Source organism: Microbacterium arabinogalactanolyticum (assembly GCF_030268005.1).
Classification (GTDB): Bacteria; Actinomycetota; Actinomycetes; order Actinomycetales; family Microbacteriaceae; genus Microbacterium; species Microbacterium arabinogalactanolyticum.
Window position 1 is genome coordinate 1 of the sequence record NZ_BRZC01000004.1, and the last position, 56,362, is coordinate 56,362.

Consider the following 56,362-nt stretch of genomic DNA (forward strand, 5'->3'; position numbering starts at 1 on the left):
GGGGCTGCCTCGGCGGGCGCGGTCTCGGCCGGCGCGGCCTCGGCGGCGGGCGCCGCGGCTGCGGGCGCGTCGCCGGTCGAACCGGCACCGCTGCCATCGCCGATGCGGGCGAGCAGAGCGCCCACCTCGACGGTCTCGTCCTCGGCCACGAGGATCTCCTCGATGACGCCGCTGACGGGCGAGGGGATCTCGGTGTCGACCTTGTCGGTCGAGATCTCGAGCAGGCCCTCATCCGCCTGCACCGTGTCGCCGACCTGCTTCAGCCAGCGAGTGACCGTACCCTCGGTGACGCTCTCCCCAAGTGCGGGAAGGACCACGGGTGTGCTCATGACGGAGTCTCCTTCAGAAATCTGTGACGCCCCAAGCTTAGTGACCCGGGCGCCCTGTTGGTGCGGTTCAGAGTGCGTGGAGCGGTTTTCCGGCCAGAGCGAGGAAAGCCTCGCCCAGCGCCTCGCTCTGAGTGGGGTGCGCGTGGATCAGCGGAGCGATGTCCTCCGGGTGCGCCTCCCACGCGACGGCCAGCTGGCCCTCGGTGATGAGTTCGCCGACGCGGTCGCCGAGCAGGTGCACGCCGAGGACGGGTCCGTCCTTCTGGCGCACGACCTTGACCGTGCCTCCGGTGCCGATGATCTCGCTCTTGCCGTTGCCGGCCAGGTTGTACTCGTAGGAGACGACGGCGTCCGCGCCGTGGGCCGTGATCGCGGCCTCCTCGGTGATGCCCACCGACGCCACCTCCGGGCTGCAGTAGGTCACCCGGGGGATCTGCGATTCGGGGAGTGCCGGCACCTCCATGCCCGCGATGCGCTCGGCGACCGCGATGCCCTGCAGGAATCCTCGGTGCGCGAGCTGAAGGCCCGGGACGATGTCACCTACGGCCCACAGGCCGGGGACGCCGGTGCGGAGCTGCTCGTCCACGATCACGAAGCCGCGGTCCAGCGTGGCGCCCGCCTCCTCGAAGCCCAGCCCGGCGGTGGCGGGACCGCGACCCACGGCGACCAGCAGATAGTCGGCCGTGAACGTCTTGCCGTCCTCCAGAGTGACCGTGACCTGGTTCTCGTCCTGCTCCGCCTTCTGGAAGCGCACGCCGAGGTTGTACGAGATCCCCTTGCGGCGGAACGCGCGCTCCAGGCCCTTGCTGAGCACGATGTCCTCGTTGGGAACCAGATGCGGCAGAGCCTCGACGATCGTGACCTCCGCGCCGAACGAGTGCCAGACGCTGGCGAACTCGACGCCGATCACGCCGCCGCCGAGCACGATGACCTTGGCCGGGATCTCCTCGAGCGCGAGCGCCTGCTCGCTGGTGAGGATGCGTCCGCCGATCTCCAGACCGGGGAGGCTGCGGCTGTACGAGCCCGTGGCCAGCACCACGTCGGCGCCGACGTAGCGGTCGTCGCCCACGCTCACCGAGCGGTCCTTCTCGAGACGGCCCTCACCGGCGATCACGGTGATCCCGCGCGCCTTGATCAGACCCTCCAGGCCCTTGAACTTCTTCGCGACGATCCCCTCGCGGTACGCGGTCACGCCGGCCGCGTCGACGCCGCCGAGGGTGGCGGTCACTCCGACGGAGGCCGCGGTGCGCACGTGATCGGCGACCTCGGCCGCGTGCAGCAGCGCTTTGGTGGGGATGCATCCGCGGTGCAGGCAGGTGCCGCCGACCTTGTCCTTCTCGATCAGCGCCACCTTCTTCCCGAGCTCCGCGGCGCGCAGGGCCGCGGCGTAGCCGCCGCTGCCGCCGCCGAGGATGACGAGGTCGAACTCGTGAACAGCCATCAGGCCTCCTTGACCGATGCGCGTGCGAACGCGATGAGGGAGCGGACGGTGGCGCCGGTGGGGCCCTTCTCCGTGAAGCCGTAAGGCGCACCGGTGTGCTCGCCGGAGCCGGCGATGTCGAGGTGCACCCACGGGATGCGGGGCGCGTCCTCGGCATCCGAGGTGCGGCCCACGAAGCGCTGCAGGAAGAGACCCGCGAACATCGAGCCGCCCGATCGATCGGACATGTTCGAGTTGATCATGTCGGCGATGGGGGACTCCAGCAGCTCCTCCATGTACTCCGGCAGCGGCAGCTGCCAGGCCGGCTCGCCGGCCTGCTCGGAGGCGGCGAGGTACTCGGCGACCGCGGCGTCCTCGCCCATGACGCCGGTGTGGCGCTTGCCGAGCGCAGTGATGATCGCTCCGGTCAGGGTCGCGACGTCGAAGACGACATCCGGGTTCTCCCGGCTCGCGGCGACCAGGCCGTCGGCCATCACCAGGCGGCCCTCGGCGTCCGTGTTCAGCACCTCGACGGTCTGGCCGTCCAGCATCCGCAGCACGTCGCCGGGGCGCGTGGCGCGACCCGACGGCATGTTGTCGGCGATGCACATCCACGCCGTGACCCGGACGGGCAGCGCCAGGGCGGCGATCGCGCGGATGGCGGCGAGCACGGTGGCGGAGCCGGCCATGTCGAACTTCATGCCGAGCATGCTCGCGGCGGGCTTGAGCGAGAGGCCGCCGGTGTCGAACGTGATCCCCTTGCCGACCAGTGCGATGTGGCGGCCCGCGCCCTCGGGGGAGTAGCTGAGCTTGACGAGGCGGGGCGGGCGGTCCGAGCCGCGGCCGACGCCGATGATGCCGCCGAAGCCCTGCTCCTCGAGCTTCTTCTCGTCGAGGATCTCCACCTCCACGGGCAGGGAGACGACGGCGTCCGCGGCGGACTGGGCGAGCTGCGCGGGGCTCTGCCACTCGGCGGGCACGGACACGAGGTCCTTCACCAGGGCGACGGCCTCCGCGACGACGCGGGCGTTCTCCAGCGCGCCGTCACCGACCGACGGCGCGTGCAGCACGAGGGCGTCCGCGCGAGCGGGCTTCTTCTCGGTGCGGTAGTCGTCGAAGCGGTATCCGCCGAGCAGGGCGCCCTCGGCTGCGGCATCCGCGAACTGCTCGAGACCGGGGGCGAGCCCGATCGAGACGGTCGCGAAGCCCGTCAGGCTGCGAACGGCGGTGGCCACGGCATCCCGCACGCGCTCGGCGCTCGGAGTCGCACCTGCGCTCACGACGGCCAGCGGGAGGTCGGTCACGGCCGGCAGGTGCACGCGCGTGTATGCGGATGCGGTGCCCTTGTAGCCGATGGCGGACAGGGTTCCGGTCAGGCCCTCGTAGCCGTCCAGCGCGTCGTGTGCGCCTGCGGGATCGGGGATGACGAGCACTGCGGCGTCTGCAGCACTTCCAGGGAACGGATCGGTCGTGTGCGAGATCACGGGAAGCGTCATGTCTCCATCCTAGGGATCCGCCGGTTGCTCCCGGGATCACCGCGGCGCCCGTGTTCGCTGTCAGCATGAGCGGCGCCCGCCCCGAGGGCACCCCGGCTCGTAGCATTGACACATGCCCTTCTCCGATGAGCTCTACGAGTCGATCGCCGGCGCGCCGGATGTGCCCACCGGCCTTCCCCTGGTGATCCTGCTCACCGGCTTCACGGATGCGGGCAATGCGGTCTCCGGGCTCATCGAGCACCTCCACGAGACCACCGACCCGCAGCCGCTGATCGTGTTCGACAACGACGTGCTGCTGGACTACCGCGCGAGGCGCCCGGTGATCGTCTTCGACCAGGATCACCTGACCGAGTTCCGTCCCGCCCGCCTCGAGCTCGCGCTCGCTCACGACGCGCTCGGCCAGCCGTTCCTGCTCCTGTCGGGCTATGAGCCCGACTTCGCCTGGAACGCCTTCACCGCCGCGGTGGTGAGCTTCGCGGAGGGATTCCAGGTGTCCGCGGTCACCTGGGTGCACTCGATCGCCATGCCCGTGCCGCACACGCGTCCGCTGGGCACGACCGTCAGCGGCAACCGGCGCGACCTGATCGCCGCGCACTCGGTGTGGCGACCGCGCACGCAGGTCCCCGCGACGGCCGGCCACCTGCTCGAGTACCGGCTCATCCAGCAGGACGTGCGCGTCGCCGGGTTCGTGCTGCTCGTGCCGCACTACCTGGCCGACACGGAGTACCCGGACACCGTGATCGCCGCCGCCGACAAGCTCATGATCGCGACGGGTCTCGTGCTGCGGATGGACGAGGTGCAGGAGGGCCGCCAGGAGTACCTGACCCGTGTCGAGGAGCAGGTGCACGGCAGCGAGGAACTGATGCAGATGGTGCACACCCTCGAACGGCGCTACGACGCCTACATGGCCGGGCGCGACGACGAGGGCGATGAGGCCGACGAGAGCTTCGACGAGCGCGACCTGCCCAGCGCGGACGAGCTCGCCGCGGAGCTGGAGCGGTATCTGGCGAACCGCAGACCCGGCGACGACGAGAAGCGCGGCTGAGCCGACGCGCGGAGATCACCACCTGGGACGCCGCATGCCGTCATGTGTGTGATAATGGACGTCTGACCCGTTGTCAACCATCGATCTTCGTGATCCGGCTTGACAAGGGTCTTACTAGTGTCCGAAATGGCCCGGAGCGCGTGCACCGCTCCGTGAAAGGCGAAACGTGACTCCTGCCACGACCAAGAAGACCCGGACGACCACCAAGAAGACGGCCGCCGCAGAGGTCGAGACCCCCGAGGTCGACGAGGCCGCAGAAGCGGCTGCTGCGAAGGCGCCCGCGAAGAAGGCCGCCGCCAAGAAGGCTCCCGCCAAGCGCGCGTCCAAGAAGAAGGACGAGACGCCCGAGGTCGACGACGAAGCCGTCGACGCCGCGGACGTGGACGACGAGGAGAACGACAAGAAGCCGGCGTTCACCGAGCCGCTGCCGACCGGCGCGATCGTGATCTCGTCCGCCGACGAGGACGATGTCCCGGTGTACTCCACCCAGATCACCGGCGCCACGGCCGACCCGGTCAAGGACTACCTGAAGCAGATTGGAAAGGTCGCGCTGCTGAACGCGGCCGAAGAGGTCGAGCTCGCCATGCGCATCGAGGCCGGCCTGTTCGCCGAGGAGAAGCTGTCGACGATGTCGGCCGCCGAGAAGTCCAGCCAGCTCGGTCTCGACCTGCAGTGGGTCGCCCGCGACGGTCAGCGTGCCAAGAGCCACCTGCTCGGCGCCAACCTTCGTCTGGTCGTCTCGCTGGCCAAGCGCTACACCGGCCGCGGCATGCAGTTCCTGGATCTGATCCAGGAGGGCAACCTGGGCCTCATCCGCGCAGTCGAGAAGTTCGACTACACCAAGGGCTTCAAGTTCTCGACGTACGCCACCTGGTGGATCCGTCAGGCGATCACCCGCGCCATGGCCGACCAGGCCCGCACCATCCGCATCCCGGTGCACATGGTCGAGGTCATCAACAAGCTCGCCCGCGTTCAGCGCCAGATGCTGCAGGACCTGGGTCGCGAACCCACGCCCGAGGAGCTCTCCCGCGAGCTGGACATGACGCCCGAGAAGGTCGTCGAGGTGCAGAAGTACGGCCGTGAGCCGATCTCGCTGCACACGCCCCTCGGTGAGGACGGCGACAGCGAGTTCGGTGACCTGATCGAGGACACCGAGGCCGTCGTGCCCGCCGACGCCGTGGGCTTCACGATGCTGCAGCGTCAGCTCGAGCAGCTCCTGGACTCCCTGTCCGAGCGCGAGGCCGGTGTGATCCGGATGCGCTTCGGCCTGGGCGACGGGCAGCCGAAGACCCTCGACCAGATCGGCGACACCTTCGGCGTGACGCGCGAGCGCATCCGCCAGATCGAGTCGAAGACCATGGCCAAGCTCCGCCACCCGAGCCGGTCGCAGTCGCTGCGGGACTACCTCGAATGATGTCGACGGCACCTCAGGCGCGCTCAGCCGGCCTGCGGTACGTCTTCCCTGTGCTGGCGGGAAAGCTCGCGCGCTTCGCGACCCGTCTGCGCGGGGGAGGCTCCGCCTTCCCCGGCTATCTCACCAACCGGCTTGCCCCGTCGCTGCTGCCCACGCTCGCGGACCAGTTCCGCTACGGCGTGGTGTTCGTGCTGGGCTCGAACGGTAAGACCACGACCACGCACATGGTCAGCGAGGTGCTGCGCGCACACGGGCTCACCGTGTTCACGAATCCGACAGGCGCCAACCTGCCGCAGGGCGTGACCAGTGCGCTGCTGGCCGATGCCACCCTCACCGGGCGGATCAAGGCCGATGTCGCGGTGCTCGAGATCGATGAGGGCTACGCGGCCGATCTGGCCGACCGGCTCTCTCCGTCGGTCATCCTGTCGCTGAATGTTCAGGTCGACCAGCTGTATCGTTTCTACGAGACCGAGCGCGTCGCCGACATGATGCTCGACGCCTCGACGCGGGCATCCGCTCACGTCGTCGTGAACCGCGACGATCCGTACCTCAGCAAGATCGACGTCGACGCCATGCGCGCCCCGGTGTCGTTCTTCGGCGTCGCACCCGAGATCATCGCGGCATCCGCGCACGGTCTCGTCAACGCCGCGGACACCCGCAGCGGCAACGCCGGCACCGCGGAGCGCGACGCGTACTCCGAGGTGCGCAGCGTGGACGGACGCGAGGTGTCGATCAGGATCGGCGACGCGGATGCCGCTGTGCGCCTGCCCGCGCGCGGTCTGCACTACGCCGCCGACGCCGCTGCCGCACTGGCAGTGGCCTCGCGCGTGCTCGGCGACGAGTTCTCCGCGGATGCCGCCGCGCGGGGCTTCTCGCGCATGGCGCCGGCCTACGGGCGCGGCGAGGTCATCCCGCTGCGTCGCGACCCCGCGGGGGAGCAGGTCGAGTTCGTGATGTTCAAGAACGCGCCGAGCCTGCAGATGAACCTCGACGCGCTGGACGGGGCACCCGAGCGCGCCCTGATGGCGATCGACGAGGGCACGCCCGACGTCTCGTGGCTGTACGACGTGGACTTCCACGCGCTGGAGTCCGTCGACGTCGTCACGGGCGAGAAGGCCTACCAGCTCGCGCTGGCGTTGGAGCACGCCGGCGTCCGCATCGGCACCGTCGAGCCCGACATGGAGAAGGCCGTCGCGATGATGCGGGAGCTGCCGCAGACCGCCGCCGGCCGTCAGATCTGGTTCGTCAACTACGAGCTCATGATGATCGGCCGCAGGCTCCTCGGCCATGGTGACCAGGAGGTGGCTCGCCGATGACCGCGACCGTGCGCATCGCGCAGCTGTACCCCGAGATCCTGGGCGTCACCGGCGACCGGGGCAACGTCCGCGCCCTGCAGGTGCGCCTCGAGCGCGCCGGAGCGACCGTCGACGTGCTGCCCGTCGGCATCGGCGAGGAGCTGCCCGCCGACCTCGACATCCTCGTGATCGGCAACGGCCCGCTGTCCGCCATGCGCGGCGTGCACGCGGATCTGGTGGCCCGTGGCGACGGCATCCGCTCCCATGTGGCCGACGGACGTGCGCTGCTCGCCGTCGGCGGCGGCGCCGAGCTGCTCAGCAACGGCGTCACGACGCTCGAGGGCGAGACGGTCGAGGGCCTCGGCATCTTCGACGCCACCGTGTCGCGCACCAAGAAGCGCAAGGTGGGCTACATCGTCGTCGAGACCGCGGTCGGCCGCGTGATCGGCTTCGAGGATCACGCCAGCGAGTGGACGCTCTCCGACGCCGCGCACAGCTACGGTCGCGTGGCATTCGGTCAGGGCGGTTTCGCTCTTCCGGGCGACGGGGACCAGCCGGCCCGCGGCGAGATCATCCGTGTCGCGAACGCGATCGCCGCGAACATCCAGGGGCCGATGCTCCCGCTGAACCCCGAGCTGGTGCGCGAGATCATCACCGGCGTCGCCGAGCGGCGGGGCCTGGAGCTCGACCTGTCGATCGGCGTCGAGTCGCTGGACACGTACGCGGCCGGTGCTCGCGCGGCCATCGAGACCCTCGTGCACGGCAAGGGCTTCAACTCCATCCAGCTCTGAGTCGGAGGCGACAGATGTCAGGCAGTGCGGCGCCCCGGGTCCTGCTGAGCCGTTCCGTGCTGATGCAGAACGCGCAGGGACTGCTCGCGTCCTCGGGCGGGGTCGTCGATCTGCGGCATGACGCCTACGGCCACGGCCTGGACGAGGTCGCCCCGATCGTCCTGGAGGCCGGCGCATCCGCGATGCGGGTCGGCTCCGTGGAGGAGGCGCGTCGGCTGGAGGCAGCCGGCATCCCCGCGACGACCGACACCCTGCCGGATGTCGACCCGCACCGGCTCCTCGGCATCCCGGATGCCGAGGGCCCCGTCTCCACGCAGCCCGTGATGAGCCTGCAGGGCCGCGTGCTCTCGACCAAACCCCTGCACGCGGGGGAGGCGGTCTCGTACGGCTACACCCACCGCGCGAGCCGGGACACCAGGGTCGCGCTGGTGACCGGCGGCTACGCCCAGGGCATCCTGCGCGCGCTCGGCAATCGGGCCCGCGTGCAGATCGGCGAGCACACGCATCCGATCGTCGGTCGCATCGCGATGGACGTCTGCGTGGTCGATCTGGAGGGGGCGGATGCCCCGGTCGGCGCTCCCGTGACCTATTTCGGCGGCAGCGGTGCGATACGCGACGCACTCGCGCAGTGGTCCGCGGCCACCGGCCTGACCGCGCTGGAGATGGCGGTCGTGATCGGACGCAACGGCGAACGGAGCTGGCAGGCATGAGCACCCCGGTCCTGGAGATCTCCCGCGCCGCATTCCGCACGAACATCGCCGCAGTGCTGCAGCGGCTCGACGGGTCGCAGCTGATGCTCGTCATGAAGGACGATGCCTACGGGCACGGCATCGAATGGGTCGTCGCCGAAGCCGAGGCGAGTGGCGTCTCCTGGTTCGGAAGCTACGACATCCCGACGGCGCTGCGCATCCGCGCCGTGACGGCGCAGCGGGTGTACGCGTGGGCGCCGTCGACGGGACCGGAGATCGACGCCGCGATCGGCGCGGGCGTCGACCTGGGGGTCGGCTCGATGGACTACCTGCATGCGGTGATCGCGGCGGCCGAGCGCCTCGGCGCACGCGTCGCAGTGCACCTGAAGATCGACACGGGTCTGCACCGCAACGGCTTCCGGCCGGAGGCGTGGGCGGATGCCGTCGCCGTCGCGCGCGATGCGGAGGATCGCGGCAGCATTCGGATCGCCGGGGTCTGGAGTCATCTCGCCGAGGCCAGCGATGAGGAGGACGACGCCGCGCAGGCGGTGTTCCTGAACGCCGTGCGCGAGCTGCACAACGCCGGTGGGGAGCCGGAGGTGCTGCATCTGACAGCATCCGCCGCCGCCTGGTGGCGCCCCGAGCTGCGGGGGACCCTGAGCCGTATCGGCGCGTTCTGCTACGGCATTCGCTCAGCCGACGGGCCGCAGCTGGAAGGCCTGTCCCTCATCTCGCGACTGGTGGCGACCGTCGACGCCGTGGAAGGCGACCTCGTGCGGATCGGCATCGGTGCGTTCGACGGCCTGCCGTCGATTCTCCGAGGCGCGGAGGTGGTGACCCCGGGAGGACTGCGGGCGATCTCCCGGATCGACGGCGACAGCACGCTCGTGGACGGCTGGCCGGGTGCCCAGGCAGGGGATCGGGTGGTCGTGTTCGGACCCGGCGCCGAGGGCGAGTCGGATGCCACGGCTCTCGCCGAGCGCATCGACACGGTGGGCGAGGAGATCCTCACCCGGCTCACGCCGACGGTGCGGCGTGAGCTCGTGGATTGAGGCTCAGGCCTCGATGAGGCGGGCGGTCTCGTCGTGCCAGCTGGTGGCGACCGCGCGCAGCTTCTCCTCGTACTTGCGGCCGTGGTGGGCGCAGAAGAGCATCTCCGTGCCGTTGACCTCGGCTGCGATGTAGGCCTGCGCTCCACAGGAGTCGCACCGGTCCATCGCCGTGAGGCGGTACTGGACGGTCTCTCGCTCAGTCGTAGCGTTCATGTCGGTGCCTCCTCGGGATCCGGGTTCGATTCGAGATCGTGCTCAATACAACCACGGGTCGCCTGAGTGCATGCCCGGATCACGGCGTGTTTCGCTGTGCGCGTACGCGCCGCGTAACGGCTGGGTCGCGGGGGAGTGTCGCGGCATCCGCTGAGGCGGCCGCGAAATAGAATCGAACATTGTGACCAACGAGTATTCCGCCCATCATCTCCAGGTGCTCGAGGGGCTCGAAGCGGTTCGCAAGCGCCCCGGCATGTACATCGGATCCAACGGATCACCGGGCCTCATGCACTGCCTCTGGGAGATCATCGACAACTCCGTCGATGAGGCCGTCGCCGGCAACGGGTCGAAGATCGACATCGTGCTGCACGCCGACGGCAGTGTCGAGGTCGCCGACCGCGGGCGAGGAGTCCCGGTCGACGTGGAGCCGCGCACGGGGCTGACCGGTGTCGAGGTCGTCTACACGAAGCTGCACGCGGGCGGGAAGTTCGGCGGCGGTTCCTATGCGGCATCCGGTGGTCTGCACGGTGTCGGCGCATCGGTCGTGAACGCCCTGTCCGAGCGACTCGACGTCGAGGTCGACCGCGGCGGCAAGACGTACGCCATGTCCTTCCACCGCGGTGAGCCCGGCGTGTTCGCCGACACGGGGGAGCCCCGCCCGGACTCGCCGTTCACACCCTTCGAGAACAAGAGCGAGCTGCGGGTGGTCGGCAAGGTCGCCAAGGGGGTCACCGGCACGCGCGTGAGGTACTGGGCCGACCGGCAGATCTTCACCAAGGATGCCGCGTTCCAGCTCGGAGACCTCGAGAACCGGGCCCGCCAGACCGCGTTCCTCGTGCCCGGCCTCGAACTGGTCGTGCGCGATGAGCGTCCTTCGTCCTCCCCGGACGACGAGGCCGGTCCCAGGGTCACCTCGTACCTGTACGAGGGCGGCATCTCCGAGTTCGTCGACTACCTGGCCTCCGATGCTCCCGTGACCGACACCTGGCGCATCCAGGGCAGCGGTTCGTTCACCGAGACCGTGCCCGTGCTGCAGGCCGACGGTCACATGAAGGCCACCGAGGTGGAGCGAGAGTGCCAGGTCGACATCGCGCTGCGCTGGGGCACCGGCTACGAGACCGTCACCCGCTCGTTCGTGAACATCATCGCCACGCCCAAGGGCGGCACGCATCAGCAGGGCTTCGAGCAGGAGCTGCTCAAGTCGCTGCGCGGGCAGGTCGAGCAGAACGCGCGACGCCTCAAGGTCGGCAACGACAAGCTCGAGAAGGACGACGTGCTGGCAGGGCTCACCGCCGTGCTGACCGTCACCGTGCCGGAGCCGCAGTTCGAGGGTCAGACCAAGGAGGTGCTCGGCACCCCGGCGGTGCGCTCCATCGTCGCGAAGGTCGTGCGCACAGAGTTGGCGGCTCGCTTCGGATCCACCAAGCGCGACGACAAGAGCCAGACATCTCAGCTGCTCGACAAGATCGTCTCCGAGATGAAGGCCCGGGTCTCCGCGCGCGCCCACAAGGAGACCCAGCGCCGCAAGACCGCGCTCGAGTCGTCGTCGCTGCCCGCGAAGCTGGTGGACTGCCGCTCCAATGACTTCGAGCAGAGCGAGCTGTTCATCGTCGAGGGCGACTCAGCCCTGGGCACCGCCCGTCACGCCCGCAACAGCGAGTTCCAGGCGCTGCTGCCCATCCGCGGCAAGATCCTCAACGTGCAGAAGGCGTCGATCAGCGACATGCTCGGCAACGCCGAGTGCGCGGCGATCATCACCACGATCGGCGCGGGCTCCGGACGCACGTTCGATCTGAGCCAGGCTCGCTACGGCAAGGTCATCCTGATGAGTGACGCGGACGTCGACGGCGCCCACATCCGCACGCTGCTGTTGACGCTGTTCTTCCGCTACATGCGGCCGCTGGTGGAGGCGGGCCGGGTCTTCTCGGCCGTGCCGCCGCTGCACCGTGTGATCGTGATGAACCCCGGATCCAAGCCCAACGAGACGATCTACACGTACTCCGAAGCGGAGCTGCACGCGCTGCTGGCGAAGCTGCAGAAGGCGGGCAAGCGCTGGCAGGATCCGATCCAGCGCTACAAGGGTCTCGGCGAGATGGACGCCGATCAGCTGGCGACCACGACCATGGACAAGCAGGGTCGTCTGCTGCGTCGCGTGACAATCGAGGATGCTGAGGCGGCGGATGCCGCGATCCGCACCTTCGAGCTGCTGATGGGCAGTGAGGTGGCGCCGCGTCGAGAGTTCATCATGAGCTCCAGTGACAGGCTGAGCCGCGAGTCCATCGACGCATGATGGCGCCGGGGGTGCAGCTGCGGGCTGCGACCGCCGATGACCTGGAGCACGTCGTCTCGCTCAAGGAGCGCGTGCTCCGTGCGGACCTGGAGCGGTTGATCGGCTGGGATCCGGCGAAGTCGAGGGCACGCGTCGTCGAGCACTTCTCCCCGGAGCACACCCGGATGATCCTGCTGGACGATGCCCTGGTCGGCACGATCACGCTGCGGCCGGACCGGGATGCGGTCTGGCTGGAGATGTTCTACCTCGATGCGACGCTCCACGGCCGCGGCATCGGGACGTCCGTCCTGGCGAGCGTGCTGGCGGCTGCCACCACCCCGCTGCGCCTCCAGGTGCTCGTCGGTTCGCCGGCTCAGCGGCTCTACACTCGTCACGGCTTCGTCGTGGAGCACGACGACGGCATCGACGTCTGGATGCGCCGCCCGGCCCCCTGAGCCCGAGGATCCGAGGTCAGGGGCCGGACGCTCAGCCGATCGCGGTGCCGACGGAGCCGATCACGGAGTCGAGAGGCTGGCCGGAGGCGTCGCGCTTGGCGCCGGATGCCGGCAGCTGACGTGCGGCGCCGTCCGATCCGATCGCACGGGGCTCCACGCCCACCCAGGCCAGACGTAGACGGTCCTCGCCCTTCAGGAACGCGTGCGCACGCACACCACCGGTGGCGCGGCCCTTGCCCGGGAACTCCGCGAAGTCCGACACCTTGGCGCGTCCGGCATCCGCTCCCGCCAGCATCCCCTCGGAGCCGGAGACCGTGACGACCACGGCGTCCTCCGGAGAGGCCACGACGGTGAACGAGATGACCTCGGCGCCGGAACCGAGCTTCACGCCCGCCATCCCGCCGGCTGGTGCGCCCTGAGGGCGCACGTTCGACGCGGGGAAGTGCAGCAGCTGAGCATCCGAGCTGACGAAGACGAGCTCCGCCTCGTCCGATGCCGGCGCCGCGCCGATGACGACATCCTTCGGCTTCAGCCCGATGATCTCGAGCTCGGGGCGCACGGCCAGGCCCGACGGGACGACCCGCTTGACGACGCCGTCCTTGGTGCCCAGCGCCAATGGCGTGTCGTCGTCGAACCGGATCAGGGCGAGCACCCGCTCGCTCCGGTCGGTCAGTCCCAGATAGTCGTGGATCCGCACCCCGGCGCCCAGTCCGACCGAGCTCGCCGGCACGGCGGGGATGTCGATGGGCGTGAACCGCACGACCCGGCCCGCACTCGTGACCGCGCCGATCTCGCTGCGCGTGGTCGTCTCGAGGCGAGCCTGGATCGCGTCGTGCTTGCTGCGGCGGGCGGGTGTCGCGATCGTCGCCCCGGGCTCCAGATCCACGCGCACGGCACGCCCGGTCGTCGACAGCAGCAGCGTGGTCGGGGCGTCCGCGAGCTGCAGCTCGGCAGCGGACTTCGTCGTGCGCGCCTTCGGCGGTGCCGCGTTCAGCAGCAGGGTGCGCCGGTGCGTGCCGAACTGCTCGGCCACGGCATCCAGCTCCAGCGCGACCTGGGCACGGACCAGAGCGGGGTCGGCGAGCAGCTTCTCGAGCTCGGCGATCTCGGCGAGCAGCTTGTCGCGTTCTGTTTCCAGCTCGAGGCGGGAGAACTTCGTCAGGCGGCGCAGGCGCAGCTCGAGGATGTACTCGGCCTGCACCTCGTCCAGCTCGAACACCTGCTGAAGGCGGGTGCGCGCCGTCTCGGAGTCATCCGAGGAGCGGATGACCTGGATGACCTCGTCGATGTCGAGGATCGCCAGCAGCAGGCCGCGCACCAGGTGCAGACGCTCGTTGCGGCGGGCGAGCCGGTAGCGGCTGCGCCGCTCGATGACCTCGATGCGGTGCTGCAGGTAGACCCGCAGCAGCTCCTTGAGGCCCAGGGTGCGGGGCTGCCCGTCGACCAGCGCGACGTTGTTGATCGAGAACGAGTCCTCGAGCGGGGTGAACCGGAACAGCTGGTCGAGCACCGCCGCCGGGTCGAACCCGGTCTTGACCGTCACGACCAGGCGCAGACCGTTCTTGCGGTCGGTGAGGTCCTGCACATCGCTGATGCCCTGCAGCTTCTTGGCGTTGACGGCGTCCTTGAGCTTCTCGATGACGCGCTCGGGACCCACCTGGTAGGGCAGCTCGGTGACGACGATGCCGGTGCGGCGCGGGCCGAGCGGCTCGATCGAGGTCTTGGCGCGCAGCTTGAACGCGCCGCGGCCGGTCTCGTAGGCCTCCTTGACGCCGTCCAGACCCATCAGGATGCCGCCGGAGGGGAAGTCCGGGCCCGGCACGAACTCCATCAGCTCGGCCGTGGTGGCATCCGGGTTCTCCAGCAGATGCGTCGCGGCGGCGATCACCTCGATGAGGTTGTGCGGAGCCATGTTCGTGGCCATGCCCACCGCGATGCCGCTCGCGCCGTTGACGAGCAGGTTGGGGAAGGCCGCCGACAGCACCGCCGGCTGCTGGAACTGGCCGTCGTAGTTGGGGACGAAGTCGACGACGTCCTCGTCGAGGTTCTCGGTCAGAGCCAGAGCGGATGCCGCGAGCCGGGCCTCCGTGTAGCGCGATGCGGCGGGGCCGTCGTCCAGGGAGCCGAAATTGCCGTGCCCGTCGACCAGCGGCACGCGCAGCGCGAAGTCCTGCGCGAGGCGCACCAGGGCGTCGTAGATGGCGGAGTCGCCGTGCGGGTGCAGCTTTCCCATCACCTCGCCGACGACGCGGGCGCTCTTGACATGGCCGCGGTCGGGCCGCAGACCCATCTCGGCCATCTGGTACAGGATGCGGCGCTGCACGGGCTTGAGGCCGTCGCGCGCGTCCGGCAGGGCGCGCGAGTAGATGACCGAGTACGCGTACTCGAGGAACGAGCCCTGCATCTCCTGGGAGAGGTCGATGTCCTGGATGCGCTCCTGGACGGGCTCGGATGACGAGGGCTTTGGCATGGACTTCCTGCTGGACGCTCGGGTGCGCACGGGTGGCTGGGCACGAGTGCGGGGCGGGCGGGCCGCCTGTGGAAGACTGGCCCGGATGCCTCTCATGCTACCGTCCAGCCTCGAATCGACGCGGAGCATCGCCGGGGTGGCGCCCCAGCTGCTCGGCGCCCTGCGCGACGCTCCGGGGGAGCTGCCGCCTGTGCGATCCGCCGTGCTCGTCGTCGTGGACGGACTCGGCGCCCTGCCGCTGCGCGCGCACGCCGGGCACGCTCGCACCCTGGTGTCGGCGATGGCGAAGAAGGACGTCGCGGGCTCGGTGTTCCCGACGACGACGGCCGCTGCACTGACCAGCCTGCTCACCGGGTCCGCTCCGGGAGTGCATGGGATGGTCGGCTATCGGGTGCGGCACCCGGAGCGCGACGTGCTCGTCAACCAGCTCACGGAATGGGACGGTGTGGACCCGACGGCCTGGCAGCCGCAGGCGACGGTGTTCGAGCAGGCGGCTGCCGCCGGGCATCCGACCTTCGCTGTGGGCATCGCCGCGCACGCGGGTACCGGACTGACCCACGCGATCCTGCGCGGCGCTGAGTTCCGCAGCGCCGGGTCACCGGCCGACCGTGTGGAGCTGGCATGGGAGCTCGCCGACGCGCACGACGGCGCCCTGGTGTACTGCTATCTTCCGGAAGCGGACAAGGCCGGACACAAGCACGGCGTCGACTCCGCCGAATGGGTCTCCGCGCTCGAGGACATCGACGCGGCGCTGTCGCGACGGGTGCCGGACGGCGTGGGAGTGCTGGTCACGGCCGACCACGGCATGGTGGACGTGCCCGCGCACCGGCAGCTGATCCTGGACGCCGCGGGGGGCTGGCACGACGGCATCCGGCACATCGGTGGGGAGCCGCGGATGCTGCACGTGTACACCGAGCCGGATGCCGACCAGCCGGGCATCCTGAGCCGCTGGCGTCGCGACCTGGACGGATTCGCCGACGTGGTCAGCCGCGTCGAGGCGATCGACGCAGGGCTCTTCGGCGGGATGGTGACGGATGCCGCGCGCGAGCGCGTCGGCGACCTGCTCGTGATCGCGCGCTCCAATCACGCGCTCTACGACGGTGAGGCGGCGGATCAGCGCGGTCGGGGCATGGTCGGCCAGCACGGCGCGCTGACGATGGAGGAGTGGCGGGTCCCGCTCATCCGGATGGGCGCCTTCTCGCGCTGATCAGCGCGAGGTCTCGGCGGCCGTCACTCCTCGGTGCGGGCCCCGAAGACGATCTCGTCCCAGCTCGGCATCGCGTTGCGGCGCTTGCGTCGGCCGGACGGCTGCTCAGACGGCTCGGGCTCCGGAGCCGGTTCCGGTTCGGCGGGCGTCTCATCCTCGATGGCGTCGAACAGCGCGATGGGCGCGGGCTCGTCGTGCTCGTCCTCGCCGAACAGGGGAGCGGACTCGCGCTGCCCGCGGCGGCGTCGCAGCGCCTCCAGCAGGTCGGCGGTCTCCGCGTTGGGGTGGCTCTCCTCCGGCGCGCGGCGCGCGGCGGCCGCCTGCACGGCGGCGCTGGAGTGCTCAGTGGGGGATGCGTCCGCGGTCTCCTCCTCCGGGCGGGGGAGCAGACGGGGGCCGAACGCACCGGAGTCGAAGCGGCTGTCGTCCTTGTACGGCGAGACGCGCTCGTGGTCGACGGCGCGGAGACGCGGGATCAGCCCCTCGGGGAGTGCGCCCTGGCGGGAGAGCTGCGTCGCATCCGGGTTCAGGGGCGACAGCGTGCTGCGACGCGGATCGAATGCCCAGCGTGCGTCGTGCTCGACCTCGTCGGCGGTGAACTCCAGCTTGATGGTCCAGCCGGAATCGTCCTTCCAGCTCGCCCAGCGCTCGTCGCTCGCCTGCAGATCGGCGAGCTTGGCCCGCACGGCGACGCCGAAGGTCGGCTGCGCGTCGGGCTCGACCTCGCTGCCGATAAGCACCGGAACGGCGAGGGCCTGACCGACGATGTGCTCGCGCTCGGCGAGCACAGGACCCTCGAAGCGCGCGACGTCCGCCTCGCTGACGCCGAGCAGCGCCGCGACCTCGGACGCCGAGAGCCCGGCGCGGATCTGAGCCTGGATGTCGCGGGGGCTCGCGGCCAGTCGCGCGGCGGCGGGCTCCGTCTCGCGGGTCGCCCGGCGCACCTCGCGGTGCAGCACGTCGTCGATCGGGAGCGCGAAGCGCTGCCCGGACTCCGTGGCGAGGACGAGGACTCCCGCTTCTGTTCCGACGATGGTGACGTTTTCCATACCGATGCCCCTCTGGTGGGTGTGCGTTCATGCTGTCACGGCGACCCGCTCAGGCCCGGGAATACTCTGGGCGCGCCGTGAGTTTCCCCGGGCGAACGCGGAGGCATTTGCTAAATCCTCCGCGGTCGTGCAAACTAACGCCCGCTGAACACCCGAATCAGCTCCCCCACAAACCACTCGTACCACTGAAGTGGAGATTCACCACATGGCAACCGACTACGACGCGCCCCGTAAGAGCGAAGACGACTCCGAGTCGATCGAAGCCCTCAAGGAGCGTGTGCCGAGCAACCAGTCCGGCGCCGGCGACGTCGAGGACTCCGACAACCCCTCGGGCTTCGAACTCCCGGGTGCGGACCTGTCCGATGTGGAGCTCGATGTGGTCGTGCTCCCTGCGCAGCAGGATGAGTTCACCTGCATGAGCTGCTTCCTCGTGAAGCACCGCTCGCAGCTCGACCACGAGGGCCCCGAAGGTCCCATCTGCAAGGAGTGCGCCGCCTGACGCACCCCTGTACGCACGCGCCCCGGCCATTCGGCTCGGGGCGCGTTCTGCTTCTGCGGGCGTGATCGGCCGGCCCCGCTCAGTCGGCCTGATCGACCCGATCAGGCCGCGGCGCGCGCCGCGCGGATCGCCGCGCTGAGCCGATCCGGCGTGCGCGAGGAGATGGTCCAGGAGCGCACCGGGTCATCGGGATCCGTGAGGGGCACCACGACGAGCCCGTCGATGCCGCCGCGGATCAGATACCAGCCGTCGCGCGCGATGTCGCGCGTGCGGCGGTCGCGGGCATCCTGCCCGGCGAAGTGCTCGGGCTCGCCCAGCCAGCGGGCGTCGATGTGCGCGCGGCCGGCGTGGAGCACCGTCCCGCGCACGCGGATGACCGGTGCCAGCAGGATGCTGAGGACGACGAGCACCAGTGAGACGGCCGCACCGATCGCGATCGCGATATTGGAGGCGACCGGCGTGAACACCAGTGACACCATGGGGCCGACGAGCGCGATGGTGACGAGCATCCACAGGCTCGGCGAGAGCCGTTCGCGATAGCTCTCCCGCGTTTCCTGCGTGGTGTTCTGCATTAGCCTCATGGGGTGACTCATTCCGTTGCCGTCCCCATTATCGCCGCGCACACCCCGTTCTACGCGAATCCGGGTGATGCCGGCGCGGACCTCGTCTCCACCGAGGCCGTGCGTCTGGAACCGGGGGAACGCGCCCTGATCGGCACCGGCGTGCGGATCGCGCTGCCCGAGGGCTATGCGGCCTTCGTGGTTCCGCGCAGCGGACTCGCGGCCAAGCACGGCATCACTGTGGTCAACTCCCCGGGCACCGTCGATGCGGGATACCGCGGCGAGATCAAGGTGAGCCTGCTGAACACCGACAGCAAGGACGCGTACGATGTGGCGGTCGGTGATCGCATCGCGCAGCTGATCGTGATGCCCGTGATCCAGGCGCACTTCGAACCCGTCGACGAGCTGCCCGACAGCGTCCGCGGCGAAGGCGGCTTCGGGTCCACCGGCTATACCCAGGGAAAGAGCGAATGACTGAAGAGATCGAGCCCACGCTGAAGTCGGCACCGGAGGACCGGGCCACCGCGGGACCGTTCGACGACGCGGAGGCGAACCCCGTCCGCCCCTACATCGACCTCGGCGGCATCAAGGTGCTGCCCCGTGAGGGCCTGAACCTGCGGCTGGAGGTGGAGGAGCAGACCAAGCGCATCGTTGCGGTCGGTCTGGACTACGCGAACTCCTCGCTGCAGGTGCAGCCGTTCGCCGCCCCGCGCACGCGCGGCCTGTGGGACGAGACCCGCGTGCAACTGCGCGACCAGATCCGCACCCAGGGTGGTCGCGTCGAGGAGCGCGAGGGGCCTCTGGGCAAGGAGCTGCTGGCCGAGGTGCCCGCGACCGCCGCAGAGGGCTCCGAGATGCGCTTGGCGCGTTTCATCGGCGTCGACGGCCCGCGCTGGTTCCTGCGCGGTGTCATCGGCGGCGAGGCCGCCTCCGACCCGGCCGCGGCCGAGCAGGTCGAGGACCTGTTCCGCTCGATCGTCGTCGTGCGCGGCGGATCCCCGATGCCGCCCCGCGACCTCATCCCGCTGAAGATGCCGTCCACGCCGGGTTCGGCGTGACCGACGCCGACCGCGAGCAGGGTGCGCGCGAGAACGACACCGCCGCGCCCGCGGAGCCGTCCGCGGCCGATCTGATCGGTGCGGCGCTCGGCGGCGCCGCGCGGCGCGCCGGACTCGGCGCTGACAGCAGCGAGAGCACGCAGAAGGTCGTCTGGACCGCGATGGGCGGCTGGCGCGGCATCCTGGAGTCGGTCCTCCCGAGCCTCGCCTTCGTCGTCCTCTTCACTGTGCGCCCCGAGCCGCTGATCCTCTCCCTCGGCGTGTCGGTCGGCTTGGCCGCGGTTTTCACGGCCATCCGCCTGCTGCAGAAGTCGCCGCCGTCCGCCGCGATCGGCGGCCTCGTCGCCGCCGGCGTCGCGGCGGTGCTGGCGCTGTGGACCGGACGCGGAGCGGACAACTTCGTGCCCGGACTGATCACGAACGCGGTCTACGGCACCGCCATGATCGTGGCCGCGCTGGTGGGCTGGTCGCTGATCGGGCTGGCCGTCGGCTTCCTGATGGGGGAGGGCACGGCCTGGCGTCAGGATCGCCGCAAGCGGCGGGCGTTCTTCTGGCTCGGCATCGCGTGGGGCGTGCTCTTCTTCGCGCGCCTGGGCGTGCAGCTGCCGCTCTATCTCACCGACCAGGTGACCCTCCTGGGAACGCTGAAGCTCATCATGGGGCTGCCGCTGTTCGCGCCGCTCGTCGCCGTCACCTGGCTCGTCGTCCGGGCGCTGTACCGGCGCGGCGAGTGACGCAGGCGCCGTTCACCTCTGCTAGATTTATCTCGACATCAAGATAAATCTCGGGCTTTTGCCGAGCGATTCCGCGGAGCACACTGGTAAGGCGAACCTTGCTAGCCGCGGCATCCGGAGGCGAGCAAGATGGAGTCGCCTGTCGCTCCCATCCGAACAGAAGGAGACGGATCCGTGTCCACGGTGAACAGCTTCGGTGCCAAGAGCACCCTGACGGTCGGCAGCACCGACTACGAGATCTTCCGCATCGACACGGTCGCCGGTCACGAGAAGCTCCCCTTCAGCCTGAAGGTGCTTCTGGAGAACCAGCTGCGCACCGAGGACGGCAAGAACGTCACGAAGGCGCAGATCGAGGCGCTGGGCTCGTGGGATGCCACGGCCGAGCCCAACACCGAGATCCAGTTCACGCCCGCCCGCGTCCTCATGCAGGACTTCACCGGCGTGCCCTGCATCGTCGACCTCGCCACCATGCGCGAGGCCGTCACCGCCCTCGGCGGCGACCCGAGCCGCATCAACCCGCTCTCGCCCGCCGAGATGGTCATCGACCACTCCGTGATCGCCGACCTCTTCGGCGCGGAGAACGCGCTGCAGCGCAACGTCGAGATCGAGTACGAGCGCAACGGCGAGCGCTACCAGTTCCTGCGCTGGGGTCAGACCGCCTTCGACGACTTCAAGGTCGTCCCGCCCGGGACCGGCATCGTGCACCAGGTGAACATCGAGCACCTGGCCAAGGTCGTCTACGACCGCACCGTCGACGGCGTGCTGCGCGCCTACCCCGACACGCTCGTCGGCACCGACTCGCACACCACCATGGTCAACGGCCTGGGCGTGCTGGGCTGGGGCGTCGGCGGCATCGAGGCCGAGGCAGCCATGCTGGGCCAGCCGGTCTCCATGCTCATCCCGCGCGTCGTCGGCTTCAGGCTCACCGGCGAGATCCCCGCCGGCGTCACGGCGACCGATGTCGTGCTGACGATCACCGACATGCTGCGCCAGCACGGCGTGGTCGGCAAGTTCGTCGAGTTCTACGGTGCCGGCGTGGCATCCGTGCCCCTCGCCAACCGCGCCACCATCGGAAACATGTCGCCGGAGTTCGGCTCCACCGCCGCGATCTTCCCGGTGGACGACGTCACCCTCGACTACCTGCGCCTCACCGGCCGCAGCGACGAGGCGATCGCGCTGGTCGAGTCGTACGCCAAGATCCAGGGCCTCTGGCACGATGCCGCCAACGAGCCGGTGTACAGCGAGTACATGGAGCTCGACCTCGGCACCGTGGTCCCCTCGATCGCTGGCCCGAAGCGCCCGCAGGACCGCATCCTGCTCTCCGAGGCGAAGACGCAGTTCGAGAAGGACATCCTCAACTACGCCACCCCGTCCACCTCGGACGAGCTCGCCGACCTCGAGTCGAAGCACTCCTTCCCGGCATCCGACCCCGGTCAGGTCCCCGGTGAGGAGGAGGTGCACACCCGTCCGGTGCACATCAGCAGCGGCGCGCCCGCCGCGTCGTCGAAGCCGGTTCCCGTGACCACGCCTGCCGGCGACCAGTACATCCTGGACAACGGCGCCGTGACGCTCGCGGCGATCACCTCGTGCACCAACACCTCGAACCCCTCGGTCATGGTCGCGGCCGGTCTGGTCGCCCGCAAGGCGCTGAAGAAGGGCCTGAAGCAGAAGCCGTGGGTCAAGACCACGCTGGCTCCCGGCTCGAAGGTCGTCACCGACTACTACGAGAAGTCGGGCCTGAACGAGGACCTCGAGGGCCTGGGCTTCTACACGGTCGGCTACGGCTGCACGGTCTGCATCGGCAACTCCGGCCCGCTGATCGATGAGGTCTCGTCCGCCGTCAACGAGCACGACCTCGCGGTCACCGCCGTGCTCTCCGGCAACCGCAACTTCGAGGGCCGCATCAGCCCCGACGTGAAGATGAACTACCTGGCCTCGCCGCCGCTGGTCATCGCCTACGCTCTCGCCGGCTCGATGCACTTCGACTTCGAGAACGACGCGCTGGGTCAGGACACCGAGGGCAACGACGTGTTCCTGCGGGACATCTGGCCCACCTCGGAAGAGGTGCAGGAGATCATCGACTCGTCGATCTCGCGTGAGCAGTTCATCAAGCAGTACGCCACCGTGTTCGACGGCGACGAGCGCTGGACGGGCCTGCCCACGCCGACCGGCCCGATCTTCGAGTGGGACGAGGACTCGACCTACGTGCGCAAGGCGCCGTACTTCGACGGCATGACCATGGAGCTGACCCCGGTCACCGACATCACCGGCGCCCGTGTGATGGCGGCCCTGGGCGACTCGGTCACCACCGACCACATCTCGCCGGCGGGTGCCATCAAGCCGGGCACCCCTGCTGCGCAGTACCTGCAGGAGCACGGTGTGGAGCGCAAGGACTTCAACTCCTTCGGATCGCGTCGAGGCAACCACGAGGTCATGATCCGCGGCACGTTCGCAAACATCCGCCTGAAGAACACGCTGGTCAAGGCCGTCAACGACGGTCAGCAGATCGAGGGCGGCTACACCCGCGACTTCACCCAGCCCGGTGGTCCGCAGGCGTTCATCTACGACGCCTGCATGAACTACCAGGAGCAGGGCGTGCCGCTGGTGGTCTTCGGTGGCAAGGAGTACGGCTCCGGATCCTCGCGCGACTGGGCGGCCAAGGGCACCAACCTGCTCGGCGTCAAGGCGGTCATCACCGAGAGCTTCGAGCGCATCCACCGCTCCAACCTCATCGGCATGGGCGTCGTCCCGCTGCAGTTCCCCGCGGGCGAGTCCTGGGAGTCGCTGGGCCTGGACGGCACCGAGATCATCTCGATCGAGGGCCTGACCGCGCTCAACGAGGGCATCACGCCGAAGACGGTGAAGGTCACCGCGACCCCGAGCGAGTTCTCGCCTGAGGGCAAGCAGGTCGTCGAGTTCGATGCCGTGGTGCGCATCGACACCCCCGGTGAGGCGGACTACTACCGCAACGGCGGCATCCTGCAGTACGTGCTGCGTTCGCTGGTCTGATCCCGTGACGAGAGCGCCCCGCCCGGCTTCGACCGGGCGGGGCGCTTCCGCGTCCCCGAGGAGTGCAGAGCCGAACCACCGGTCGCCCGCGCCACGCACCGAACTCCCACCGACTCGGAGATAGACTGGACAGGTTCGCGCGAGCCCTCCGGCCGCGCAGTCGTCGAGTCGCGGAGGAGCGTCCATGCCGATCCTGCCGAGCATCACCGGTCCCCGGGATCTCGACCGGCTCTCACCCGAACAGCTCGCTGAGCTGGCGGCGGAGATCCGCACCTTCCTGGTCGAGAACGTGGCCCGCACCGGTGGTCACCTGGGTCCGAACCTCGGCGTCGTCGAGCTGACGATCGCGCTGCACCGGGTGTTCTCCTCGCCGGAGGACCCGATCATCTTCGACACGGGCCACCAGTCGTATGTGCACAAGCTGCTGACCGGCCGACAGGACTTCTCGCAGCTGCGCTCCCGTGGCGGCCTCGCCGGCTACCCGCAGCGCTCGGAGAGCGCGCACGACGTGGTGGAGTCCTCGCATGCCTCCAGCTCGCTGAGCTGGGCGGACGGTGTCTCCCGCGCGCTCACGGCCACCGGACGCGGCGACCGGCATGTGGTCGCGGTCGTCGGCGACGGCGCGCTCACGGGCGGTATGACGTGGGAGGCTCTGAACAACATCTCCGACGACAACGATCGCAATCTCGTGATCGTCGTCAACGACAACGGACGCTCCTACGCGCCCACCATCGGCGGCATGTCCCGTTACCTCAACCGCGTGCGCACCGCCGCCGCCTATCGCGACCTGCACCGCAAGTCCGACCGGGTGTTCCGCGCCTTCGGCCCGTTCGGGCGGGCGCTGTTCCGCGGAGTGCGCGGTGGCACGCACGGCTTCCTCTCCCGCTTCACGAACAACGTCGCGCTGTATTCCAATCTGGACATCAAGTACCTCGGTCCGGTCGACGGTCACGACCTGCCCGCTCTGCTGGAGACGCTCCAGCTGGCGAAGGACTTCGGTGCACCTGTGATCGTGCACGTCATCACCGAGAAGGGCCGCGGCTACCAGCCGGCACTCGACGACGAGGCGGACCAGTTCCATTCCGTCGGACGCATCGATCCGAAGACCGGAGGGGCGCTGGGGAAGTCCTCGGGCCGCTCGTGGACCTCGGTGTTCGCCGACGCCCTGGTCGACGTCGGAGGCAGGGACGAGAAGGTCATCGCGATGACCGCCGCCATGCTGCGACCGACGGGCCTGGCGCCGTTCGCGGAGCGCTATCCGCACCGCGTGTACGACGTGGGCATCGCCGAGCAGCACGCCGTCGCCTCGTCGGCCGGCCTCGCGTTCGGCGGTCTGCACCCCGTGGTGGCGATCTACGCGACCTTCATGAACCGCGCCTTCGACCAGGTGCTGATGGATGTCGCGCTGCACAAGGCGGGCGTCACGTTCGTGCTGGATCGGGCCGGTGTCACCGGGCCTGACGGCCCGAGTCACCACGGGATCTGGGATCTGGCGATGCTGCAGCTGGTCCCGGGCATCCGCATCGCGGCCCCTCGGGACGCGGCGCGTCTGCAGGAGGTGCTCGACGAGGCTGTGGCCGTCGACGACGCGCCCACGGTGATCCGCTACCCGAAGGGGTCCGTACCGGATGACATCCCCGCCGTCGAACGACTGGCGGACGGGGTCGACGTGCTCTCCCGCGACGAGACCGAGGACGTGCTCCTGGTGGGAATCGGGCCCTTCACCGAGCTCGCCCTCGACGTCGCCGCCCGCCTGCGCGCGCAGGGGATCGGCGCCACCGTGATCGACCCGCGCTGGGCGATCCCGGTGCAGCCGTCGATCCTGGAGCTGGCGGCGCGTCACCGCCTGGTGATCACTCTCGAGGACGGCATCCGCGTGGGCGGCGTCGGCACTCGGGTGCGTCAGGTGCTGCGTGAGGCGGGGATCGACACCGCCGTCGACGAGCTCGGCGTGCCGGACGAGTTCATCGCGCACGCGTCGCGCGAGCAGGTGCTGCAGGATGCCGGCCTCACGGCCGCGAAGATCGCGCAGGACGTCGTCGCACAGGTGCTCGGCAAGCGGGTCCCGATGGCGCGCCAGACCGGTGAGACCGGTGCGATCGAGCTGCCGATCCATCACCGCAGCTGAGCCTCAGGCCTCCAGAGCCCCGTCCTCCACGGTGGCATCACGATCGACGCGCGCCTGGATGCGCCTCGCTGTGCGCCGGCCGCTGTCCCACCGGCGCGCGTTGCGCGCGGTGGCGGCCCAGCCCAGGACATTGGATGCGGCAGTGAGAGCCGCGGCGATCCCGGTGTATCCGGCGAACACCGGCAGCGGAGCCGCGGAGTCGGTCCAGAAGGCGAAGCAGAACTGCAGCACCACGATGGTCAGCATGCCGATGATCGCGCCAGAGGCCGCGTGGACGCCTGCGTGCAGCCAGAGCGAACGCCTGGCGCGCAGGCTCCACGCGACTCTGCGGACAGCCGGCGCCGCGATCAGGGTCGCGATTCCGGAGATCGGTGCCGCGACCAGCAGGGAGATGAACAGCGCGGGGACCAGAAGCCCCAGCGAGGAGAAGCCGGAGGAGCCACCGCGTATCGAGGCCATGACATCGGGGACGACGGCGATGACCACCTCCGTCACCCCCAGCAGTCCGAGGAAGAAGAGCCAGGACGACACCGCCCCCATCACGAACTCGTCCCGCGTGAACGCCATCGGCTGATCGGGAGTGCGCGGCGACAGCGTTCCCGCCGCGCTCATGCCCGCACCTCCGCGATCTGGTCGAGCAGGTCGCGTGCGACTCCGCGCACGCCAGGGACGCGTAGGAACGGCAGGGCCACCGCGAGCAGCTTCAGGGCGGTGTCCAGCAGGCGGCGAGTCCGGGTGTGGTCGTCCTCGTCATAGGTCCAGCGCACGATGAGTCCGAGGAAGGCGACGAAGAGGGCTTCCGGGAGCCGCTTCGCGATGTCCTCCGGCAGTCGGTGCTCGGCTCCGTCCACCGCGCGACGGAAGAGGCCGATCGTCATCTCCCGCGCGCCGGTCGACTCGCGCGCCAGCGGGTTGATGGGGGAGTCCGGAGCGATCATGGCGCTGAGGAAGCCCGGTGCCACGCGCTGATACGGCTCGAGCGTCGCGAGGCCGGTGTCGAAGACGATCCGCAGGCGGTCGACCAGGCCCGTGACCCCCTCCAGCAGCGGGACGGCGACGCGTGCGTGATCCTGCTGCACCTGCTCGTACAGCTCCTGCACCAGGTGCGTCTTCGAGGGGAAGTAGTAATACGCGTTCCCGACTGACACCCCGGCTTCCCTGGCGATCAGCCGGATCGTGGTGTCGGGGTAGCCGCGTTCGATGAAGGAGTCGATCGCGGCTGCCCGGATGCGGGCTCGCGTCTGCTCGGCCTTCGGAGTGAGCTCAGAACTGAACATGTTCAAATACTAGCGCCGACGGAGGGCGAAGACGAGGCGCGTCGTCAGTCGAGTTCGTCGAGCGTCCGCGCGACGAGATCGGCGACCGACGGGAGTACTCGTGCTCGCTCATCCGGAACCAGGCCCACGCGGGTCCTCCGGTCGAGGACGTCATCAGTCGTCATGGCGCCCTGAGTGCGCACGGCATCCGTGACCTCGGCCGCGCTGAGAGTCAGGCCCTCCACCAGCGGAGGCGCGGCCTCAACAGGGGAGAAGGATGCCAGTCGCAGGGTGGCCGTGCGGCTGGGCGGGGCGGTCAGGCCGCGCATGCGCACAGCCAGGTCCACGGCGTCCTGAGCCATCCGGCGATATGTGGTGAGCTTGCCGCCCAACACCGAGACGAAGCCGTCGTCGGACGCGGTGACGAGATGTCTGCGGGACACGTCGGCCGTGCTCCCGCCGCCGCTGTCCACCAGGGGGCGCAGCCCGGCGAACGCACCGAGCACCTGCCCCCGGTCGACCGGCGTCTGCAGCACGCGATTCAGGCTCTCGAGCAGGAACGCGATCTCCGGCTCCGTGGGCTGCGCGACGCGCGGCACGTCCCCCGGCGCGTCCTCGTCGGTGAGTCCTACATAGACGCGTCCGCCCGGCTGCGGAAGAGCGAACACGTACCGGCTGACGGAGCCGACGTGCGGGATGGTCAGGGCCGCGCGCGGATGCCCGAGATCCGAGCCGTCGACCACGATGTGCGTCCCGCGGCTGGGACGCACCGTGATCGCGTCGTCGAGCGAACCGGCCCATACGCCCGTGGCGTTGATGACGCTGCGTGCGCGGATCGTCAGCCGCTCGCCGGTGAGCACGTCGTCGGCGTCCGCTCCGTCGGCGCGCAACCGTAGTGCGCGAACCCGGGTGAGGATGCTCGCGCCCAGGGCCGCGGCGGTCCGAGCCACCGCGATCACCAGGCGCGCGTCGTCGGCGAGCTGTCCGTCATGCGTGATCATTCCCCCGCGCAGACGGTGCGCGTCCAGGCCCGGCACCAGCGCGAGCGCGGTGCGGGCCGATGCCGGGCGAGGGCCCGGGAGGATGCGTCCCGGCGTGCGCGCCTGCAGCCGCAGCAGGTCGCCCATGGCCATTCCCGCGGCGCCCGCGACACGCTGACGCAGCGAGACCGCGGGGGAGAAGGGGAGCAGCTGCGGCAGCGGGCGGATCAGGTGCGGGGCGATCGCCGTCATCAGCAGATGGCGTTCCCTGGCGCTCTCCTGTGCTGTCGCGATGTCGCCCGTGGCGAGATAGCGAAGTCCGCCGTGCACCAGCTTGGAGCTGAACCGGCTGGTGCCGAACGCGAGATCCTCCGCCTCGATGAGCAGCACGCTCAGGCCGCGGGATGCGGCATCCAGCGCGGTGCCGGTCCCGGTGATCCCGCCGCCCACCACGAGCACGTCGACGGTGTCGACTGCCGCGCGGTCGAGCTCTGCGCGGCGGCGCGCCGCGGTGAGATCGGGCGAGCTCATGGTCGCAACAGCCCGTCCAGCGCGGCGCGCAGCTCGCGTTCCCACGCGGCGTCGTCGATGAGCTCGCTCACCGTGCCGTGCGAGAGGATCGCCGACTGCGCGATGAGGAGCAGCATGACTCCGATGTGCTGCGGGTCGCCGTCGCGCACCGTGCCGCCCGCCTGAGCCGCACCGATCGAGGCGGCCATCCGCTGCAGGATGGCCTGCTGGCTGGCCCCGAACCGGTGCAGGGTGTAACGGGTGAAGACCTCGGGTTCGCGAGCGAGCAGCGCCGAGTACAGCGGGTCGGTCTGGAACGCCGCCGAGAAGCGGAGCACGTCGTCGACGATTCCCTCGCGCGTCTGCGCGAGCGGGAGGCGCTCGAGCAGCGTCACGACGCGGTGCAGCAGAGCGGCACGGACGACCTCATCCGCGCCGGTCCAATTGCGATAGATCGTCGGCCTGCTCACGCCCGCCTCGCGAGCCAGCTCGGCGATCGTGAGGCCACCGACGCCGCGCTGCGCGATCAGCTGCTCCGCGGCACCGAGGATGCGCAACTGCGTCGCATCCCACTGCGGCGGGTTCCGGTGTGATGATTGACGATTTTCCACAATGTGTCACACTGTAACGCATGGATGTCGAGGACGACAGGGCGGGTTCGCCGCAGGAGATGCGCTGGGACGGCTGGGGCGACCCCGAACGGGCCACCGACCTGCCTCGTGCGGTGCGGGCCCTCCTGCCGCTCATGCTGGGGCGCGTGCGTCGGCCGGATCCCGCACCGGCGATCGGCGCCGTCGAGGTCGCTGCCTCGCGACTCACCGGGGAGGACATCGACGTGCTCGGAGCCGTCGTCGGCGCTGATCGGGTGCTGACCGACGCGGAGACCCGCATCCGGCGCTCGGGCGGGAAGTCGACGCCCGATCTGCTGCACCGTCGCGCTGCGCGCCAGGAGGCCCCGGATGCGGTCGTGCGACCGACCGACCACGATCAGGTGCGCGAGACGCTGCGCACCGCCGCCGAGCGCGATCTCGCGGTGGTCCCGTTCGGAGGCGGCACCAGTGTCGTCGGCGGAGTGGATCCCGTCGCCGGCGCGCACCGCGCCGTGATCGCCCTGGATCTCGCACTGCTGTCAGGTCTGATCCGTCTCGACGAGGTCAGCGGAGAGGCGGTGCTGCGCGCCGGTACGCGTGCACCGGAGGCCGAGCGCCTGCTCGCCGCGCACGGCTTCGAACTCGGGCACTACCCGCAGAGCTTCCGCTACGCCACCGTCGGCGGTTTCGCGGCCGCGCGCTCATCCGGGCAGAACTCGGCCGGTTACGGCCGCTTCGACGCCATGGTGACGGGCATCCGCATGGCCACCCCGACCGGCGACCTGGACCTCGGGCGTGCACCGGGCTCCGCCGCCGGCCCGGACCTGACCCGCCTGCTGCTCGGGTCGGAGGGCGCCTTCGGGGTGATCACGGAGGTGCGCGTGCGCGTGCACCGGACTCCGCAGGAGCGCATCGTGGAGTCGTGGACCTTCCCGGACTTCGTGACCGGGGTCGACGCGCTGCGGCAGGTCGTGCAGCGTGGTGGGTCACCGACCGTCATCCGCCTCTCGGACGAGGCCGAGACCGGTGTGAGCCTCGCGCAGCTCGGCCGGATCGGGAAGGTGCTCGCGAAGGGCGCCAGCGCCGTCACCGTGTTCGAGGGCGAGGACGCTGAGAGACGCCGTGAGCGCACGGCGGCGCTCATCGCGGAGGCAGGCGGCTCCAGCACCGGCCGCGGCGATGCAGAGGAGTGGATGCGCACGCGCTTCGACGGTCCCTATCTCCGCGACGCCCTGCTCGACGCGGGGGTGTTCTGCGAGACGCTGGAGACGGCGACGACGTGGTCGAACCTGCACCCTCTGCGCGCGGCGGTGACCGCCGCGCTCAAGGACGGATTCTCGGATGCCGGGGCGAAGAGCTTCGTGATGTGCCATGTCTCGCACGTGTACCCGACGGGCGCCTCGCTGTACTTCACGGTGCTCGCCGGGCTCAAGGGCGAGCAGCTCGGCGTGTGGGATGCGGTGAAGCATCGCGTCGGGGATGCGATCGTGGCTGCCGGCGGCACGATCACGCACCACCATGCCGTCGGACGCGACCACGCGCCGTGGCTGGTGGACGAGATCGGCGAGACCGGCATCCGCATCCTTCGCGCCGTCAAGCGCGAACTGGATCCGCAGGGGATCATGAACCCCGGCGTGCTCGTCCCCGCGGAACGCTCCGGTGCCTGAACCCGTGCGTCTCGCGATGATCGTCAACCCGCGCGCCGGCAAGGGGCGCGGCGCTCGCGCTGCCGCCGTCGCCGAGCGGATGCTGCGGGACTCCGGCGCCGTCGTGTCGGTGCTGGCAGGCGACACCGCCGCGCAGACCCGCGCGCTCGCGCACCGGGCCGTGCACGAGCATCCCGACGGCGTGGTCGTCGTGGGCGGCGACGGGACCCTCACCGGCATCATCGACGTTCTCGCCGATGCCGACGTGCCGGTGACGCTCGTGCCCGCCGGCACGGGGAACGACCTCGCTCGCGCGCTCGGCATCCCCACCGGCGATCCTGCCGCAGCGGCGTCAGCGGCAGTCCACGGTGACCCGCGTCGCATCGACCTCGGCAGCATCGCCTCGCAGGGGGAGAGCCGGGCGTTCCTCACGATCGCCGCCCTCGGCTTCGACGCCAAGGTCAGTGAGCGCACCAACACGCTGCGGCATCCCCGCGGCCCGCTGCGGTACTACCTCGCGCTGGTGATCGAACTGCTGCGGCTGCGACCCACCGACTTCCGGGTGCGCGTCGACGGCGGAGAGGAGCAGTCGATTCCCGGCACGCTGCTCGCCGTCGGCAACACCTCCAGCTACGGGGGAGGGATGCCGATCTGCGTCGGCGCCCGGCCCGATGACGGAGCGCTCGACCTCGTGCACGTCGCACCGCTCGGCCGCCTGCGGCTGCTGACCGTGTTCCCGCTGCTGCTGCGCGGCACCCACCTGTCACGACCGGAGGTGCGGCACCGGCAGGCGACACGCGTGCAGGTGTCGGCTCCCGACCTGGTGGTCTACGCCGACGGCGAGCGCGTCGGCGCGGGTGAGTGCGTGATCGGCATCCGACCCGGTGCCGTGACCATGATGGTGCCGCGACGATGAGGACTCCGAAGGGATGAACGGATGAGTTACGACGAGGACGTCGTGATCGTGGGATCGGGCTTCGGCGGCTCGGTCGCCGCCCTGCGCCTGTCGGAGAAGGGGTACCGCGTCCGGGTGCTCGAGGCCGGCCGCCGGTTCGAGGACGAGGACTTCGCGAGGACGTCGTGGGACGTGCGCCGCTACCTGTGGGCGCCGCGCCTGGGCTGTTTCGGCGTGCAGCGCATCCACCGTCTGCCGCACGTGATGATCCTCGCCGGTGCGGGCGTCGGCGGCGGTTCGCTGAACTATGCCAACACGCTCTACGAGCCGGGTGCGGCGTTCTTCGCCGACCGGCAATGGCCCCAGGGGTTCTCCTGGCAGGCCGAACTCGCGCCGCACTACGCGACGGCGAAGCGGATGCTGGGCGTCGTCGAGCACTATCCGCACACCGGACCCGTGGAGCGGATCATGGCCGGCGCCGCCGAGGACCTCGGAGTCGGCGGCACCTTCCGGCGCGCGCCGGTGGGCGTCTTCCTCGGCATGCCGGGCGTCACCGTCCCGGACCCGTTCTTCGACGGAGAGGGTCCGGCGCGGACCGGCTGCACGCTGTGCGGCAACTGCATGGTGGGGTGCCGCGTCGGAGCCAAGAACACGCTGCGGAAGAACTATCTGCACCTCGCCGAGCGCCGGGGTGCGGTGATCGAGCCGCTGCGCACGGTCGTCGAGGTGCGTGAGGATCCGCGCGGCGGGTATCTCGTCTCCTCCGAGCGCTCCGGGGCGTGGGCGCGCCGGCAGCGCCGCACGATCCGCGCGGAGCAGGTGGTGCTCGCGGCCGGCACCTGGGGGACGCAGCAGTTGCTGCACCGGATGAAGGCGTCGGGCGCCCTGCCGCGGATCTCGGATGCCGTGGGCCGCCTGACCCGCACCAACTCCGAGGCGCTGGACGGCGCGATCTCCACCCGCGTCCCGGAGAGCGTCGCGTACACGGAGGGCGTGGCCATCACCACCTCGTTCCACGTGGACGAGCACACGCACGTGGAGAACGTGCGCTACGGCCCGGGCTCCAATCTGATGGGCGGTCTCGCCACGCTGCTGGTCGACGGCGACCGGTCGCTGTTCAGGCGTCTCGGCTCGATGGCCGCGCAGGTGCTGCGGCATCCGGTGCGGCAGTTCCGGCTGGCGGATCTGCACCGGTGGAGCGAGCGCGGCATCATCGCCCTGGTCATGCAGACCGCCGACAACTCGCTCACGCTCTCGCTGCGGCGTCGCCTGGGCCGCGACGTGCTGACGAGCAGGCAGGGGCACGGGGAGCCGAATCCGTCGTACCTGCCGCAGGCGCATCGCGCCGCGGAGGCGATCGCCGCGCGGATGCAGGCCGAGACCGGAGTGCGCACCGAGGCGCGGGGCTCATGGCCCGAGGCCTTCGGCATCCCGCTGACCGCGCACTTCCTCGGCGGCGCGGTGATCGGCAGCACCCCCGAGGACGGCGTCATCGACGCCTGGAACCGCGTCTGGGGGCATCCGGGCGTGCACGTCGTCGACGGCGCGGCGGTGCCGGCGAACCCCGGTGTGAACCCCTCACTGACCATCACCGCCATCGCCGAGCGGGCGTTCGCGCACTGGCCGGAACGCGGCGGACAGGATCGGCGCCCGCCGCAGGACGAGGCGCTCAGTTGAGGGCGTGCAGGGCGGCGACTGCATCCGGTGCGCGATCACCGGCGCGGAGGGCGCCGGCCAGCAGGTAGCCGTCCGTCAGAGAGTCACCGGTGATCATCACCCGCACCAGCTCCACACCGCACGCGACGCGCACCGACTCGGCGCACGCGGCGAGCACCCGGGTGCTGATCTCGTCGTTGTGCGGGAGCTCCTCGCCGTCCAGCTTCCGCACCGCGTCGCGCAGAGCGGCGCCGACGATGTTCGACGCGCGCTCCCGCACGTTCACCACGTCGAGTTCGAACACCCTCAGATCGTGCCCGGTCGGGATCGGCCGCCACTCGAACGATGCATGCACTCTGTGCTGCACGCCCCCTGCGCCGGTCAGCTCGCGTACCGGCAGATCGGTCGCCCGGCAGCGCACGTCCACGAGCCGGTACCAGTAGAACAGCGGGAACGCGCCGTGCGAACCCGGTCGCAGCACGACGACCTCGCCCACGGCGCCGCTGAGGCTCGTCTTGCGCCGTGGCGGCCGGTTGCGGATGATCGGCTTCCCGTTCCGGGTGCGGATCGCGGCCCAGCCCTCGTCCACGGTCACGATGAAGAGCTTCATCAGTGCCGGGAAGACCAGCACGATCGTGAGGATCGCGGTTCCGGTCTTCAGCAGGCTCGCGACCCCCTTGCCGCTCACCATCGTCAGGAGCATCTCCATGAGACCACTGTGCCGGGTCTGTGCGGATGCTGTACCCCGATCGAGCCTCGTCGAGCAGGAGTTCACGGGGTGTTCGCCGTCCGTTCCCCGCAGACGCGGAACGGGCCGCCCCGAAGTCGGAGCGGCCCGTCAGACGACGTTCGTCAGTTGTGCGCGATCCCGCGGATCGGCGGGTTGTGGAAGGTGCCCTGGAACACGCGCTCCGAAGCTCCCTCGCGGTCGAGGTACGGCGAGGCGCCCCCGTCGATGAACGGCCAGCCCGCACCCAGGATCAGGCACAGGTCGATGTCCTCGACCTCCGGGACCACACCCTCATCGAGCATGATCCGGATCTCCTGCGCCAGGCCGTCCTGCACGCGGCGCAGGATCGTCTCCGCGGAGGCCGGCGTGGAGCCGGTCTGACCCTTCAGCGCCTTCTCGGCGGCCTTGGTCCAGCCGGTCACGCGACCGCCCTTGTCCTTCTCGACGACTGCGTCCAGCTCGGCGAGGGCGTGGAAGTTGTCGTTCGCGTAGAAGCGCTCCGGGAAGGCGCGGACCATCGTGTCCTGCACGTGCGCGGCGACCTTCCAGCCGACCAGGTCGATCAACTGGAACGGGCCCATCGGCAGGCCCAGGGGGCCGAATGCCTTCTCGACGTCGGCGACAGGGGTGCCCTCGTACACGGCGCGCGCGGCCTCGCCCATGACCTTCGCGAGCAGACGGTTCACGACGAAGCCGGGGGCGTCGGCCGTGAGGACCGCGTTCTTGCCGAGGCCCTTCGCGACCACGAACGCGGTCGACAGAGCGGCATCCGTCGTGGCGTCCGTCTTCACGATCTCGATCAGCGGCATGACCGCGACCGGGTTGAAGAAGTGGAAGCCGACCAGGCGCTCGGGGTGCGCGAGCTTCGAACCGATCTCCTCGACGGACAGCGACGAGGTGTTGGTCGCGAGGATCGCGTCCTCCGCGACGATCTTCTCGATCTCGCCGAACACGGCCTGCTTCACGCCGACCTCCTCGAACACGGCCTCGATCACGAAGTCGCAGTCCGCGTAGAGGCTCTTGTCCGTGGTGCCGGTGACCAGGCTGCGCAGCTTGTTGGCGGTGTCGCCGTCGAGACGGCCCTTCGCCTCGAGCTTGCCGATCTCCTCGTGGATGTACGCCACGCCCTTGTCGACGCGCGCCTGGTCCAGGTCGGTGATGAGCACGGGCACCTGCAGCTTGCGCACGAACAGCAGCGCGAACTGGCTGGCCATCAGGCCGGCACCGATGATGCCGACCTTGGTGACCTTCTTCGCGAGCGTCTTGTCGGGTGCGCCGACGGGACGCTTGGCGCGCTTCTGCACCAGGTCGAACGCGTACATCGACGCGGCGAACTGATCGCCGGTCACGAGCTCGGCCAGTGCCTCGTCCTCGCGGGCGAAGCCCTCCGCCTTCGTGCCGCTCCTGGCCTTGTCGAGCAGCTCGAGCGCGGCGTACGGCGACTTCGGCACGGTACCGATCTTCGACTCCAGCATGGTGCGGGCCATCTTGATGGCAACCGGCCACTTGACCGTGCGCTCGATCTTGCCCGGGGCGTTCTTGCGCTCCACCTTCTTGCCGCCGAGGACCGCATCGGCCCAGGTCAGCGAGTTCTCCAGGAAGTTCGCGGCGGGGTAGATCGCGTCGAACAGGCCCAGCTCGAACGCCTGCTGCGGCTTGAGCATCCGGTTCTGCTTGAGCGGGTTGGAGATGACCACTTCGAGGGCGTTCTCGATGCCGATCAGGTTGGGCACCAGATACGCGCCGCCCCAGCCGGGGATGATGCCGAGGAAGACCTCGGGCAGCGCGAGCGCTGCGGCGGAGGCGTCTACCGTGCGGTATGTGGAGTTCAGCGCGATCTCCATGCCACCGCCGAGAGCGAGCCCGTTCACGAACGCGAACGACGGGACGCCCAGGTCGGACAGCGAGCCGATGACCTTGTGGCCCAGCTGCGCGATCAGGCGGGCGTTGTCCTTCGACCCGACCCGGCTGATGTCGGAGAGGTCGGCGCCGGCGGCGAGGATGTACTGCTTGCCGGTGATGCCGACCGCCTGGATCTCGCCGGCGGCCGCACGGGCCTTGAGCCCGTCGAGGGTCTCGCCCAGCTCGGTGAGGGTGGCGGGCCCCAGCGTGTTCGGACGGGTGTGGTCGCGGCCGTTGTCCAGGGTGATCAGGGCGAGCACCTTGCCCGAGGCGAGGCGGATGTCGCGCACGGGGGAGTGCGTGACGACCTCGCCCTCGGTGAGGGCCATGATCGGCGAGAAGTCGATGTCGTCGTAGTTCGTCATGTCCGCCGTCACTTCCGCTTCTTGCCGTCGTAGTACGGGTTCTCCCAGATGACCGAGCCGCCCTGGCCGAGACCGACGCACATGGCGGTCAGTCCGTAGCGCACGTCCGGGCGCTCCGCGAACTGCGCGGCGAGCTGGATCATCAGGCGCACGCCGCTCGCGGCGAGCGGATGCCCGAGGGCGATCGCGCCGCCCCACTGGTTGACGCGCGGGTCATCGTCGGCGATGCCGAAGTGGTCGAGCAGGGAGATCACCTGGATGGCGAACGCCTCGTTGAGCTCGAACAGGCCGATGTCGTCGATGGTGAGCCCGGCCTTCTTGAGGGCCTTCTCCGTGGACGGGATCGGACCGATGCCCATGATCTCGGGCTGCACGCCGGCGAAGGCGAACGAGACCATGCGCATCTTCGGGGTCAGGCCGAACTCCTTGACGGCACCGCCCCCGGCGAGCAGCGACATGGTCGCGCCGTCTGTCAGGGGGGAGGAGGTGCCGGCGGTGACGCGGCCGTGCGGACGGAACGGGGTCTTCAGCGCCGCCAGGTCCTCCATGGTGGTCTGCGGGCGACGACCCTCGTCCTCGGTGGCGAGCCCCCAGGCGCCGTCGGCGTCCTTGATGGCCACGGACACCAGGTCGGGCTGGATCTTGCCGGCGTCGTACGCAGCCTGGACCTTGTGCTGGCTGAGCATGCCGAAGCGGTCCGAGCGCTCCTTGGTCAGGTGGGGGAAGCGGTCGAAGATGCGCTCCGCGGTGACGCCCATGTTGAGAGCGCCCGGGTCCACCATGCGCTCTGCGACGAAGCGCGGGTTCGGGTCGGCGTTGCCGCCGATCGGGTGGTGGCCCATGTGCTCGACACCGCCGGCGAGGGCGAAGTCGTACATGCCGATGCCGATGGAAGCCGCCATGGTGGTGACGCTGGTCATGGCGCCGGCGCACATCCGCTCGACGGCGAGACCGGGAACGGTCTGCGGAAGACCGGCCAGGATCGCCACCGACCGCCCGAGCGTCAGGCCCTGGTCGCCGGTCTGCGAGGTCGCGGCGATCGCGACGTCATCGATGCGGTCGGCAGGGACGGAGGCGTTGCGCTCCATCAGCCCGATCGTCGCCTTGACGGCGAGGTCATCCGCGCGGGTGTTCCAATACATTCCTTTTTCGCCGGCGCGCCCGAAAGGCGTGCGCACTCCATCGACGAAGAAGACGTCCGAGATCTCGGCCACTCCTGCCTCCATTGGTTGGGATGACCCCAGCCTAGGAGGGCGTTCGAAGCGTCAGGAATCGGTTGGATCGAACCTACGAAGCCGTTTCGGGGGCGTCCGAATCGGTTTGCGGTCCCTCTACAAAGGCATCCGCGATCTTCTGTGCGGTATGCGCAACCTGCCACCGTCGAGCCCCGAGCGCGGCGAGAGCCTCGCCGACGGCCTCCGCTGTCAGCGCCGGCGGCTGCCAGGCCACGCGGCGCAGGAAGTCCGGGGTCAGCAGGTTCTCCGTCGGCATGTGCAGCTCCTCGGCGATGGCCTCCACCACGGGGCGGGCGGCCTTCAGGCGCAGATCGGCCTCGGGGTTGCGATCCGCCCATGCTCGTGGCGGGGGGAGCGCATCGCTGGGTACGCGCTCACGAGGGAGGTCCTCCGTGGTGCGGCCGCGCTCGATCGCGTCCCACCAACGATCCAGCTGGGTGCGGCTGGCACGTCCGTTGAACTCCTTGAGCGCTGCGAGCGCGGACTTGCTCTGCGGCGAGGCGAGCACGGCCGCGAGCAGGGAGCGATCCGGCACGAGACGGCCGGGGGAGACGTCGATCTCCTGCGCGTACGCCTCGCGTGCGGTCCAGAGCTCGCGGGCGACCGCCAGCTGACGAGCCCCGCGCACCTTGTGCAGTCCGCTCAACCGGCGCCACGGCTCGGTGCGAGGGGCCTTGGGCTCCTTGTCGAGAGTCGCCTGGAACTCCTCCGCCGCGATCTCGGTCTTGCCCGCCTCCGCGAGCTCGCGGGCGAGCACGTCCGCGACGTCGATCAGGTGCAGCACGTCGAGGGCCGCGTACTCGAGCCACGGCTGCGGGAGCGGGCGCGTGGACCAGTCGGCGGCGGAATGCGCCTTGGCCAGGGTGATCCCGAGAGCGTGCTCGACGACGGCAGCCAGACCGAAGCCGTCGCTGCCCAGGAGGCGGGATGCCAGCTCGGTGTCGAAGATGCGGGGCGGGTTCAGGCCCAGTTCGCGCAGCGACGGCAGATCCTGGCTGGCGGCGTGGAAGACCCATTCGGTGTCGCCGATGGCATCCTGCAGCGCGCTGAAGTCGCCGACGGCAGGCGGATCGAAGAGGAAGACGCCCGCGTCGCGCCGGAAGACCTGCACGAGGTACGCGCGCTGCGAGTAGCGGAAGCCGGAAGCGCGCTCCACATCGACGGCCACCGGCCCCTGGCCGTGGGAGAGGGCGAGACACGCCTTCTCGAACTCCGTGCGGTCACCGATCACGGAGTATTCAGCCACGACCGTCCCTTCTCGCGCCGAACACGGCGACATCCTCGGAACCCGGCGGGAGACCCGCCAGCATCCCCACCAGCTCTGCCCATGCTTCCACATGCGGGCGCAGCGGCGCATCCGGGGTCCATGACGCGCGCAGCTCGATCTGGGCGCCGTCCCCCTCCTCGGCCAGGCCGCCGAAGCCCTTCGAGAGCATCTTCGTCGAGGTCCCTGACTCGGAGTGGTACTGCGCGTCGCGGGAGTCCAGAGCGTCGACGAGCCACGACCAGGCGACGTCGGCGAGCAGGGGATCGGTGCCGATCTCGGGCTCCAGCGGGGCCTGGGCGAACGCGATGACGCGCCAGGCGCCGCCCCATGCCGCGGGCTCGTCCGGATCGTGCAGCAGCACGAACCGTCCGGTGCCGTAGATGGAGTCGCCGTGATCATCCGGGCGAACGTCCGCAGCGAGGGCCAGCGAGAAGGGCGCCAGACCTGCGGGGGACGGGATCTCCCGCACGACGATGTCGGCGCGGAACGTCGTCTCGCGCAGCTCTGCGGCGGCGACGGCGAAGAGCGCTGCGGCATCCGGGTGTGCAGTCACGTGGACAGGCTAGAGTCAGGAGGCGATGAAGAGTCTCAGGCACGCCGTAGCCATCGCCGTACCCGCGCTGCTGGCGCTGGGCGCCGTAGCCGGAGCGGTCGCCGGAGCGGTCGTGCTCACGGTCGCCCGCCGTGTGGTCACGCCGACGGTGCGACGCAACGACACGCACATCCTGGCGGTGGACACCGGCGCGCAGACGATCGAGCTGGATCGCACGCCGGATACCGAGCTGCCCGGACGCTATGGACTGTTCACGTCGGGCACGTACGGCTATGTGAAGCTGGGCGCGGTGCTCGGCGCGGATTCCCGGACCGTGCGCCGCAAGCTGCTGACCCAGATCGAACCGGGTGCCCAGGTGGACAGGGACGCCGCGTTCAGCGGCTGGTACTACGTGACCCCGAGCGAGCTGCACCTGCCGTGGGAGAGCGTGCTGATCGGCTCGCCGGCGGGCCCGTGCCCTGCGTGGTTCTTCCCCGCGGCGAACACCGGGAACGCCGACACGTGGGTCATCCAGGTTCATGGTCGCGGCACCATGCGATCCGAGTGCCTGCGCGCCGTGCCGGTCTTCCACGCGTTGGGGCTGCCGAACCTCGTGGTGTCCTACCGCAACGACGGTGAGGCACCGCGCTCCCGCGGAGGCAGCTATGCGCTGGGCGCGAGCGAGTGGCGCGACGTGGATGCGGCCATCGGATACGCGCTGCGGCACGGAGCGCGGCGCGTGGTGCTGATGGGCTGGTCGATGGGCGGCGCGATCGCGCTGCAGACCGCCGTCTCCTCCGGCAACCGTGACCGGATCGCGGGTCTCGTGCTGGACTCACCCGTGGTCGACTGGCGCACCGTGCTGCGCTTCCAGGCGCGTGAGGAGGGCCTGCGAGAACCGCTTCCGGCCCTGGCCATGGGCGTGCTGGAGAACACCTTCACGGCGCGGCTGGGCGGCGCGGAGAACGCGATCCGCTTCGATCGTCTGGACATGGTGGCACGGGCGTCCGAGCTGCAGGCACCGATCCTGATCCTGCACAGCGACGACGACGGATTCGTCCCCGCGGATGCGTCCCACGCGCTGGCCGCCGCGCGGCCGGACCTCGTGACCATGCCCGCATTCGCGGTGGCGCGGCACACGAAGCTCTGGAATTACGACCAGACGCGATGGACGGCAGCGATCACCGACTGGATGTCGGAGCGCGGCCTCGGCTCGCGCGCCGGCTCCTGAGCCGGGGTCAGCGCTTCTCGGCGACCTGCCGCTGGGCGCGCACCAGCATCCCCGTCATGCCGGCGATCCGCAGGGGCGAGACCGACTTCGTCAGACCGATGGTCTGCGGGTAGTCGCCCGGGATCGCGAGCACCTCGTCGGCCGTGAGGCCGGTGAGGCCCTGCACCAGGATGCTCGCGAACCCGCGGGTGGTCGGTGCCTCCGGCGGCGCCGTCGCGTGCATGGCGACGACGCCGTGGGTGACCTCGACGTTGATGAACACGGGGGACTGGCATTCCGCGACGCGCTCGTACATGTCGACATTGCCGGCGAGGTGCTCCGGCACCGGCGGGAGCTCGGACGAGTACTCCAGGAGCAGCTCCAGGCGGTCCTCCTGAGGAAGCTCCAGGAACTCCTCGCGGACCTCCGCCAGGCGTGCGGGAAGATGCGTGTCAGTCACCCACCGATTCTCCCACGCTCAGAGGGAGCCGGGCTCGGTCCCCGTGACGATCGGAACGCGCACGGCGCTGCCCCACTCGGTCCACGAGCCGTCGTAGTTGCGCACGTTCTCGAAGCCGAGCAGGTGCTGCAGGACGAACCAGGTGTGGCTCGAGCGCTCACCGATGCGGCAGTAGGCGATCACGTCGTCGCCGGCCTTGAGGCCCGCTCCGTCCTGGTAGATCTCCTCGAGCTCGGCGCGGGTCTTGAATCCGCCGTCCTCGGCGACCGCACGGCTCCACGGCACGCTCTTCGCCGTGGGGATGTGACCGCCGCGCAGCGAGCTCTCGTCGGGGTAGGCCGGCATGTGGGTGCGCTCACCGGAGTACTCCTCGGGGGAGCGCACGTCGATCAGCGGACCCTGGCCGATGAACGCCAGCACGTCGTCCTTGTACGCGCGCAGCACGGAGTCGTCGCGCTCGACCACGGGGTACTCCGTCGCGGGACGGACCGTCTTCTCCCTGGTGATCTCGCGGCCCTCGGCGATCCACTTGTCGCGACCGCCGTCGACCAGCCGCACGTCCTCGTGGCCGAAGAGCGAGAAGACCCAGAGGGCGTAGGCGGCCCACCAGTTGTTCTTGTCGCCGTAGATCACGACGGTGTCGTCGCGGGAGATGCCCTTGCGGCTGAGCAGTTCGGCGAAGCCCTTGCCGTCGACGTAGTCGCGCACGACGGGGTCGTTGAGCTCGGTGTGCCAGTCGACCTTCACGGCGCCCGGGATGTGGCCGGTCTCGTAGAGCAGCACGTCCTCGTCGGATTCGACGACGACCAGGCCGGGTGCGCCGAGGTTGGCGGCGAGCCACTCGGTGGTGACGAGTCGGCCGGGTGCGGCGTACTCGGCGAACTTGGTGGATGAGTTGTCGTGCTCGACGGTCACGGGATGCTCCTCTTGGTTCAGGATGCGATGCAGGCGGCGGATGCTGCGATGTTGCGCCAATTGATTCAGGACGCAGGGGTGGGTATGCGACGGCGTAAAGTTGAGCCGTCCCCTTTGACGATAGATCCCTTCGGTCGGGCCCGCATCCGGATCGTAAGACTATGACTTCTGACCTCAGGAATGTGATGACCCAGCAGACGAGCACGGGTGTCGTGCACCTCACCGAGCGCACACCGATCGTCACCGGCCCGGAGATGCTCGCCAGCCTCGTGCCGCCGCCGCAGTTCGATTCCGCCACCTTCGACAGCTACCGCGCCGACGACGCCTACCCGTCTCAGGAGGCGGCGAAGGAGACACTGCAGCGGTTCGCTGGTCGCAGCGAGCCGGTGAAGAAGGCCGGGCTGTTCCGCCGTGCGCCCAAGGAGACCCCGATGAAGCCAGGCGTGTACCTGGACGGCGGCTTCGGCGTCGGCAAGACGCACCTGCTGGCATCCGTGTACCACGCGATGCCGTCCCGCAGGAAGTACTTCGGCTCGTTCATCGAGTACACCGCACTGGTCGGCGCGCTGGGCTACCGGAACACCGTGGATCTGCTGCGCGGCTCGGACCTGCTCTGCATCGACGAGTTCGAGCTGGACGATCCCGGCGACACGATGGTGATGACCCGGCTGCTGGGGGAGCTGGTGGCCTCGGGCACCAAGCTCGCCGCCACCTCCAACACACCTCCGAACGCGCTCGGCGAGGGCCGGTTCGCCGCGCAGGACTTCCTGCGTGAGATCCACGCGATGTCCGAGAGCTTCGAGACTCTGCGCATCGACGGGGTCGACTACCGCCAGCGCGCGATCGACGGCAGCGCGGTCGTGCTGGATGACGCCGACTACGCGAAGGTCGTCGCGGATGCCGCCGCAGCCGGCACGGCGTCGGACGACGCGTTCGCGGATGTCATCCGGCACCTGGCGCAGGTGCATCCCTCGCGCTACATCCGTCTGATCGACGGGCTCGATCTGGTGGGCCTGCGTGATGTACAGGTGCTCACCGATCAGTCCGAGGCGCTGCGCTTCGTGGCGTTCGTGGACCGTGTGTACGACGCCCAGCTCCCGATCGCGGCCACGGGCGCGTCGCTGGACACCGTGTTCGCCGAGGAGATGCTCGGCGGCGGGTACCGCAAGAAGTACCTGCGAGCGATCTCGAGGCTCAACGCCCTCACCCATTCGGTGCGCGGCGGCTCCGGCGAGGCCTGACCCCCGCCGGAGAACCGCCGGTCACTCCTCGGAGTCGGCGCCCTCGCCGTTCTCGTCGGATGCGTCGTCGCCTGCGGTCTTGACCGCAGAGATCTCGAACTCGAGGGTGATCTTCTCCGACACGAGCACTCCGCCGGAGTCGAGGGGCGTGTTCCACTCCAGGCCGTAATCGCGACGGTTCAGGCGGCGGGTGCCCTCGAAGCCGGCTCGGAGCTCGCCCGCGGGGCCCGTCTCGATGCCGATCAGTGCCAGCGGGATCATGACCTGCTTGGTCACGTCGCGGATGGTGAGGTCGCCCGTGACGCTGAATGCGCGGTCGTCGACCTCCTCGATGTGGGTGCTCACGAAGGTGATCTCCGGCCACTTCTCCGAGTCGAAGAAGTCCGCGCTGCGCAGGTGGTCGTCGCGCTGCTGCACGCGGGTGTCGACGCTGCCCGTCTTCATCGTCACCTTCGCCCAGGAGTTCTCCGGGTGCTCGGTGTCGACGTGGAGATGGCCGGAGACCTCGTTGAAGGCACCGCGGACGGTGGTGACCATGGCGTGCTTCGCGGAGAAGCCGATCCGGGTGTGCGCCGGGTCGAACTCCCAGTCGCCGTTGACTTTTTCGAGATCGATCACACGAGACTCCTCATTCGGACTCCCGTCAGGAGGCGGGAGAAACGTCCTCCCGCCTGGGGGCCGGAGGTGGATTCGAGAATACCCGAACTACTTCCGGTAACCGGATCGTCATCTGGCGGCATCCGCTGTAACACGCTCGCAACACGCAGCACGCGAGATCGAAACACGGCGCGCCCAGACTTCTTCCATCCGACGAAGAGAGAAGGGTGCGGACATGGACTCCACCGGCAACATCTCGTGGGCGCTCACCGCCACGGCACTCGTGCTGCTGATGACGCCGGGGGTGGCGTTCTTCTACGGCGGCCTGGTGCGGGCGAAGAGCGTCATCAGCATGATGATGATGAGCTTCGGTGCGATCGGGCTCATCGCCGTGCTGTGGGTGCTGTACGGCTACTCGATGAGCAGTGTCGACGGCCCCGGCCAGTTCGCGGGTGACCCGTTCAAGGACTTCGGGCTCGCCGGCGCCGCCTCGGGATCGGGCGCCAACGCCGCGCTGCTGAGCGTCGCGTACGGGGCCACCTTCGCGATCATCACCGTCGCTCTGATCTCGGGCGCCATCGCCGACCGTGCGCGATTCGGTCCCTGGCTCATCTTCGTGGGGGTGTTCGGCACCATCGGCTACTTCCCGATCGCGGCCTGGGTCTGGGGCGGCGGCTGGATCATGCACCTGGGCACGACCCTGTTCGGCAAGGACAGCGGGATCGCGGTGATCGACTACGCGGGCGGCACGGCCGTGCACATCAACGCCGGCGCCGCCGCCCTCGCACTGGCCCTGGTGCTGGGCAAGCGCATCGGCTTCGGCAAGGGCATCCAGAAGCCGCACAACGTGCCGCTGACCCTGCTGGGCGCCGCGCTGCTGTGGTTCGGCTGGTTCGGCTTCAACGCCGGGGCGGAGTGGCTGTCGCCGGGGATGGGGCACGTCGGTCTGATCGCGGTGAACACGCTGGGGGCGTCGGCTGCGGGCATCCTGGGCTGGATCCTCATCGAGAAGCTCCGTGACGGCAAGCCGACGTCGGTGGGCGCGGTCTCGGGACTCGTCGCCGGACTCGTCGCGATCACGCCGGCCTGCGCGAACCTCACGCCCGGCTGGTCGCTCCTGCTGGGTCTGCTCTCGGGTGCCGCGTGCGCGCTGGCCGTGGAGCTGAAGTTCCGTCTCGGCTTCGACGACTCGCTCGACGTCGTGGGCCTGCACCTGGTCGGTGGCGTGCTGGGAACGGTGTACCTGGGCTTCTTCGCCACGGGGCAGGGCCTGTTCACGGGGGGCGACCTGCGTCTGCTGGCGGTGCAGATCATCGCCGCCGGGGGAGTGCTGGTGTACTCGTTCCTGGTGTCGCTGGCGATCGGATTCGCGATCGAGAAGACCATCGGCTTCCGGGTCACGAAAGAGGCCGAGGTCGCGGGTGTCGACACCTTCGTTCACGGCGAAGAGGGCTACGCGCTGGTCGAATGAGTCGCGGCTAGGGTGTGGGGGTGAGCTCCACTCAGCGCATCCTGTCCGTCCTCGCAGATCTCGTCGGCCGGCTGCTGGCCAAGGAGGACCCGAAGCGGCCCACGCGCCCGCGGCACCCGGACGCCGTGCTCCGCCCCGATGGGCGAGCCGGCGCCGGTTCGTCCGGTCGGACCGACGAGGTCTCACCGGGACGGACGCGCGGTTCCGAGACGATCGAGGTGGACCCGGAGCGGGTCGGCGACGTGAACGTCGGATACTCGCCCTCCCGCAACGGTCAGCCGGACTCCGGCGAGGTGATCTGGACCTGGGTGCCCTACGAGGAGAACGACGGGCGCGGCAAGGACCGCCCGGTACTGGTGATCGGAAGGCAGTCCGCGGATCGCGTGTACGCCGTCCGCATGACCAGCAAGGCCCACGACGGCGACCGCGACTTCCTCTCCATCGGATCAGGCGCCTGGGACTCGCAGGGCCGGGAGTCGTGGGTGGACATCGAGCAGCTGTACAGCGTGCATCACGAGGGGATGCGGCGCGAGGCCGCAGTGCTGGACAAAGGGCGCTACGGTCGCGTGACCGAGGCGCTCATCCGCAGGTACGGCTGGGCGAAGGTCTGAGGAGCGGTCCGCGCTGCGCGGGCATCCAATCCGATCGGTGCAGGGTGACGAACCCTCAGTGAGCCGCTGTCCGCGGCGCATCCGATCGAGGAGGAATCATGCGTTTCATCCCCACGAAAGTCCACGGCGTTCTCGACTATCTCGTCGGAATCGCCCTGATCCTCGCCCCCTGGCTGTTCGGCTTCGCCGCCATGGGCGGCCCCGCCGTCGTGATCCCGATCATCCTGGGCGTCGGACTGATCGTCTACAGCCTGCTGACGCGGTACGAATGGGGTCCGGTGAAGCTGATCCCGATGCCGGTGCACCTGGTGTTCGACGTCGTCGCCAGCGCCTTCCTCGCCGCATCGCCCTGGCTCTTCGGTTTCGCGTCGGCTCCGCCGAACGCCTGGGTCCCCCACGTGGTCGTCGGGATCACGGTGATCATCGTGGTGATCTTCTCCGAGCCGCAGCCCGCGCGCGCCGAGCTGCGCACGACGCGGGCCTGAGGTATTCGGGATCGCACGTCCGAAGGGGCGTCAGGGCGGAGTCGTCCCTGACGCCCCTTCGGCGTCACGAGATGGAGTCGCCGGTGCGGTGGATGCCGTGGATCAGCGGAGGGCCGAGTCCACGGCATCCCCGGCGGTCTGATGGCGGAACGAGAAGCCGCTGTCCAGCAGCGCTCGGGGCGCCGCGTCGACGTCGGAGAGGATGAGCGAGTCGGCCGCCGCGCGTCCCAGCCCCAGTCGCAGCGCCCACGCCGGCGCGGGCAGCCAGTACGGCCGGTGCAGTGCGCGGGCGAGTGCTCGACCGATGTCGCCCGAGGTGGCGCGCGTCGGACCCGTGAGGTTGACCGGACCGTCGACCGGACTGCCGATCAGATGCCGGATGGCGCGCACCTCGTCGTCGAGCGAGATCCATGGCCAGAGCTCGCGGCCCGAGCCCAGCGGGCCGCCGAGTCCGAGCCGCGTCAGCAGGATCATGGGGCGCAGCACGCCTTCCGGATGCAGCACGGGAGCCGTGCGCAGCAGCACGGTGCGCACGTCGTCGCCGGCGTCGCGGGCCGCTCGCTCCCAGTCGACGCAGAGCTCCGCGAGGAATGTGCTGCCCGCGCCGCTGGTCTCGTCGAGAGCCTCGCCCGGGCGGTCGCCGTAGAACCCGATGCCGGACGCCGAGAGGAAGGTCGGTGCATCGCGGCCCAGCGCACGAAGGGCGGCCGCGAGCGTCTGCGTGGGCAGCAGCCGTGATGATCGAAGCCGTTCGCGGTAACCACGCGTCCACGGCAGCCTGCCGATGCTCGCGCCGTTCAGGCCGACCACTGCGTCGGCGCCGGCGAGGACGTCGGGGGAGAGCGGATGCCCTGAGTCGAGCCATCGCACTTCGTCCGGCCCGGTCGGCGCGCGGCGCACGAGGTGCACGACCCTGATGCCGTCCGCACGGAGTGACGCCGTGAGTGCGCGTCCGATCAGGCCGGATGCGCCGGCGATGACGATGTGCCCTGCGGTCATGTCCTGTCTCCCTCCGGATACGACGAGAGGCCCGGGATCATCGATCCCGGGCCTCTGACGTGGAGCGGATGACGAGACTCGAACTCGCGACCCTAACCTTGGCAAGGTTATGCGCTACCAACTGCGCTACATCCGCGTGGGCGATGCCGGACTCGAACCGACGACCTCTTCCGTGTGAAGGAAGCGCGCTACCAACTGCGCCAATCGCCCCTGTGCTGTTGTGGTGTGCACAACGGCACGATTGAAAAGCATACCCGATCGGATGGGCGGCGCCGGTATCGGTCGGCAGGCCGGGCGTGGCGCGGCCAGGAGCGGCGCGGGCGGACACGCCCGACGGCGTCATCCGGTTTGGCGAACGCCTGAACCTGGGCTAATGTATTTCGAGTGCCCGGTACGCCGGGTGGGAATGAAAAACTGAACAGTTTGCGGATGTAGCGCAGTTGGTAGCGCATCACCTTGCCAAGGTGAGGGTCGCGAGTTCGAGTCTCGTCATCCGCTCGAGTGCAGGAGCCCCAGCCAGGGGTTCTGGCATGTGGGTTCGAATCCACCTCTGGTGGCGTGGCCGAGTGGCTAGGCACCGGCCTGCAAAGCCGTTTACACGGGTTCGAATCCCGTCGCCACCTCTCAGCGAAAACTTAATAGCCTTCTAGGCGCGATTGGCGCAGCGGTAGCGCGCTTCCCTGACACGGAAGAGGTCACTGGTTCGATCCCAGTATCGCGCACAGACTGAAACCCCCGGTTCCCCCGGGGGTTTCGTCGTTTCCGAGCGCTTCGGGCCGACAGCGTAGACTCTTCCCATGGAATCCGTGTCGACCCTTCTCGTGACCTCTGTCACCGGTGTCGTCACGCGAACTACTGGCGCCTGAGCGGGCAGGGCGCCGTCGCGCCCGAAGCTGAGTCGTCTCATTCCATTCGTCCATCAGGAGAATCCCCGTGTCAGACATCGCCCAGCCCAGCGCCGAGGGGCGCGACGGCTTCGCACTCTTCACCGATCGATCCGTCATCGCCATGCGCGTGAACGGCGTCCTCAAGGATCTCGCCGCGACCGTCACCGAGAACGACGTCGTCGAGCCGGTCACCATCGACAGCCCCGCCGGCCTCGACATCCTGCGCCACTCCACCGCGCACGTGCTCGCACAGGCCGTGCAGCGCATCCGTCCTGCCGCGAACCTGGGCATCGGCCCGTTCATCACCGACGGCTTCTACTACGATTTCGGCGTCGACGAGCCCTTCACGCCCGAGGATCTCAAGGCCATCTCGAAGGAGATGCAGCGCATCGTCCGCGACGGCCAGCGCTTCACCCGCCGCGTCGTCACCGAGGACGAGGCGCGCGCCGAGCTCGCGAACGAGCCCTTCAAGCTCGAACTGATCGACCTGGCCGGCGGCCCCGGTTCCGGTGCGGACGCCGCCGACGGGGCATCCGTCGAGGTCGGAGCCGGCGAGCTGACCATCTACGACAACGTCACCAACGACGGCGAGGTGGCCTGGAAGGACCTCTGCCGCGGTCCGCACGTGCCCAGCACCCGCATGCTCGGCAACGGCTGGGACCTCACCCGGGTCGCCGCAGCCTACTGGCGGGGCAGCGAGAAGAACCCGCAGCTGCAGCGCATCTACGGCACCGCGTGGCCCAGCAAGGAAGAGCTGCGCGCGTACCAGGAGCGCCTCGCCGAGGCCGAGCGCCGCGACCACCGCAAGCTCGGCGTCGAGATGGACCTGTTCTCGTTCCCCGACGAGATCGGCTCCGGACTGGCGGTCTTCCACCCCAAGGGCGGAATCATCCGCTACGAGATCGAGGAGAACCTGCGTCGTCATCTGCTGCGCAACGGCTACGACGTGGTGAACAGCCCCCACATCACCAAGAAGGATCTGTTCATGACCTCGGGTCATCTGCAGACCTACGCCGACGGCATGTTCCCGCCGATGCACCTCGACGAGGTCGTCGACGACGAGGGCAACGTCACCCGTCAGGGCCAGGACTACTACCTGAAGCCCATGAACTGCCCGTTCCACAACCTGATCTACCGGGCCCGCGGACGCAGCTACCGCGAGCTGCCGCTGCGCCTGGCGGAGTTCGGCACCGTGTACCGGTACGAGAAGAGCGGCACGCTCTCGGGCCTCACCCGTGTGCGCGGTCTGACCCAGGACGACGCGCACATCTACGTCGCCCAGGATCAGGTGCGCGAGGAGCTGACCACCAACCTCAACCTGGTGCTCGAACTGCTGCGCGACTACGGGCTGAACGACTTCTACCTGGAGCTATCGACCAACGAGGAGGGCAACCCGAAGTTCCTCGGCGAGCCCGAGCAGTGGACCACCGCGATCGACACGCTGCGCGAGGTCGCCCTGGAATCCGGCCTGGAACTGGTCGCAGACCCGGGCGGCGCAGCCTTCTACGGCCCGAAGATCTCGGTGCAGGCGCGGGACGCCATCGGCCGCACCTGGCAGATGTCGACCATCCAGCTGGACTTCAACCAGCCGGAGCGCTTCGAGCTGGAGTACACCGGACCCGACGGCCAGAAGCACCGCCCGGTGATGATCCACCGTGCGCTTCTCGGATCGGTGGAGCGGTTCTTCGCCATCCTGCTCGAGCACTACGCGGGCGACTTCCCGCTGTGGCTCGCACCGATGCAGGTCGTGGGCGTGCCGGTCGCCGACGCCTTCGGTGACTACCTGGACGAGGTCGTGGGACGGCTCAAGGCCGAAGGCGTGCGCGCCGAGGTCGACCACTCCGACGATCGGATGCAGAAGAAGATCCGCAACCACACCACGGCCAAGGTGCCCGTCATCCTCATCGCCGGTGAGCAGGACCGCACCGCCGGCACCGTCTCGTTCCGCTTCCGCGACGGCTCGCAGGAGAACGGCGTGCCGATCGCGGATGCCGTCGCCCGCATCCGCGGAGCGATCGCGTCGCATGCGCGGGTGATGACCTCCGAGGATCTCGCGTGACCTCCACGCCCGAGCACGAGGTGGCCGTCGAGGACGGCGGCCACCTCGCCGGTGTGCCGGACGAGTTCCAGCGGCTGTGGACTCCGCACCGCATGGCCTACATCCAGGCGGGCCCCGAGGTGCTGCGCGAGGACTGCCCGTTCTGCGAGGCGCCCAAGCATCCGGATCCCGAGCGGCTCATCGTGGCCCGCGGCGAGACGGCCTACGTGCTGCTCAACCTGTTCCCGTACAACTCCGGGCACCTGCTGGTCTGTCCCTACCGCCACATCGCGACCTACGACCAGGCGACGCCGGAAGAGGTCGCGGAGATCGGCGCGCTGACGCAGACCGGCATGCGCGTGCTGCGAGAGGTGTCGAACTGCGACGGCTTCAACCTGGGAATGAACCAGGGCGCCGTCGCCGGCGCGGGAGTGGACGCGCACCTGCACCAGCACATCGTTCCGCGGTGGACGTCGGACGCGAACTTCTTCCCGATCATCGCGAAGACGAAGGCGCTGCCGCAGCTGCTCGGCGAGGTCCGCGAAGCGGTCGCGCGCGCCTGGCCTGTGGACAACTGATTTTCGGAACGCCGCCTCTGCGAGACTGAACGCACAGTTTCTCAGGGGGGAAGATGAACGGTGCGGTTCGCAGTTCTAGGCCTGTTTCGCGAGTGGCGGCAGTCGTCGCCTGCAGCGCGGTTGCTCTCTTCGTCATGACGGGCTGCTCGCAGGCGACGAGCCCGGAGTCGAAGCCGTTACTGAAGGCCACGCCTTCGACGTCCGCCTCACCAGTGCCCGAGCGCACGGCCGGGGTCGACGCCGGTGACCCGCAGATGGCGGATGCCTTCGCCGAGCGCGACGCGTTCTTCGCGGAGCAGGGCTTCACGGGAAACGGACCGCTCAGGGCCACGACCGAGGCCCAGCGGGCACTGGTGCAGGCGCAGAAGGAGTGGACCGAGGCCAAAGGCGGAGTCTGGGATGATCGGAGCGAGACGATTCTGCTGGCTCTGGGGTCGGACACCTGCGAGACCGGCATCCTGAATCAGCACAGAGTCGACGGAACCACGTTGAAGAAGCTGATCGTCTCATCTCCATTGACGGCTCAGTTGATCCCGAAGGACACCCCGGCGGACCAGGCCGCGCTGTATGAGCGCAACATCGCCTCGATGTCGGTGTTCAGCGCCTCGTACCTCTGTCCTGCGGACAAGGACGCCTGGGAGGCCGCCTTCCGGACGGCCTACCCGGGCTGATTCCGGTCAGCGCACCTGGTACGCGGTGAACTGCAGGCGCGGGTTGGCGTACGCCTCCTGGGACTCGACGAGCTGCAGCTCGCGCTCGCCCGAGTCGAGCGTGTTCTGCAGCAGGTCGAAGACGCTCGACACGGTGCGCTCCAGTGCGACCTTCGCGTCGCCGGTCTCGACGTAGTGCGCGGTGAACAGCGCCGCCGTGACATCGCCCGAGCCGTTGGCCTTCATCGGCAGCTGGGGGGTCGCGACCAGCCAGGCGCCCTTCCCGTCCACCGCGAGCATCTCGATGGTGCCCTCCTCGCGGTCGGGCCGCTCGACCGAGGTCACCAGCACGACGGAGGGGCCCATCGCCATCGCGGCGTCCACGGACGCCAGCGTGGACTCCAGGTCGCCCGGCTCGGTGCGGGTCAGATAGCCCAGTTCGAACTGGTTGGGCGTGATGATGTCGGCGACCGGCACCACCTTGTCGCGCAGAAGCTCCGGAATGGCCGGGGCGACGAAGCATCCGGACTTCGCGTTGCCCATCACCGGGTCGCAGGCGTAGACGGCATCCGGATTCGCCGCCTTGACCTTGGCGACCGCTTCGATGATGACGTCGGCGATGCCCTCACCACCCTGGTAGCCGCTGAGAACGGCGTCGATCCGCGGCAGCACGCCGCGCTCCTCGATGCCGGTGATGACCTCGCGCACGTCTTCGGGCGCGATCATCGGTCCGCGCCAGGCGCCGTAGCCGGTGTGGTTGGAGAAGTTGACCGTGTAGACCGGCAGCACCTCGACGCCGATGCGCTGCAGCGGGAAGACGGCGGCCGAGTTGCCGACGTGGCCGTGCGCGACGGCCGACTGGATCGAGAGGATCTTCATCCTGCCATCCTCTCACCCGCCGCGAGGCGCCTCAGCGCGCGGCGGCCTCGAGATCGTCGAGCAGCCGGGCGGTGTCCGCGGCGCTGAGATCGTGCACCGTCAGGCGCAGATGGTCGGATGCCGGGGATGCGTCGTCGATGCGGAACTCGTCGCCCGTGCGCACCAGCCAGCCGCGGCGCATCAGGCGCTCGGCCGCCGTCCGTGCGGGTACCGCGAGCCGCACCCAGAGGCTGAGCCCGTCAGAGGAGGCGGTCTCGATGCCGCGCTCGGCGAGGGCGGAGACGAACGCGCCGTTGCGCGCCGCATAATGCGCCGCGGCCTCCGCGATCCGCGCGCGCACACCGGCATCCGCCAGCTGCGCGTGCGCGAGGCGCTGCAGCAGGTGGCTGACCCAGGTCGTGCCGGGATTCAGACGCATCGCGAGCCGCTCGGCGGTCGTGGGATCGGTGGCGGCGAGCGCCAGGCACATGTCGGGGCCGAGGAACTTCGACACCGAGCGCAGCAGCGCATAGCGCCGGTGCTCCGGGCCGATCAGTGAGGCGTACGGGTGCGCGGACAGCATCGAGAAGTGGTCGTCCTCGATGATCAGCACGTACGGATGCGGGCGGAGCACCGCACGCAGCGCCTCGGCGCGGGCGGGGGAGAGGCTCACCCCGGTGGGGTTCTGCGCGCGCGGTGTGCTGATGATCGCGCGGACCCCCGCGTCCAGGGCCGCCTGCAGGCCCTCGACCGTCATCCCCTCCGCATCGACGGGTACCGGTACCGCCCGGTAGCCGCCGAGCCGGACGGTGTGGATGCTGGCCAGGAAGCAGGGATCCTCGAGCGCCACGGCGTCGTCGCGCATGAGCGCCTGAGCGAGCAGCCGCTCCACGGCGTCGACCGCGCCGCTGGTCACGGTGATGCGCAGGTCGTCGCGGGGGAGATCCGCCAGCATCCACTCACGTGCCCACTGCTCGAGGCCGGGGTCGATGACCGGTTCGCCGTAGAGGACGGGCCGCCCGACGATGCCCGCGAGCGCGGCGGTCGGGTCGGGGATCAGCTGCGGATCGGGGTTTCCCGAGCCGATGTCCTGCAGCACCGTGTCGGCGGCGATGCCTTCCTGCGCCACGTGCGCGGCACCGGCGATGAGTGTTCCGCCGCGACCCTTCGAGATCACCAGGCCGGCCTGCGCGAGCTGACGGTAGGCGGCGACCGCGGTGTTGCGGTTGACGCCGAGGAGGCCGGCGAGCTCCCGTACCGGGGGGAGCGCGTCGCCCGGGCGCAGCATCCCGCGCTCGCGCAGCGCCCGCACGCTGTCGGCGATCTCCGCAGCGGTCGTCCCGGCGATATCCATGCTCACATGCCGATTCTATGGTGCTATCTTTTGACATAGGCCAAAGAATCTTTTGTGCTGACCTTCTTCCCGAGGAGACACGATGGCAGACCAGACCCCCACCACCGGCTCGCAGCGCGTCAAGCGCGGACTCGCCGAGATGCTGAAGGGCGGCGTCATCATGGACGTCGTCACCGCCGACCAGGCCAAGATCGCCGAGGATGCCGGCGCCGTCGCCGTCATGGCGCTCGAGCGGGTCCCCGCCGACATCCGCGCCCAGGGCGGCGTCTCGCGCATGAGCGACCCCGACATGATCGACAGCATCATCGACGCGGTCTCCATCCCGGTCATGGCGAAGGCCCGCATCGGCCACTTCGTCGAGGCGCAGGTGCTGCAGGAGCTCGGCGTCGACTACATCGACGAGTCCGAGGTGCTCTCGCCGGCCGACTACGTCAACCACATCGACAAGTGGGGCTTCACGGTTCCCTTCGTCTGCGGTGCCACCAACCTGGGTGAGGCGCTGCGCCGCATCAACGAGGGCGCGGCGATGATCCGTTCCAAGGGCGAGGCCGGCACCGGCGACGTCTCCGAGGCCATGAAGCACATCCGCAAGATCCGCGGCGAGATCGCCGCCCTCGGCGCGCTCTCGAAGGACGAGCTGTACGTCGCGGCGAAGGAGCTCCAGGCGCCGTACGAGCTGGTCTCCGAGATCGCCGAGACCGGCAAGCTCCCGGTCGTCCTGTTCGTGGCGGGCGGCGTGGCGACCCCCGCGGATGCCGCGATGATGATGCAGCTGGGCGCCGACGGCGTGTTCGTGGGCTCGGGCATCTTCAAGTCCGGCGACCCCGTCGCTCGCGCGAAGGCCATCGTCAAGGCGACGACGTTCTACGATGACCCCAAGGTGATCGCAGAGGTCTCCCGTGGCCTCGGTGAGGCCATGGTGGGCATCAACGTCGCCGACCTGCCCGCGCCGCACCGTCTCGCCGAGCGGGGCTGGTGACCACGGCGCGCGTCGGCGTGCTCGCGCTGCAAGGCGATGTGCGTGAGCACGTCGCCCTGCTCGAGCACCTCGGTGCCGATGTCGTGCGCGTGCGCCGTCCCGAGGAGTTCGCCCAGGTCGACGGCCTGGCTCTTCCCGGCGGCGAGTCGACGGTGATCGACAAGCTGTCCCGGCAGTTCGGTCTGGCGGAGCCGATCCGTGCGGCGATCCGCGACGGGATGCCGATGCTGGGCACCTGCGCGGGGCTGATCATGCTCTCGGACCGCCTCATCGACGCGATCGAGGGCCAGCAGACCTTCGGCGGGCTGGACGTGCTGACCAGGCGCAACGCCTTCGGCCGCCAGACGGAGTCCTTCGAGGCGGAGCTCGACATCCCCGTGCTCGGGAGCGATCCGGTGCACACGACGTTCATCCGCGGCCCCGTGGTGGAGGAGGTCGGCGCGGATGCCACCACCCTGGCGGCTCTGGAGGACGGACGCGTCGTGGCCGTCGAGCAGGGGAACCTGCTGGGCATCAGCTTCCATCCGGAGCTGAGCGGCGAGCCGCGGTTCCACCAGCGGTTCCTGGACCGGGTCGCCGCGCGCGGCTGAACCGGCCCGGACGGTAGCGTGGCCGCATGCGCCTTCCCCTCGGATCCACGGATGTCAGCGCCAGCGGCGGAACCGTCACCCTCGTCGGCAGGAGGGGAGAGGAGTGGGAGGCGCTGTGTGCACGGCGCATCCCGCTCGACGAGGCTGTCGGGCTGCTCGTCGATCAGCACGAGGGCGCTCATGCCGGCGACGAGTTCGCGGATGCCGTGCCCGCGGACTCCGCAGATGCACCGCGCTTCACCGCCGGCGAACCCATCCTGTGGCGCTACGGACGGTACATCGAGACCGCGCGGGTGATCCGGGACGATGCACGCGGCCTGGTGGTCTGGATCCCGTCCGGGTCCGCCCGGCTGGAATCGGTGCCGGCTGACGGCAGGGCCACCAGAGAGGTCCCGCTCGAGGAGCGGTTCAGCGTGCCATGGGAGATCCGCGAGTCGACCTGGCGGGGGCCCGGTGTCGTGCGCGTGGCGCCGAGCGGCCGCCCCTGGTCGGTGTGGTTCTTCCGGGCAGTGGATGGGACGCCCGAAGGCGCGTACGTGAACCTGGAGCTGCCTCACCTGCGCTCCGCGACCGGCGCCCCCGGCATCTTCTCGCGTGACCTCATCCTGGACCTCTGGATCGAAGCCGAGCATCCGGGTGAGGAGGACGTGTGGCTGAAGGATTCCGACGAACTCGCCGCGGCCGTCGCGCAGGGGCGATTCACCGCTGCGCAGGCGGACGCCGTGCGGGCGATCGCCGACCACGCGGCGGCGGAGTTCCTGATGCCGGGAGGATGGCCGCTGGACGAGGGCTGGGCGCACTGGACGCCGGATGCCGCGATGGACGAGCCGATCGCCCTGCCCGAGAGCGCCGCCGTCGCAGAGGCGCGAGGGCGCACCGGCGGCGCCCGGCTGAACGGCTGACGGTGGAACGTCCCTGATTCGTTAGAATGGACGATGCCCTGGAGGCGACTCCGGGCACACGAGACGAGCGGAGATATATGTCCGGGCATTCCAAGTGGGCCACGACCAAGCACAAGAAGGCCGTCATCGACGCGCGCCGTGCCAAGTCGTGGGCCAAGCTCATCAAGAACATCGAGGTCGCGGCCAAGCTCGGCGGCGCCGATCTCGACGGCAATCCGACGCTCTTCGACGCCGTCCTCAAGGCCAAGAAGACCTCCGTCCCGAAGGACAACATCGACCGCGCCATCAAGCGCGGTGCGGGGATCGGCGGCGAGGCCGTCGAGTACACCTCGATCATGTACGAGGGCTACGGTCAGGGCGGTGTGGCTCTGATGATCGAGTGTCTGACCGACAACAAGAACCGCGCAGCCGCAGAGGTCCGCACGGCTCTCAGCCGCAACGGCGGCACGCTGGCCGACCCGGGGTCGGTCGCCTACAACTTCACCCGCAAGGGCGTCATCGTGGTCGGCTCCGAGGGCACCACCGAGGACGACGTGATGATGGCCGCTCTCGAGGCCGGCGCCGAGGAGATCGAGGACCACGCCGAGGGCTTCCAGGTGATCACCGACGCCAGCGACCTGGTGCCGGTGCGCTCCGCACTGCAGGAGGCGGGCATCGACTACGAATCCGCCGACGTCGAGTTCGTCCCGAACCTCAAGGTGGAGATCGACGCCGACACCGCGCGCAAGATCTTCCGCCTGATCGACGCGCTCGAGGACAGCGATGACGTGCAGAACGTCTACGCCAACTTC

At 69.6% G+C, this 56,362-nt stretch carries 52 protein-coding genes and 5 tRNA genes (1 of these 57 cut by a window edge); 33 read left to right on the top strand and 24 right to left on the bottom strand.

Annotated elements, in window-relative coordinates; genetic code table 11:
* The 3 genes from MIAR_RS04355 to MIAR_RS04365 all read right to left on the bottom strand — a co-directional run.
* Nucleotides 1-329 (bottom strand): biotin/lipoyl-containing protein (locus MIAR_RS04355; RefSeq protein WP_285631907.1); only part of this gene is annotated, 329 nt, incomplete at its 3' end.
* A gap of 67 nt (nt 330-396) precedes the next feature.
* On the bottom strand, nt 397-1,770 hold the full coding sequence (lpdA, locus tag MIAR_RS04360) for a dihydrolipoyl dehydrogenase (RefSeq protein WP_285631910.1): 1,374 nt from the start codon (nt 1,768-1,770) through the stop codon (nt 397-399).
* Complete coding sequence (locus MIAR_RS04365) at nt 1,770-3,245, bottom strand: leucyl aminopeptidase (protein ID WP_285631913.1); 1,476 nt, start codon at nt 3,243-3,245, stop codon at nt 1,770-1,772. The genes lpdA and MIAR_RS04365 overlap by 1 nt, the downstream gene beginning before the upstream one ends.
* Nucleotides 3,246-3,357: 112 nt before the next feature.
* On the opposite strand from MIAR_RS04365, the gene MIAR_RS04370 reads away from it, so the two are divergent.
* The 6 genes from MIAR_RS04370 to MIAR_RS04395 all read left to right on the top strand — a co-directional run bounded on the left by MIAR_RS04370 (nt 3,358) and on the right by MIAR_RS04395 (nt 9,531).
* Complete coding sequence (locus MIAR_RS04370; protein ID WP_285631916.1) at nt 3,358-4,290, top strand: proteasome assembly chaperone family protein; 933 nt, start codon at nt 3,358-3,360, stop codon at nt 4,288-4,290.
* Nucleotides 4,291-4,456: 166 nt separating this feature from the next.
* Nucleotides 4,457-5,704 (top strand): RNA polymerase sigma factor, encoded by a 1,248-nt coding sequence (locus MIAR_RS04375; protein WP_285631919.1) that lies wholly within the window; start codon nt 4,457-4,459, stop codon nt 5,702-5,704.
* Nucleotides 5,704-7,020, top strand: coding sequence for a MurT ligase domain-containing protein (locus MIAR_RS04380; RefSeq protein WP_285631921.1), 1,317 nt, complete (start codon nt 5,704-5,706; stop codon nt 7,018-7,020). The genes MIAR_RS04375 and MIAR_RS04380 overlap by 1 nt, the downstream gene beginning before the upstream one ends.
* Entirely contained in the window at nt 7,017-7,790 is a 774-nt protein-coding gene (locus tag MIAR_RS04385) for a type 1 glutamine amidotransferase (RefSeq protein WP_285631924.1), read from the top strand. The genes MIAR_RS04380 and MIAR_RS04385 overlap by 4 nt, the downstream gene beginning before the upstream one ends.
* A 14-nt stretch (nt 7,791-7,804) precedes the next feature.
* Complete coding sequence (locus MIAR_RS04390; RefSeq protein ID WP_285631927.1) at nt 7,805-8,500, top strand: alanine racemase C-terminal domain-containing protein; 696 nt, start codon at nt 7,805-7,807, stop codon at nt 8,498-8,500.
* Complete coding sequence (locus MIAR_RS04395) at nt 8,497-9,531, top strand: alanine racemase (RefSeq protein ID WP_285631930.1); 1,035 nt, start codon at nt 8,497-8,499, stop codon at nt 9,529-9,531. The genes MIAR_RS04390 and MIAR_RS04395 overlap by 4 nt, the downstream gene beginning before the upstream one ends.
* A gap of 3 nt (nt 9,532-9,534) precedes the next feature.
* Here MIAR_RS04395 and MIAR_RS04400 read toward each other — a convergent pair whose 3' ends face one another.
* On the bottom strand, nt 9,535-9,744 hold the full coding sequence (locus MIAR_RS04400; RefSeq protein ID WP_285631933.1) for a DUF7455 domain-containing protein: 210 nt from the start codon (nt 9,742-9,744) through the stop codon (nt 9,535-9,537).
* Nucleotides 9,745-9,925: 181 nt separating this feature from the next.
* On the opposite strand from MIAR_RS04400, the gene MIAR_RS04405 reads away from it, so the two are divergent.
* Nucleotides 9,926-12,034, top strand: a complete 2,109-nt coding sequence (locus tag MIAR_RS04405; RefSeq protein WP_285631936.1) for a DNA gyrase/topoisomerase IV subunit B — start codon at nt 9,926-9,928, stop codon at nt 12,032-12,034.
* Nucleotides 12,031-12,468 (top strand): GNAT family N-acetyltransferase, encoded by a 438-nt coding sequence (locus tag MIAR_RS04410; RefSeq protein ID WP_285631939.1) that lies wholly within the window; start codon nt 12,031-12,033, stop codon nt 12,466-12,468. Before MIAR_RS04405 ends, MIAR_RS04410 begins: the two co-directional genes overlap by 4 nt.
* Nucleotides 12,469-12,499: 31 nt before the next feature.
* Here the strand turns inward: MIAR_RS04410 and MIAR_RS04415 are convergent, their stop codons facing one another.
* Nucleotides 12,500-14,938 carry a DNA gyrase/topoisomerase IV subunit A gene (locus MIAR_RS04415; RefSeq protein WP_285631942.1) on the bottom strand — a complete coding sequence of 813 codons (2,439 nt, stop codon included), beginning with the start codon at nt 14,936-14,938 and terminating at the stop codon, nt 12,500-12,502.
* Between the two features lie 85 nt (nt 14,939-15,023).
* On the opposite strand from MIAR_RS04415, the gene MIAR_RS04420 reads away from it, so the two are divergent.
* Entirely contained in the window at nt 15,024-16,145 is a 1,122-nt protein-coding gene (locus tag MIAR_RS04420) for an alkaline phosphatase family protein (protein WP_285631945.1), read from the top strand.
* Nucleotides 16,146-16,168: 23 nt separating this feature from the next.
* Here MIAR_RS04420 and sepH read toward each other — a convergent pair whose 3' ends face one another.
* A complete protein-coding gene (gene sepH / locus MIAR_RS04425; protein ID WP_285631948.1) occupies nt 16,169-17,194 on the bottom strand; it encodes a septation protein SepH in 1,026 nt (341 codons plus the stop codon).
* A 205-nt stretch (nt 17,195-17,399) separates the two neighbouring features.
* Between sepH and MIAR_RS04430 the strand changes: the two genes are divergently transcribed.
* Nucleotides 17,400-17,693 (top strand): DUF4193 domain-containing protein, encoded by a 294-nt coding sequence (locus MIAR_RS04430; protein WP_285631951.1) that lies wholly within the window; start codon nt 17,400-17,402, stop codon nt 17,691-17,693.
* A gap of 101 nt (nt 17,694-17,794) precedes the next feature.
* Here MIAR_RS04430 and MIAR_RS04435 read toward each other — a convergent pair whose 3' ends face one another.
* Nucleotides 17,795-18,274, bottom strand: coding sequence for a DUF3093 family protein (locus MIAR_RS04435; protein ID WP_285631954.1), 480 nt, complete (start codon nt 18,272-18,274; stop codon nt 17,795-17,797).
* Between the two features lie 3 nt (nt 18,275-18,277).
* On the opposite strand from MIAR_RS04435, the gene dut reads away from it, so the two are divergent.
* The 5 genes from dut (at nt 18,278) to dxs (ending at nt 25,182) form a co-directional block, all read left to right on the top strand.
* Nucleotides 18,278-18,727 (top strand): dUTP diphosphatase, encoded by a 450-nt coding sequence (dut, locus tag MIAR_RS04440; RefSeq protein WP_285631956.1) that lies wholly within the window; start codon nt 18,278-18,280, stop codon nt 18,725-18,727.
* Nucleotides 18,724-19,311 carry a DUF3710 domain-containing protein gene (locus tag MIAR_RS04445; RefSeq protein ID WP_285631959.1) on the top strand — a complete coding sequence of 196 codons (588 nt, stop codon included), beginning with the start codon at nt 18,724-18,726 and terminating at the stop codon, nt 19,309-19,311. The genes dut and MIAR_RS04445 overlap by 4 nt, the downstream gene beginning before the upstream one ends.
* Entirely contained in the window at nt 19,308-20,045 is a 738-nt protein-coding gene (locus MIAR_RS04450; RefSeq protein WP_285631962.1) for a DUF3159 domain-containing protein, read from the top strand. The genes MIAR_RS04445 and MIAR_RS04450 overlap by 4 nt, the downstream gene beginning before the upstream one ends.
* Nucleotides 20,046-20,174: 129 nt before the next feature.
* Nucleotides 20,175-23,054 (top strand): aconitate hydratase, encoded by a 2,880-nt coding sequence (locus tag MIAR_RS04455; RefSeq protein WP_285631965.1) that lies wholly within the window; start codon nt 20,175-20,177, stop codon nt 23,052-23,054.
* A gap of 184 nt (nt 23,055-23,238) precedes the next feature.
* Nucleotides 23,239-25,182, top strand: a complete 1,944-nt coding sequence (gene dxs / locus MIAR_RS04460; RefSeq protein ID WP_285631968.1) for a 1-deoxy-D-xylulose-5-phosphate synthase — start codon at nt 23,239-23,241, stop codon at nt 25,180-25,182.
* A 3-nt stretch (nt 25,183-25,185) separates the two neighbouring features.
* On the opposite strand, the gene MIAR_RS04465 is transcribed toward dxs, so the two are convergent.
* Genes MIAR_RS04465 through MIAR_RS04480 form a run of 4 tightly spaced genes read right to left on the bottom strand, consistent with a single transcriptional unit; the run spans nt 25,186 to nt 28,485 of the window.
* Nucleotides 25,186-25,794 carry a hypothetical protein gene (locus tag MIAR_RS04465; protein WP_285631971.1) on the bottom strand — a complete coding sequence of 203 codons (609 nt, stop codon included), beginning with the start codon at nt 25,792-25,794 and terminating at the stop codon, nt 25,186-25,188.
* Nucleotides 25,791-26,459 (bottom strand): TetR/AcrR family transcriptional regulator, encoded by a 669-nt coding sequence (locus MIAR_RS04470; protein ID WP_285631975.1) that lies wholly within the window; start codon nt 26,457-26,459, stop codon nt 25,791-25,793. Before MIAR_RS04470 ends, MIAR_RS04465 begins: the two co-directional genes overlap by 4 nt.
* Nucleotides 26,460-26,503: 44 nt before the next feature.
* On the bottom strand, nt 26,504-27,949 hold the full coding sequence (locus MIAR_RS04475; RefSeq protein WP_285631977.1) for a glycerol-3-phosphate dehydrogenase/oxidase: 1,446 nt from the start codon (nt 27,947-27,949) through the stop codon (nt 26,504-26,506).
* Nucleotides 27,946-28,485: a TetR/AcrR family transcriptional regulator gene (locus tag MIAR_RS04480; RefSeq protein ID WP_285631980.1), complete on the bottom strand. Its 540-nt coding sequence runs from the start codon at nt 28,483-28,485 to the stop codon at nt 27,946-27,948. The genes MIAR_RS04475 and MIAR_RS04480 overlap by 4 nt, the downstream gene beginning before the upstream one ends.
* A 74-nt stretch (nt 28,486-28,559) precedes the next feature.
* Between MIAR_RS04480 and MIAR_RS04485 the strand changes: the two genes are divergently transcribed.
* The 3 genes from MIAR_RS04485 to MIAR_RS04495 are packed head-to-tail and all read left to right on the top strand — an operon-like array spanning nt 28,560 to nt 32,736.
* Complete coding sequence (locus tag MIAR_RS04485) at nt 28,560-30,185, top strand: FAD-binding oxidoreductase (RefSeq protein WP_285631984.1); 1,626 nt, start codon at nt 28,560-28,562, stop codon at nt 30,183-30,185.
* Nucleotides 30,178-31,080, top strand: a complete 903-nt coding sequence (locus MIAR_RS04490) for a YegS/Rv2252/BmrU family lipid kinase (RefSeq protein WP_285631987.1) — start codon at nt 30,178-30,180, stop codon at nt 31,078-31,080. Before MIAR_RS04485 ends, MIAR_RS04490 begins: the two co-directional genes overlap by 8 nt.
* 21 nt (nt 31,081-31,101) lie before the next feature.
* Nucleotides 31,102-32,736 (top strand): GMC oxidoreductase, encoded by a 1,635-nt coding sequence (locus MIAR_RS04495; RefSeq protein ID WP_285631990.1) that lies wholly within the window; start codon nt 31,102-31,104, stop codon nt 32,734-32,736.
* Here the strand turns inward: MIAR_RS04495 and MIAR_RS04500 are convergent.
* The 5 genes from MIAR_RS04500 to MIAR_RS04520 form a co-directional block, all read right to left on the bottom strand.
* Nucleotides 32,729-33,424 carry an SPFH domain-containing protein gene (locus MIAR_RS04500; protein WP_285631993.1) on the bottom strand — a complete coding sequence of 232 codons (696 nt, stop codon included), beginning with the start codon at nt 33,422-33,424 and terminating at the stop codon, nt 32,729-32,731. The two genes, MIAR_RS04495 and MIAR_RS04500, sit on opposite strands and share 8 nt — an antisense overlap.
* A 143-nt stretch (nt 33,425-33,567) precedes the next feature.
* On the bottom strand, nt 33,568-35,712 hold the full coding sequence (locus tag MIAR_RS04505; protein ID WP_285635614.1) for a 3-hydroxyacyl-CoA dehydrogenase NAD-binding domain-containing protein: 2,145 nt from the start codon (nt 35,710-35,712) through the stop codon (nt 33,568-33,570).
* An 8-nt stretch (nt 35,713-35,720) separates the two neighbouring features.
* Complete coding sequence (locus tag MIAR_RS04510; RefSeq protein WP_285631997.1) at nt 35,721-36,926, bottom strand: thiolase family protein; 1,206 nt, start codon at nt 36,924-36,926, stop codon at nt 35,721-35,723.
* 73 nt (nt 36,927-36,999) lie between these two features.
* A complete protein-coding gene (locus tag MIAR_RS04515; RefSeq protein ID WP_285632000.1) occupies nt 37,000-38,193 on the bottom strand; it encodes a ribonuclease D in 1,194 nt (397 codons plus the stop codon).
* Entirely contained in the window at nt 38,186-38,767 is a 582-nt protein-coding gene (locus MIAR_RS04520) for a DUF3000 domain-containing protein (RefSeq protein WP_285632002.1), read from the bottom strand. The genes MIAR_RS04515 and MIAR_RS04520 overlap by 8 nt, the downstream gene beginning before the upstream one ends.
* 25 nt (nt 38,768-38,792) lie before the next feature.
* Here MIAR_RS04520 and MIAR_RS04525 point away from each other — a divergent pair, with 25 nt between their 5' ends.
* Nucleotides 38,793-39,977, top strand: coding sequence for an alpha/beta hydrolase family protein (locus tag MIAR_RS04525; protein ID WP_285632004.1), 1,185 nt, complete (start codon nt 38,793-38,795; stop codon nt 39,975-39,977).
* Between the two features lie 7 nt (nt 39,978-39,984).
* On the opposite strand, the gene MIAR_RS04530 is transcribed toward MIAR_RS04525, so the two are convergent.
* Nucleotides 39,985-40,416 (bottom strand): SufE family protein, encoded by a 432-nt coding sequence (locus tag MIAR_RS04530; protein WP_285632006.1) that lies wholly within the window; start codon nt 40,414-40,416, stop codon nt 39,985-39,987.
* A gap of 18 nt (nt 40,417-40,434) precedes the next feature.
* Entirely contained in the window at nt 40,435-41,331 is an 897-nt protein-coding gene (locus MIAR_RS04535; RefSeq protein ID WP_285632007.1) for a sulfurtransferase, read from the bottom strand.
* A 185-nt stretch (nt 41,332-41,516) separates the two neighbouring features.
* On the opposite strand from MIAR_RS04535, the gene zapE reads away from it, so the two are divergent.
* Nucleotides 41,517-42,572 (top strand): cell division protein ZapE, encoded by a 1,056-nt coding sequence (gene zapE, locus MIAR_RS04540; protein WP_285632018.1) that lies wholly within the window; start codon nt 41,517-41,519, stop codon nt 42,570-42,572.
* Between the two features lie 21 nt (nt 42,573-42,593).
* Here the strand turns inward: zapE and MIAR_RS04545 are convergent, their stop codons facing one another.
* Complete coding sequence (locus MIAR_RS04545) at nt 42,594-43,190, bottom strand: YceI family protein (protein WP_285632021.1); 597 nt, start codon at nt 43,188-43,190, stop codon at nt 42,594-42,596.
* 214 nt (nt 43,191-43,404) lie between these two features.
* Between MIAR_RS04545 and MIAR_RS04550 the strand changes: the two genes are divergently transcribed.
* The 3 genes from MIAR_RS04550 to MIAR_RS04560 all read left to right on the top strand — a co-directional run bounded on the left by MIAR_RS04550 (nt 43,405) and on the right by MIAR_RS04560 (nt 45,736).
* The gene (locus tag MIAR_RS04550; RefSeq protein WP_285632023.1) at nt 43,405-44,640 is read left to right on the top strand and encodes an ammonium transporter; all 1,236 of its coding nucleotides are present in this window, start codon (nt 43,405-43,407) and stop codon (nt 44,638-44,640) included.
* Nucleotides 44,641-44,660: 20 nt separating this feature from the next.
* Nucleotides 44,661-45,251, top strand: a complete 591-nt coding sequence (locus MIAR_RS04555) for a type II toxin-antitoxin system PemK/MazF family toxin (RefSeq protein WP_285632025.1) — start codon at nt 44,661-44,663, stop codon at nt 45,249-45,251.
* Between the two features lie 98 nt (nt 45,252-45,349).
* A complete protein-coding gene (locus MIAR_RS04560; RefSeq protein WP_285632032.1) occupies nt 45,350-45,736 on the top strand; it encodes an SPW repeat domain-containing protein in 387 nt (128 codons plus the stop codon).
* 102 nt (nt 45,737-45,838) lie between these two features.
* Here MIAR_RS04560 and MIAR_RS04565 read toward each other — a convergent pair whose 3' ends face one another.
* The 3 genes from MIAR_RS04565 to MIAR_RS04575 form a co-directional block, all read right to left on the bottom strand.
* Complete coding sequence (locus tag MIAR_RS04565; RefSeq protein WP_285632035.1) at nt 45,839-46,735, bottom strand: TIGR01777 family oxidoreductase; 897 nt, start codon at nt 46,733-46,735, stop codon at nt 45,839-45,841.
* Nucleotides 46,736-46,795: 60 nt separating this feature from the next.
* Nucleotides 46,796-46,871 (bottom strand) — tRNA-Gly (locus MIAR_RS04570).
* Between the two features lies 1 nt (nt 46,872).
* A tRNA-Val gene (locus MIAR_RS04575) sits at nt 46,873-46,945 on the bottom strand.
* Nucleotides 46,946-47,160: 215 nt separating this feature from the next.
* Here MIAR_RS04575 and MIAR_RS04580 point away from each other — a divergent pair.
* The 6 genes from MIAR_RS04580 to MIAR_RS04605 all read left to right on the top strand — a co-directional run bounded on the left by MIAR_RS04580 (nt 47,161) and on the right by MIAR_RS04605 (nt 50,909).
* Nucleotides 47,161-47,233 (top strand) — tRNA-Gly (locus tag MIAR_RS04580).
* A gap of 54 nt (nt 47,234-47,287) precedes the next feature.
* Nucleotides 47,288-47,358 (top strand) — tRNA-Cys (locus MIAR_RS04585).
* 27 nt (nt 47,359-47,385) lie between these two features.
* Nucleotides 47,386-47,457: transfer RNA gene (locus MIAR_RS04590), tRNA-Val, on the top strand.
* A 286-nt stretch (nt 47,458-47,743) separates the two neighbouring features.
* Complete coding sequence (thrS, locus tag MIAR_RS04595) at nt 47,744-49,681, top strand: threonine--tRNA ligase (RefSeq protein ID WP_285635617.1); 1,938 nt, start codon at nt 47,744-47,746, stop codon at nt 49,679-49,681.
* Nucleotides 49,678-50,238 (top strand): HIT family protein, encoded by a 561-nt coding sequence (locus MIAR_RS04600; RefSeq protein ID WP_285632038.1) that lies wholly within the window; start codon nt 49,678-49,680, stop codon nt 50,236-50,238. The genes thrS and MIAR_RS04600 overlap by 4 nt, the downstream gene beginning before the upstream one ends.
* A 212-nt stretch (nt 50,239-50,450) precedes the next feature.
* Entirely contained in the window at nt 50,451-50,909 is a 459-nt protein-coding gene (locus MIAR_RS04605) for a hypothetical protein (protein WP_285632041.1), read from the top strand.
* A 6-nt stretch (nt 50,910-50,915) separates the two neighbouring features.
* Here MIAR_RS04605 and pdxY read toward each other — a convergent pair whose 3' ends face one another.
* A complete protein-coding gene (gene pdxY, locus MIAR_RS04610) occupies nt 50,916-51,767 on the bottom strand; it encodes a pyridoxal kinase PdxY (RefSeq protein WP_285632044.1) in 852 nt (283 codons plus the stop codon).
* 31 nt (nt 51,768-51,798) lie between these two features.
* Nucleotides 51,799-53,100, bottom strand: a complete 1,302-nt coding sequence (locus MIAR_RS04615; protein ID WP_285635620.1) for an aminotransferase class I/II-fold pyridoxal phosphate-dependent enzyme — start codon at nt 53,098-53,100, stop codon at nt 51,799-51,801.
* 82 nt (nt 53,101-53,182) lie between these two features.
* Here MIAR_RS04615 and pdxS point away from each other — a divergent pair, with 82 nt between their 5' ends.
* The 4 genes from pdxS to MIAR_RS04635 form a co-directional block, all read left to right on the top strand.
* Complete coding sequence (gene pdxS / locus MIAR_RS04620) at nt 53,183-54,079, top strand: pyridoxal 5'-phosphate synthase lyase subunit PdxS (RefSeq protein ID WP_285632048.1); 897 nt, start codon at nt 53,183-53,185, stop codon at nt 54,077-54,079.
* Nucleotides 54,076-54,669, top strand: a complete 594-nt coding sequence (gene pdxT, locus MIAR_RS04625) for a pyridoxal 5'-phosphate synthase glutaminase subunit PdxT (RefSeq protein ID WP_285632051.1) — start codon at nt 54,076-54,078, stop codon at nt 54,667-54,669. Before pdxS ends, pdxT begins: the two co-directional genes overlap by 4 nt.
* A 26-nt stretch (nt 54,670-54,695) precedes the next feature.
* Nucleotides 54,696-55,571 carry a ribonuclease FAU-1 family protein gene (locus tag MIAR_RS04630; RefSeq protein ID WP_285632054.1) on the top strand — a complete coding sequence of 292 codons (876 nt, stop codon included), beginning with the start codon at nt 54,696-54,698 and terminating at the stop codon, nt 55,569-55,571.
* Nucleotides 55,572-55,648: 77 nt separating this feature from the next.
* Nucleotides 55,649-56,362, top strand: the 5' portion of a protein-coding gene (locus MIAR_RS04635) for a YebC/PmpR family DNA-binding transcriptional regulator (protein WP_285632057.1). The gene runs 48 nt beyond the window's last position; only the first 714 of its 762 coding nucleotides appear in the window; it begins with the start codon at nt 55,649-55,651; its stop codon lies beyond the right edge, outside the window.

Bases quoted from the DNA above. Each gene is read 5' to 3' on its own strand.
- lpdA (WP_285631910.1), bottom strand. From the start codon at position 1,770: ATGGCTGTTCACGAGTTCGACCTCGTCATCCTCGGCGGCGGCAGCGGC.
- MIAR_RS04365 (WP_285631913.1), bottom strand. From the start codon at position 3,245: ATGACGCTTCCCGTGATCTCGCACACGACCGATCCGTTCCCTGGAAGT.
- MIAR_RS04370 (WP_285631916.1), top strand. From the start codon at position 3,358: ATGCCCTTCTCCGATGAGCTCTACGAGTCGATCGCCGGCGCGCCGGAT.
- MIAR_RS04380 (WP_285631921.1), top strand. From the start codon at position 5,704: ATGTCGACGGCACCTCAGGCGCGCTCAGCCGGCCTGCGGTACGTCTTC.
- MIAR_RS04385 (WP_285631924.1), top strand. From the start codon at position 7,017: ATGACCGCGACCGTGCGCATCGCGCAGCTGTACCCCGAGATCCTGGGC.
- MIAR_RS04390 (WP_285631927.1), top strand. From the start codon at position 7,805: ATGTCAGGCAGTGCGGCGCCCCGGGTCCTGCTGAGCCGTTCCGTGCTG.
- MIAR_RS04395 (WP_285631930.1), top strand. From the start codon at position 8,497: ATGAGCACCCCGGTCCTGGAGATCTCCCGCGCCGCATTCCGCACGAAC.
- MIAR_RS04400 (WP_285631933.1), bottom strand. From the start codon at position 9,744: ATGAACGCTACGACTGAGCGAGAGACCGTCCAGTACCGCCTCACGGCG.
- MIAR_RS04410 (WP_285631939.1), top strand. From the start codon at position 12,031: ATGATGGCGCCGGGGGTGCAGCTGCGGGCTGCGACCGCCGATGACCTG.
- MIAR_RS04415 (WP_285631942.1), bottom strand. From the start codon at position 14,938: ATGCCAAAGCCCTCGTCATCCGAGCCCGTCCAGGAGCGCATCCAGGAC.
- MIAR_RS04420 (WP_285631945.1), top strand. From the start codon at position 15,024: ATGCCTCTCATGCTACCGTCCAGCCTCGAATCGACGCGGAGCATCGCC.
- sepH (WP_285631948.1), bottom strand. From the start codon at position 17,194: ATGGAAAACGTCACCATCGTCGGAACAGAAGCGGGAGTCCTCGTCCTC.
- MIAR_RS04430 (WP_285631951.1), top strand. From the start codon at position 17,400: ATGGCAACCGACTACGACGCGCCCCGTAAGAGCGAAGACGACTCCGAG.
- MIAR_RS04435 (WP_285631954.1), bottom strand. From the start codon at position 18,274: ATGAGGCTAATGCAGAACACCACGCAGGAAACGCGGGAGAGCTATCGC.
- MIAR_RS04445 (WP_285631959.1), top strand. From the start codon at position 18,724: ATGACTGAAGAGATCGAGCCCACGCTGAAGTCGGCACCGGAGGACCGG.
- MIAR_RS04455 (WP_285631965.1), top strand. From the start codon at position 20,175: ATGGAGTCGCCTGTCGCTCCCATCCGAACAGAAGGAGACGGATCCGTG.
- dxs (WP_285631968.1), top strand. From the start codon at position 23,239: ATGCCGATCCTGCCGAGCATCACCGGTCCCCGGGATCTCGACCGGCTC.
- MIAR_RS04465 (WP_285631971.1), bottom strand. From the start codon at position 25,794: ATGAGCGCGGCGGGAACGCTGTCGCCGCGCACTCCCGATCAGCCGATG.
- MIAR_RS04470 (WP_285631975.1), bottom strand. From the start codon at position 26,459: ATGTTCAGTTCTGAGCTCACTCCGAAGGCCGAGCAGACGCGAGCCCGC.
- MIAR_RS04475 (WP_285631977.1), bottom strand. From the start codon at position 27,949: ATGAGCTCGCCCGATCTCACCGCGGCGCGCCGCCGCGCAGAGCTCGAC.
- MIAR_RS04485 (WP_285631984.1), top strand. From the start codon at position 28,560: ATGGATGTCGAGGACGACAGGGCGGGTTCGCCGCAGGAGATGCGCTGG.
- MIAR_RS04495 (WP_285631990.1), top strand. From the start codon at position 31,102: ATGAGTTACGACGAGGACGTCGTGATCGTGGGATCGGGCTTCGGCGGC.
- MIAR_RS04500 (WP_285631993.1), bottom strand. From the start codon at position 33,424: ATGGAGATGCTCCTGACGATGGTGAGCGGCAAGGGGGTCGCGAGCCTG.
- MIAR_RS04505 (WP_285635614.1), bottom strand. From the start codon at position 35,712: ATGACGAACTACGACGACATCGACTTCTCGCCGATCATGGCCCTCACC.
- MIAR_RS04525 (WP_285632004.1), top strand. From the start codon at position 38,793: ATGAAGAGTCTCAGGCACGCCGTAGCCATCGCCGTACCCGCGCTGCTG.
- zapE (WP_285632018.1), top strand. From the start codon at position 41,517: ATGACCCAGCAGACGAGCACGGGTGTCGTGCACCTCACCGAGCGCACA.
- MIAR_RS04550 (WP_285632023.1), top strand. From the start codon at position 43,405: ATGGACTCCACCGGCAACATCTCGTGGGCGCTCACCGCCACGGCACTC.
- MIAR_RS04560 (WP_285632032.1), top strand. From the start codon at position 45,350: ATGCGTTTCATCCCCACGAAAGTCCACGGCGTTCTCGACTATCTCGTC.
- MIAR_RS04565 (WP_285632035.1), bottom strand. From the start codon at position 46,735: ATGACCGCAGGGCACATCGTCATCGCCGGCGCATCCGGCCTGATCGGA.
- thrS (WP_285635617.1), top strand. From the start codon at position 47,744: ATGCGCGTGAACGGCGTCCTCAAGGATCTCGCCGCGACCGTCACCGAG.
- pdxY (WP_285632044.1), bottom strand. From the start codon at position 51,767: ATGAAGATCCTCTCGATCCAGTCGGCCGTCGCGCACGGCCACGTCGGC.
- MIAR_RS04615 (WP_285635620.1), bottom strand. From the start codon at position 53,100: ATGGATATCGCCGGGACGACCGCTGCGGAGATCGCCGACAGCGTGCGG.
- pdxS (WP_285632048.1), top strand. From the start codon at position 53,183: ATGGCAGACCAGACCCCCACCACCGGCTCGCAGCGCGTCAAGCGCGGA.
- MIAR_RS04630 (WP_285632054.1), top strand. From the start codon at position 54,696: ATGCGCCTTCCCCTCGGATCCACGGATGTCAGCGCCAGCGGCGGAACC.